The sequence below is a fragment of the Bradyrhizobium sp. genome (genome assembly GCF_027451485.1).
Taxonomy (GTDB): Bacteria; Pseudomonadota; Alphaproteobacteria; order Rhizobiales; family Xanthobacteraceae; genus Bradyrhizobium.
The window spans coordinates 1-57,671 of the sequence record NZ_DAIDJE010000043.1 but is presented as its reverse complement, the minus strand read 5'-3'; the positions used below and the strand labels follow the sequence as shown (position 1 = coordinate 57,671).

Genomic DNA, 57,671 nt, shown 5'->3' with positions numbered 1-57,671 from the left:
CGCTTCTGCTCGGCTACTCCGGCACGCTTGCGATCGCGCCCTCGCTCTATCGCAATGCCGGTTACGATCCGCGCAAGGACTTTGCACCGATCGGCATGATCGGCAGCGCGCCGTCTTCGCTGGTGGTGCATCCCTCGTTTCCGGCGAAAACCGTCGCCGGTCTGATTGCCTACGCCAAGGCCAATCCAGGCAAGGTCAACTTTGGCTCTGCCGGGATCGGCACCGTCGGCCACATCACCGGCGAATATTTTGCCCGCGCGACCGGCATTCAGATCGTTCATATTCCCTACAAGGGAACGGGTCCGGCGGTCAGCGACCTTCTGGGTGGACATATTCCGATGTCGTTTTCGCCGATCGCCGCGACCGCCGGCAACGTCAAGGGCGGCCTGTTGCGGGCGCTCGCCGTTACTTCCGCCCACCGCAACAAATTATTGCCCGACGTGCCCACCATGATCGAAGCCGGCGTTTCCGGTTTCGATGCGGTACTGGCCTACGGGCTTGTCGCCCCGGCAGGTACGCCGCCGGCCGCGATCGATCGGCTCAACAAGGCTTTGCGGGATGCGCTTGCCTCGGATGAGGTGAAAAGGCAGCTCGGAGTGGACGGCACCGAGATAACCCCGAGTTCGCCGCAACAATATGCCGACTTCATCGACAAGGATGAAAGGAAGTGGTCGGAACTCGTCAAGGCGAGCGGCGTCGAGCCGGAGTAATGCGGCGTTTCCGGCAAAAGCCGTTCCCTCCTGGCCTCCTGATGTTCTAAAATTACATTATGCTCCTTCACATGATTCGTTCCGGCGGCCGATGTTTCGCGCTTGCGCTATTCCTGGGCGGGCTGCCGGTTGACGCTGCGGATAACGCCTCGCCGCCTGCGGATGCCATGGCGCAGGCGGCTTCGCCCTATGCGATCGCGGAGTATCGCAGGCAGCTCGCCGAATACCAGCAGGCCCGTAGCGCGTTCGAGGCGGAGGCAGGCGCCTACTGGAGTGCGATCGTCGAGAAGCGGCGGGGCCGCAATGCCAAGCGGCGCGAGCATCTCGCCATCACGCTCGACGATTACGTCCTGACTCAACCGCCGGTTTATACCGGGCCGAGGAGGCCGGTGAATCCCGAACCGGAGCCGCCGGAGGTGCGGCCGCCGCGCCAGCACAAGGTGATCCCGACGGTTGGCGATCTCCTGCAGGCAGCGAGCGCACAGTTTCAGTGGACGCCGCAAAGACCCTCGAGCGAGATCGAGTTCAAGCGCGCCTATGCGCGGGTGGCGCTCGCCGCCGGACTGACGCGAGAGCAGGCGGTGCGGGTCTATTCGTTCGAGACCGGCGGCACCGGAAATTACGATGTGCAGGCGGGGATAGAGCACGGCGGCAGGCGCGCGATCTCGACCGCGATCGGCTACAACCAGCTGCTCACCACCAACAGCGTCGAACTGCTCGCCGAGCAGGGACCTGAATTCGTGCGTGCACTGATGCAAAGGGCGGCCAGCTTGTCAGGACAGCCCCGTCAAATCATGGACCGCAAGATCGCGGTGCTGAAGAAGATGGTGGCCTTTGCCCGCTCGGTGCCGGACGACTGGTCGGCGCACGAGAGGCTTGCCGACACGCCGCAAGGCTGGGCGCTGCACGCGATGGTGCTCGACATCGACATCGGTCCGCTTCTGCAAACGCACAAGCTCCTGACCTCGGTGATCTTCGCGCGCGCCAAAGGGTTCAACCGCCCGCTGACCGCCGCTGAACTCGAAATGATGAATCTCACCGGCGACGGCACAGGCCTCGACATGGTGATGATGCCGCAGGCGATGCGCGAACTGGTGCCGACCTCGAATTTCTTCCAGCGCGGCGGCTATGAGCGCAACCCGGTGGCAATCCGTCACAACACCGTCGCCAAGTTGCTCGCGATTACCGACAGCCGGATGAACGCGAACAGCAGCCAGCCCGGCGCGCGGGAGCTTGCGGCGGCGCTGTATCAGGCTGCGCCGATGTCAGCCGAGGCGACCTCGGCGAGATAATTATTCCGATCCGAACATGAAGCTGCCGTCATCGTTGAGATAGGGGCCCTTCCGCATGTAGAGCTGCCCGTTCTGTCCGATGAAGAACAGCGTTCCCTTCGGCACCTTCCTGGCGCCCTTGAGCAACTGGCCGGCGTTGTTGGTTCCCATTTTGTAGGCCAGCGTCTTGCCGTCCTTGCCGTAGGCGTAGCCCGTGTCCGGCTTCAACTCCCACGGGGTCGCCGCTTGCGCAAAGGCTGGCGCCGTGAGCGTGGTGAGCGCCGCTGCCGCGAGCAGCTGCGTGATCGAAAAACGCCTCATGTCGTTACCATCCTCCCGATCGCTGCCGCCTGCGCGTGCAGCTATCGTCTTGAACAAATCACGAACGGCGTCGGGCCGTCAACATGGCGTGGCAGGCATCATGGCTGCGAATGACTTTGTCATTGCGAGCCGTCGCGACTATCTTGCCGCCGATAGCGGGTGAGTCAGCGGGTACGTGACAGGGATGCCCGGTACCGCCGATCTGAACTCCTTCTACCACGGGCGGCGAATTCGATCAGGGACTTCAGCTCGATAAAGCGGTGATGGTATTAATAAGATTGCTGGTGCCCATGACTTTCCGAAGTTCGAAGGTGGGCGCTGCGATGGAGCATCGAACTTCGGAAAGTGGGCACAGGATGAATCGAATTGTGAAGCTCGGGTTTGTTGTCGCGATGTTGCTGCCGCTCGCAGATGTCGCCACCGCCGACGAGTTCAAGCTCAGCAACAACCAGCGTATCGCTTGCAGCCGGGGCCTGGCGCCCGGCAAACTCAACACCGCAACCTGCAAGTCCTACACCTATGTTTTCAACACCAAGACCTCGGAATACTATCGCTGCCAGGTTTCCCTGGCGCTGACGCGCGACAACAAGGAAGTGATCAACGTGCAGGCCGACGGCGGCTGCACCAGGAAGCAGCGGATTTTCGACACCGATTCCGACTACTCCTTCGATGCCACCGAAACCGAGCCGCCGAACACCAACTCGTTCTTCGGGCCCGGCGGCTATTCGATGTGGGTCAGCGACAACACCAAGCAGCGGGTGCGCGGCTGCATCACCATCTCTTCGGGCCTCGGCTCGGACATTTCGAAATGCATTGACATGACCTTCGAGTAAACGAGACCTGAGAGCCGATGCGCTGCGTGCGGCCTGCGCGATTTTGTCGCTCCTGGCTCTTCCTCGAAGGTGCCAATGAAGCGGCGCTGTCTGGTGCGCCGGAGAGTGGCGCGGATGTCCTGATCCAGGAACTGGAGGATTTCACCCCGCCCGAGCTGCGCGCCAAGGCGCGGGCGCTCGCGGCCGATCTTTATCCCGCTTGGCGCGCGGCAGGTCGCGTGGTGGCCGTGCGCGTCAATCCGCTCGATCAGGACGGGATGGATGATCTGGCGGCCGTGATGCGCGGGGCGCCCGACATCGTGGCGCTTCCGAAGGTTGCCGAGCCGCACCATGTCACGCGCCTCGACGAGGCGGTGACGCGCTTGGAACGGGCATATCGCATCCCGGAAGGCTCGACTGCGCTGTTGCCGAACATCGAATTTGCCCGCGGCCTGGTGCAGACGGCGGCGATCGCCAGCGCGAGCCGACGCACGGTCGCGTGCCTGATGGCGTCGGAAGACATGGCCGCCGATCTCGGCGCCGAGCGCGGGCACGACGGCATCGAAATCGCTTATTGCCGCCAGCGCTTTCTGGTCGAATGCGTCGCCGCCGGCATTGTCGCAGTCGATTGCCCCTATACCTTCAGCGACATCGATGGCCTTTCGCGCGACACGCGCTGGGCGCGGCGGCTCGGTTATGTCGCGAAAAGCCTTGTTGCCCCGGACCATGCGCGCATCGTCAACGGCATCCTCTCTCCCGACGAGAGCGAAGTTCGCCGCGCGCGCCGTCTTGTTGCAGCCTTCGAGATCGCACGGAGCGCAGGCCAGGGCCGCGTCGAACTCGAAGGCGCGCTGGTCGAACTGCCCGCCTACCACACCGCCAAACGCCTGCTCGCCCGTCACGAGGCGATGCAGGAATTTGAGCAGGAGGATTGAATTCGCCTGTCGAAGCCGCAGGTGTGCTCTCTCTCCCAATGGGAGAGGACTGGGGCGAGGGGCTAGGGCCTATCTGAAAGCTGCGCCCCTCAGCCGATATTTTTGCGACCTCTCACCAACGGGAGAGGTGAATCGAAGCCGCGGGCTCAATGCCCCATCCGCGCCGACGCCGGATGACCAGGCACCTTGAAGCGCTTGCCGGTGTCGGTGACCTTGGTGCCGTCGACCTTCAGGATCGAAAAATCCTGGTCCAGATAGTTGCCGGCGAGAAGATATTTGCCGTCCGGCGTGAACGCGACGGCTTCCGGCAACCCACCGACCTCGATATCCTGGGTCTTGGTCACCTTCTTGCCGTCGATCTTCAGGATCGAAAGGCTGCCGTTCTTCTGATGGAAGAATGCCTTCTTCATGTTCGATCCGCGCAGGATCGCGGCGACCGCAATGTCGCCTTTCGGCGACATAGCCAGCCCCTCCGGCCCGTCGCCGACCACGACGCGGTCGATGATCCGTGGCGGGTTCGCCTCGAGGTCGATCACGCTCGTGGTGTCGACGCTGCCGTCGGACGATCCTGCGCCGCCATTGTCGGAAGTCAGCGCGAGTTTGCTGTTGGGCGTGACCACGATGTTATAGGGCCACTGGCCGGTCGGCAGATCGATCTTGCTGTAGGTCACCTTGCCGGCGTTGACGTCGAGCACTGAAACCTTGTGCGCCGGGAATCGCACGGCCAGCGCGTGCTTGCCGTCGGGCGTGAACATCACGTGCGCGACGCTGTCGGGGAAGGTGATGGTGTCGGTGACCTTGACATCGGTGCCGTTGACCGACAGCACGCTGACCGAATTGTCGCCGCGGTTGGCGACCAGCGCCATCTTGCCATCCGGGCTGAAGTTAAGTCCCGATGGCTGCTTGCCGCCGGTCAGCGTCGCCGCCAGCTTCGGCGGGTTGGCCTTCATATCGATCACGAAGATCTTGTTGTCCGGCACCTGCTTGAGCGCATTGCCGTCTTTCACCACGTCGACGGAGTCCGCAACCAGAGCGATGGAGCCGGTCGGATCGATATCGACGTTGACCGGTGGTCCGACCACCGAATTTTCCAGCGGCAGCGACGTGACGATCTTGGGCGCTTCCGGGTTGGCGAGATCGAGGATCAAAACGGCGTCCTTGCCGGGAGGCGACAGGACGGTCTTGCCATCATCGTCCCAGGTGACCTTCTCGTCGAGGCCGACGATCATGAACGGCTTGGCACAGGCATAATTGAAGCCGGCGCCGCACAGCATCGACGTCGCCAGCGCAAATCCAAGCTTTCGAACAACAGGCATATTCGCGTTCTCCCAAAAAGACCGGCCTCTAGCGGGCGGTTAGCGGCCGGACATTACGCGGGCGGGCCTGTCCTTGCTAGTGGTTGCACTGCGACCTTGGTATGGCGAAGTCTCGGGCATCATGACGATGAACAGGGCAAGGCCGGCGCCCGCCACACCTGCGAGAAACAGGAACGCGGCGCTGTAGCCGGCCCGAACGACGATGAATCCGGCAACGCCGGTGCTTAGCGCCGCGCCGAGACCCGTGGCGGTAGCAATTGCGCCCTGGCTCACGTTGAAATGGCCGGTACCGTGGGTGAGATCGGCGACCACGAGAGGGAACAGTGCGCCAAAAATGCCGGCGCCGACGCCGTCGAGCAACTGCACCGATAGCAGCCAATATGGATTGTCGGAAAAAGGATAGAGCGCGCCGCGCACCGCCAGCACGGCGAGCGCCGTGGCGAAGATCGGCTTGCGTCCCCACGCGTCCGCCTTGCGGCCGACCAGCATGGCGACCGGCACCATGACGATCTGGGCGGCAATGATGCAGACCGACATCAGCGAGGTGCCGAGGTTGCGGTTGACCAGGGCGAGCTTCTGGCCGACCAGCGGCAGCATCGCCGCGTTGGCAAAATGAAACAGCACGGTTGCGCCCGCGAAGATCAACAGAGGCCGGCAGCTCAATAGCACGCGATAGCCGCTGGGCTGTTCGTGAACAGCGGGATCGTCCGCCGTGCCAGCGCCAAGTCCGCGGGCGACATCGTCGTCGATGGCCTCACGCGGAATCGAGACGGTCGCGGCCACGCTCGCCAGCGCCATCGCGGCGAGCAGCCAGAACACGATGACGGGTCCGACAAAATAGGCGCAGAGCCCGGCGATCGCCGCGGCTGTTGCGTTGCCGGCGTGGTTGAAGGCCTCGTTGCGGCCGATCCGTCGCGCAAAAGAACCCGGCCCGACGATGCCGAGCGACAGCGCGGCGACCCCTGGCGCGAAAATGCTGCCGGCGGCATGTGCGACCACCTGTGTTGCGGCCACAAATGGAAATGGATCGATGAAGGGTAGGACGAGGCAGGCGGCGGTGACGCCGACGGCGGCCGCAACCATCCAGCCGCGCTTGGCCGGGCTGCGGTCGATCAGTGCGCCGGCAGGGGTCTGCGCCAGGATGCCCGCCAATCCCGCCAGTGACATCAAGGCGCCGATGCTCGCTGCGTCCCACTTTCGTTCAGTGAGGAGATAAATGGCGAGATAAGGTCCGAGGCCGTCGCGGATATCGGCGAGAAAGAAATTCAGTGCATCCAGCTTGCGTTCGACGCTGTTTCCCGCCTGCCGCAAGCCGAACCCCGCCTCATTGGACGCTTTTCAACAGACGGGATCGGCCGTTGGTTCCCCTTGGGTCGGATTGAACCGTTGACCGCGGCCGTCAGTGCAGACAAAGCTGCACGAAACAGGAGAGGCTGCTTTGGGACGACTGGCAGGCAAGACAGCGATCGTGGTGGGCGCCGGCTCGATCGGGCCGGGCTGGGGCAACGGCAAGGCGACGGCGGTGACGTTTGCACGTCAGGGGGCGCAGGTGTTTTGCGTTGATCGTAACGGGGCGGCCGCCGAGGAGACCGTCGCGATCATCACCGGAGAGGGCGGTCAAGCGACCGCGTTCGCAGCCGACGCCTCGCGCGGCGACGACATCGAAGCCATGGTTGGAGCGTGCGTAAGGGTTTACGGCCGCATCGACGTGCTCGACAACAATGTCGGCATCGCCGAGACCGGCAGCGTGGTCGATGTGGCCGAGGCCGACTGGGATCGCGTGTTTGCCGTCAATCTCAAGAGCGCCTATCTCGCCATGAAGCACGTCATTCCCGTCATGGTGGCGCAGGGCGGCGGATCGATCATCAATATTTCCTCGATTGCCGCCGTCCGCCATCTCGGCATTTCCTACGTCACCTATGCGACCACCAAGGCGGCGATGAACCAGATGACGCGCACCACGGCTGTCGAGTTCGCCGCGCAACGAGTTCGCGTCAATGCAATCCTCCCCGGTTTGATGAAGACGCCGATGGTGGCGCATTCGGCGGGTCTCGCCGCGAGCTATGCCAAAGGCGATGTGGAGGCGATGTGGCGGGCCCGTGACGCACAGGTGCCGATGGGGCATATGGGCGATGCCTGGGACGTCGCCAACGCGGCGCTGTTTCTGGCTTCCGACGAATCGAAATACGTTACCGGCATCGAACTTGTGGTCGATGGCGGCATCACGCTGAAAGTAACGTGAAGCGCGCAATGCGATTCTCGCTTTCGATCGGAAGGTCGCTGGTCATGTGGCTGGCGCTTGCGCCGCATCTGGCTTCGACAGCGACAGTCGAGCCGACCAGCGAGCAGATCGATTCCGCGCCCTGCATGGCCGCGATCGCGGCCGCAAACGACGAGAAGATCATCGCGACCTGTGCGGGGTTGATCGACAACGACAAGGCGAAAAAGGCGGATCGGGTCAAGGCCGCTATTGCGCGCGCCTCGGCCTATGAACGCAAGGGAGAGATTGATCGCGCGATCGGCGATGACGACGTTGCGCTCAGGCTCGATCCGACGCTCGCCGACGTGTTCAACGCGCGGGGCGAGCTTTACCGCAAGAAGAGCGACCGGGTTCATGCGCTTTCCGACTTCGGCACCGCCGTCAGACTCAACCCCAACAATGCCGCCGCGAAAGCCAACTACAAATCACTGTCGCTGGAAATCGAGCGTATCGGCGCGATGATCGCGGTCAACAACAAGCCCAGCTTCAACTGCGCGACCGCGAGGCGTCCGGTTGAAAAGGCGATCTGCGCCAATCCAGAACTTGCCAATCTCGATCGCGAGATCAATGCGGTCAATACCAGGGTTGTGCGCGAGGCAAGCCGGGAAAGCGCGCGCGCCGGGCGCGCCAGGCAGCGCGAGCAGGACGAATTCCTCAGGCAGCGCGAAGGCGAATTCGGGCAGCCTGGCTTCGACCTGCAGAAGATGATGCGGCAACGGCTCGATCATCTGCTCGCGGTGGCGCGGCCCTGAGCCGTCCGGGGCGTGAACCTCGAGGACCGCTCTGGCGACAAATGGTGCGATTGACATCCGCCGAACGTTACGACAGCCAAGAGCCGGCCATGCGCCCCTTTGTCTTGCCCCTTGCCGCGATCGCCGTTTTTGTCGCCGCTCAAGCCGAATCGGCGGCTGAGCCGGCGGTCGTCTGCGCAGCGCATTCGGATGCGGCGCCGGCCAGGCTGATCGACAGCTGCGCTGCGCTGATCGACGATCCCGCAACGCCGGACGCCGATCGCTTCAAGGCCATGGTCGTGCAGGCATTAGCACGTCACGACAGCGGCGACAGCAACAAGGCGCTGGACGAGCTCGACCGCGTCATCGCCAAGGACCCCAATCCCGCGCGCGCTTACCGGGCCCGTGGTGAAATCCTGCGCCAACAGCGCAAGACCGTGGCAGCGTTCGAGGCGCTGAACCAGGCGATCCGGCTCGAACCCGACAATGCCGAAGGCTATGAAACCCGCGGCAACATCTTCAACAACGCCGGTCAATACGACCGCGCCATCGAGGATTACAACGAGGCCCTGCGGCTGAAGCCTGACTTTGCGCTGGCTTACGCGGATCGCGCCGCGGCCTGGTATTTCAAGGGCGACTATCGGAAGGCGATTACCGACGACGATCAGGCGATCAAGCTCGATCCAAACCGGGCGCAAACCTACACCAACCGCGGCGTAGCCTACCGCAAGCTCGGCGACATCCAGCACGCGCTCGACGACGAGACGGCGGCGATCCGGATCGATCCGTCGAAGCCCGAGTTCTTCGACAATCGGGGGCTCGATCTCTACGGCAACGGCGACTTCGCGAGCGCGATTGCCGATTTCGATCAGGCGATCAAGATCCGTCCCCAGGCGAACTTCCTCACCAACCGCGGGGACGCCTATCAGGCGATGCAGGACTACGATCGCGCGATCGTGGATTATGATGCCGCTGTGAGGCTCGATGCCGGATTTCAGCGCGCCTACAACAATCGAGGCGCGGCCTGGGAGCGCAAGGGCGATCGCGAGCACGCATCGCAGGATTATGCGCAAGCCGTTCGGATCGATCCCTCGGATGCCAAGGCCGCCGACAATTACAAGAAGGTCATGCTCGAAAGCGAGCGTTTGAGCGGACTGAAGGACGAGAGTGGACTGCCGAGCTTCAATTGCGCGGTGGCCAGGCGCCTGGTGGAGAAGGCGATTTGCGCCGATCCCGAGCTTGCGCGGTTTGACCGCAACATGAACGAGGCTTTCCTGAAGGCGATTGCGGCTGCCGGGAACGACAGCCATCGCGCCGCGCTGAAGCTGACGCGGCAGCAGCGCGAATTCATCGAGAAGCGCAACGCTTCCTATGGCCGGCCCGGCTATGATCTGCGCCAGGCGATGGCCCGGCGGGTCGAGCAGCTCAGCACGATCGCCAAATAGCGATTCCTAGCCAAAGGGCTGACCCGTTCCAGCTTGATCTGGCTCAACTTCGGATGACAATGACGGTTGAATAATCAACGGCCGTTCCGCATCGTCATGCCCGGCCTGGCGCCGGGCATCCGCGTCTTTAGGCCTGGAAGGGCGCGTAAGCCGTGGATGGCCGGGACATAGGCGATAGATGCGTGCCGCTTTGGGAGGACGCCATGAACATCCAGGAAAAAAGCCGTTATCATGAGGTCCATGCACGTTCGCTGCGCGATCCCGAAGGCTTTTGGGGCGAGGCCGCGCGCGAGATCGACTGGATCAAGCCGGCCGAGAAGGTGTTCGATGCGAACCAGGGCCTTTACGGCCGCTGGTTTGCCGGCGCCGTCGTCAACACCTGCTACAACGCGCTCGATCGCCACGTCGAGCGCGGGCGCGCCGACCAGCTGGCGCTGATCCACGATTCGCCGCTTACCGGCCGAGTCACCAGGTTCACCTATGCCGAACTGCTGAACGAGGTGAAGACGCTTGCCGCTGTCATGGTCGATTTCGGCATTGGCAAAGGCGATCGCGTCATCATTTACATGCCGATGGTCGCCGAAGCCGTGGTGGCCATGCTTGCCTGCGCGCGGATCGGCGCCGTGCATTCGGTGGTGTTCGGCGGTTTCGCCGCGAAGGAACTCGCGACCCGGATCGACGACGCCGCGCCGAAGCTGATCTTTTCCGCAAGCTGCGGCATCGAGCCTGGCCGCATCGTGGCCTACAAGCCGCTGCTCGATGAGGCCGTTCAATCAGCGCAGTGTAAGCCGCAAGCCTGCATCATCCTGCAACGGCCGCAGCAGACCTGCGAACTGATCGCGGGGCGGGATCACGACTGGGCGTCTTTACGCGAGGCCGCGATAGCAGCGAAAAAATCCGCCGATTGCGTGCCGGTCCTGGCGACCGATCCGCTCTACATCCTTTACACGTCGGGCACGACCGGGAAGCCGAAGGGCGTGGTGCGCGACAATGGCGGGCATCTCGTCGCGCTGAAATGGTCGATGTTCTACCTCTACGGCATCAAGCCGGGTGAGGTCTGGTGGTGCGCGTCCGACATCGGCTGGGTGGTCGGCCACAGCTACATCGTCTATGGCCCGCTCATCCATGGCGCGACCTCGATCATGTATGAGGGCAAGCCGGTCGGCACGCCCGATGCCGGCGCTTTCTGGCGCGTCATCTCGGAGCATGGCGCGGTTGCACTTTTCACCGCGCCGACCGCGTTCCGGGCCATCCGCAAGGAAGACCCTGAAGGCAAGTTCATCCGGCAATACGATCTTTCGAAATTCCGCACGCTGTTTCTGGCCGGCGAACGTGCCGACCCGCCTACGGTCGAATGGGCGGAAAAGCAATTGAAGGTACCGGTGATCGATCATTGGTGGCAGACCGAGACCGGCTGGTGCATCGCCGGCAATCCGGTGGGCTTGGGCCTCCTGCCGGTCAAGCACGGCTCGCCGACCGTGCCGATGCCGGGCTATCGGCTCGCGGTGGTGGATGAGGCCTCGAAGCCGGTACCGGCGGGCGCCATGGGCTCGATCGTGATCAAGCTGCCGATGCCGCCGGGCTGCCTGCCGACGCTCTGGCAGCAGGATCAGCGCTGCAAGGAGGCCTACTTCAGCGAGTTTCCCGGCTATTACAAGACCTCCGACGCCGGCTACATGGATGAAGACGGCTATGTCTTCGTGATGGGCCGCACCGACGACATCATCAATGTCGCCGGCCATCGTCTTTCCACCGGCGGCATGGAAGAGATCCTGGCCTCGCATCCGGATGTCGCCGAATGCGCCGTGCTCGGCATCAAGGATGCGATCAAGGGCGAGGTGCCCTGCGGCTTCATGGTGCTGAAAGCCGGCGTCACCCGCAAGCCGATCGAGATCGAAAAGGAGATCGTGGCGCTGGTGCGCGAGAAGCTCGGTCCGGTGGCAGCGTTCAAGCTGGCGATCACGGTCGGTCGCCTGCCGAAAACCCGGTCGGGGAAAATCCTTCGCGGCACCATCAAGAAGATCGCCGACGGCGAGGAATGGTCCATGCCTGCCACCATCGAGGACCCCAAGGTGCTGGACGAAATCACGGAGGCCCTGAAGGGAAGGGCGTAGGAGGCGAGAAAATTTGTGATGCCTGGGCTTGACCCGGGCATTCATCCGAACGAAATGCCTTGTTTTTGATGGATTGCCGGGTCATCTGGCGAAGGTGCGTTGCGCGCCGTTGCCCGGCAATGAAACAAATCAGGGTATCCAATGGGCCGTCGATCCGTACCATTCGTCGTTGTATTGACGGCGCTTGCGCTCGCCTCCTGCGCGCGGCGCGGCGAACTGCCGGCCAGCGCCAACTCGAGCCTGGCGGAAAACGATGACACCTTCTGCCGTGCCGGAGGCACGGTGGCACCCGGCTCATCGCAATATGTCGCCTGCATCAGGGACCGCGATAGCCAGCGCGCCAACGCCATCGACCGCGCCGACAAGAAGCAGCGCGAACTCGGCGAATACATGCTCAACAATCCGGTTCGGCCTTGATGCGAATGGACGTCGACACCGGCGCGCCAAAGCGCGATGAGATTGGATCGTCATCGCGCCTCAGGTGTTTGATCGCGCAAGATCTCCGCGCAAACCCGTTCCGCTGATGCGCGACGGAAAACCGCTACACAGTTTTCCGGATCATGCTTCAGGCCGCGCCGGGCCAACCCATGCGCGCGCCATCTCTCTTGCCAGCGTTTGACCTAATCCTGGTCCGGGTCCGGCTTCTTGCCGCCGATGGTCTTCAGCTTGGCGAACACCGCATCGACGTTGAGGTCGTCGTGCTCCCTTTCAGTCGACTCCAGCTCGGCTTCCTTGCGGGTCGTTTCGGAAGCCGGCAGCAGCGTCGGGCCGCCATGGCTAACGTCGGTCGGCTTTTCCTTGGCTGCGCGCTGCACCTCGAAATCGAGTTCGATCTGCGAGCACAGGCCAAGCGTCACCGGGTCCATCGGCGTCAGGGTCGAGGCATTCCAGTGGGTGCGGTCGCGGACGCTGGCGATGGTTGTCTTGGTCGTGCCGACCAGGCGCATGATCTGCGCGTCCTTCAATTCAGGATGGTTGCGCACGAGCCACAGGATCGCGCTCGGCCGTTCGTGACGGCGCGAAACCGGGGTATAACGCGGCCCCTTCTTCTTGGCCTGGGGCGGCAGCGTCACCTTGCTCTCGGCGATCTTCAGCCGGTAATTCGGGTCCTTTTCGCCCTTTTCGATCTCGTCCCTGGTCAACTGGCCGGTCGAAATCGGGTCCATACCCTTGATGCCCTGGGCCGCATCGCCGTCGGCGATGGCGCGGACCTCGAGCGGGTGCATTTTAGTGAAATCCGCCACCTGATCGAAGGTCAGGGCGGTATTATCGACCAGCCACACGGCAGTTGCCTTCGGCATCAGCGGTGCATTGCTCATGGCAAATCTCCTTTGCGCTTCGCCCACCTCCGGAAGGCGAAGCCATGGTCATCAACGATGACGGGAATTACGCTCCTTATATGCTTTCTCTGGTCGCCAGCGCAATGGGTTGCCCTTGACAGCGCGGCCAAGCCGTCCCAAGTCCTTGTTCGGATTAATCCCCTAGAATCGACCGTTCCACGACCCTTTTGGCCATGGTTAAGGCTCGGGTCGCCGGCCCGGTCCGAGGCCGTTTTATGCCAGCCAAACCCCCCCTGAAAATCGTACTTTGTTCGCCGCGTGGCTTCTGTGCCGGCGTGGTCCGGGCGATCGATACCGTCGAGCGCGCGCTCGCGATCTATGGCGCTCCGGTCTATGTACGCCACGAGATCGTGCATAACCGCTATGTCGTGGACAGCCTCAAGACCAAGGGGGCGATTTTCGTCGAGGAACTGTCCGAAATCCCCGACAATACCAATGCGCCCGTGGTATTCTCGGCCCACGGGGTTCCCAAATCGGTGCCGGCCGAGGCCCAGACCCGCAATTTCTTCTCGCTCGATGCCACTTGTCCCCTGGTCACCAAGGTGCACCGGGAAGCAGCGATCCATTTCAAGCGCGGCCGCGAAATTCTCCTGATCGGTCATTCACATCACCCGGAAGTGGTCGGCACGCTCGGGCAGTTGCCGCCTGGCGCGGTGACGCTGATCGAGACGGCAGAGGACGCGGCGACCTTCATGCCGAAGGATCCCAACAATCTCGCTTTCGTGACCCAGACCACGTTGTCGATCGACGACACCGCGGAAATCGTCGCGATGCTGAAGGGCCGCTTTCCGAACATCTCCGGCCCGCACAAGGAGGACATCTGCTACGCCACGACCAACCGCCAGCTTGCGGTGAAGAAAGTCGCTCCGGTGGTCGATGCCCTGATCGTCGTCGGCGCTCCGAACTCATCGAACTCGCAGCGTCTGCGTGAAGTTGCCGAGCGTGAAGGCTGCAAAATCGCGATTTTGGCGCAGCGTGCCGGCGACCTCGACTGGTCGCGCTTCGACGGCATCAAGAGCCTCGGCATTACTGCAGGCGCTTCGGCGCCCGAAGTGATCGTGGAAGAGATCATGGGCGCCTTCGCGGAGCGCTATCAATTGCATGTGGAGACGGTATCGGCAGCGGAAGAAAACGAGTTCTTCCCGCTGCCGCGTTCGCTGCGGCCTGACGCTGCGGAATAATCCAACATCGGGTCTTACATGGCGGTTTACACCGACGTTGCCGCCGACGAGCTTGCGGACTTCCTGACGAACTACGAGATCGGCGAACTGTTGTCCTACAAGGGCATCGCCGAGGGCGTCGAGAATTCCAATTTCCTGCTGCATACGACTTCCGGCTCGTTCATCCTGACGCTGTACGAAAAGCGCGTCGCCAAGAGCGACCTGCCGTTTTTCCTCGGCCTGATGACGCATCTGGCTTCGCGCGGGCTCAATTGCCCGCAGCCGGTAAAGGACAAAAGCGGCGAGGCGCTGCGCACCCTGGTCGGCCGGCCGGCGGCGATCATCACCTTTCTCGAAGGCATCTGGCCGCGCAAGCCCAACGCCGCCCATTGCGCCGGCGTCGGCAAAGTCTTGGCGCAAATGCATCTGGCGGGCACAGATTTTGCGATGTCGCGCGAGAACGCGCTGTCGGTTGCGGGATGGCGGCCGCTGTTCGAGCAGGCGGCTGCGCGCGCCGACGATGTGCAGCCGGGCTTGCGCGACTGGCTCGCGGCGGAGCTCGATTATCTCGAAAGCGGCGTCTGGCCGAAGAACCTGCCGGCCGGGGTCATCCACGCCGATCTGTTTCCGGACAATGTGTTCTTCCTCGATGACCGGGTCTCCGGCATCATCGATTTCACTTTCGCCTGCACCGACATGCTTGCCTATGACGTCGCGATCTGCCTCAACGCCTGGTGCTTCGAGAGCGACTGCTCCTTCAATGTCACCAAGGCGCGGGCGTTGCTCTCGGCCTACGGCCGCGAGCGGCAGCTGTCAAAGGCGGAAGAAGACGCGCTGCCGCTGCTCGCGCGCGGCTCGGCGCTGCGCTTCCTGCTGACGCGCCTGGTCGATTTTCTCAACGTGCCGAAGGGTGCTCTGGTGCGCCCGAAGGACCCGCTGGAATATGTCCGCAAGCTGCGCTTTCACCAAAGCGTATCCTCGATCCGCGATTACGGCGTTCTCGTGTGAAAGGACGCAACGTGAGCGCGCTTCCGCAAGTCATCATTCACACCGACGGCGCCTGTTCGGGCAATCCCGGTCCGGGCGGCTGGGGTGCGATCCTGCGCTTCGGCGAGGTCGAGAAAGAGCTGAAGGGATTCGAGGCCCACACCACAAACAACCGCATGGAATTGATGGCGGCGATCTCGGCGCTGGAAGCGTTGAAAAAGCCCTGCGTGGTCGATCTCTATACCGACAGCCAGTATGTGCGGCAGGGCATCACGGGCTGGATTTTCGGCTGGAAGAAAAACGGCTGGCGGACCGCCGACAAGAAGCCGGTGAAGAACGCGGAGCTGTGGCAGCGTCTCGATGAGGCGCTCAAGCCGCACCAGGTGAGCTGGCACTGGGTCAAGGGCCACGCCGGTCACGACGAGAACGAGCGCGCCGATCAGCTGGCACGTGACGGCGTCGCGATGGCCAGGCTGAAGGGGTAGCCACCCGTCACGGTCGGGCTTGCCCCAGCCATCCACGTCTTGCTTTCGTGGCAGCCAAAAACGTGGATGCCCGGGACAAGCCCGGGCATGACGCCGCTTGGATGCTGTTCGTACGACTTCAAAGCTGCCCGAGCAACGTGTCGCCGCCGGAGACCTCGACCTTGCCAGGCGCGGCTTCGAGGTTGAGCTTTTTCACGACACCGTTGTCAACCAGCATCGAATAGCGCTTGGAGCGGATGCCGAGTCCGTTGCCGGAAGCGTCCAGATCCATGCCGATCGCCTTGGTGAACTCGGCGTTGCCGTCGGCGAGGAAAGTGGCTTCATCGCGCTGATCGGTGTCGCGCTTCCAGGCATTCATCACGAAGGCGTCGTTGACGGAAACGATCGCGATCGTGTTCACGCCCTTGTCCTTGATGGCATAGGCGTTCAGGAAGATGCTCGGCAGATGCATCTTGTGGCATGTGCCGGTGTAGGCGCCAGGCACGGCGAACAGCGCGACCTTCTTGCCCTTGAAGATATCGTCGGTGGTTTTGACCTGGACCCCGTCCGCGGTCATCACGCGAAATTGGGCCTCGGGCAGCTTGTCGCCAACTTTGATCGTCATCGTGTTCTCCTTGGATGGTCCCGATCGTTCTAGACCGGCACGGGGCGCCTCACAATATTTCCGGTTGCGGCGAGACGGCAATAAGCCATGCCGTTCACCGTTCCGTCATCACCGCGTTCGGGGCTTGCAATTTTAGGCCGCCGCCGCCTTCTCGTCGCGCAACTCGCGGCGCAGGATCTTGCCGACGTTGGTTTTCGGCAGGCTGGTCCTGAACTCGATCTGCTTCGGCACCTTGTATGCGGTGAGCTGCGTGGCGCAAAACTTGATGACATCCTCGGCGGAAAGGTTTTGATCCTTCCTGACGATAAAGGCCTTTACGGCCTCGCCGGACTTGGCGTCGGCAACCCCGATCACCGCGCATTCGAGCACGCCGGGATGGCTCGCGATCACTTCCTCGATCTCGTTCGGATAGACGTTGAAGCCGGAGACCAGGATCATGTCCTTCTTGCGATCGACGATCTTGGTGTAGCCGTCGGCGCTCATCACGCCGATGTCGCCGGTGCGGAAATAGCCGTCCGCGGTCATCACCTCGGCGGTCTCCTCCGGCCTGTTCCAGTAGCCGGCCATTACCTGCGGACCCTTGGCGCAGATTTCGCCGGGCTGACCCAGCGGCACTTCGTTGCCGTCGTCGTCGCGGATCGACAGCCAGGTCGAAGGGACGGGAATCCCGATCGAGCCGGTAAAGCGGTCGGTGTCGGCGGGATTGCAGGTCAGCGTCGGCGAGGTCTCCGACAGGCCGTAGCCTTCCGAAAGCGGGCAGCCGGTCACGGCCAGCCATTTTTCCGCAACGGGCTTTTGCGTCGCCATGCCGCCGCCGTTGGAAACCTTCAGCTTCGAGAAGTCGATCTTGTCGAAGCCCGCCGTGTGCAGCAGCCCGTTATAGAGCGTGTTAACCCCCGGAAAGAAATTGACCTGGTATTTCGACAGCTCCTTGACGAAGCCCGGCAGATCGCGCGGATTGGGGATCAGCAGGTTGACCCCGCCGGCGCGCACTGCCAGCAGATAACAGGCGGTCAGCGCGAAGATGTGATAGAGCGGCAGCGCGCAGACGATCAGGAGCTGCTCGACATGCGGTGGCTTCTTCAGCGCCGGCTGCAACCAGGCATCGTTTTGCAGCACATTGGCGAGGATGTTGCGGTGGAGCAGCGTCGCGCCCTTGGAAACGCCGGTGGTGCCGCCGGTATATTGCAGGAAGGCAACATCGTCGGGCACCAGGCGGGGCTTCTGGAAAGTCATGGTCCGCCCCGCCGCAATCGCGTCGTTGAACGAGATGGCGCGGGGGATCGAATACGGCGGCACCATCTTCTTCACCCGCCGCACCACGAGATTGACGATGACCCCCTTAAGGCCGAGCAGGTCGCCCATGCTGCCGATAATGACGTGCTTGACCGAGGTCTTGCCCATCACCTGCTGCACGGTCGTCGCAAAATTCTCCAAGACGATGATGGCTTCAGCACCGGAATCCTTGAGCTGATGTTCGAGCTCGCGCGGGGTGTAGAGCGGATTGACGTTGACGACCGCATAACCGGCGCGGAGCACCGCGGCTGTCGCGATCGGATATTGCAGAATGTTTGGCATCATCAGCGCGACGCGCGCACCCTTTTCAAGGCCCTTGCTCTGGAGATAGGCGGCGAGCGCGAGCGACATCTCGTCGAGGTCGCGGTAGGTGATGGACCTGTCCATGCAGATGAAGGCTTTGCGATCCCTGAACTTTGCAAAGCTTTCTTCGAACAGTTCGACCAGGGATGAATACTGGGTCACATCGATATCGGCGGGGACGCCTGCCGGATATTGCTTGAGCCAGATGCGCTCCATATCACTTCCCCTCTGGGCCTATTCCTGGATGTTGTCCGTTTCGGCGGGCCGGAACTTTTTTATTATTTGGCGATATTGAGCATTGCCGCCGCCAATGGCAAGCGGCGGCCGGGCAGCGGCGCGGCCCCGGCAGTCCCGGAAGGTTAACGAGGGTGGATTTCGATCCGCTCGGGCGGGATCAGCCGTTGCTGTTCTTGACGTCGGATTTCGAGGAATCGGATTTGGGCGCAGGCTTGGCTCGTTTCGCCGCCGCTTTTGGCTTGGCTGGTTTGTCCGAAGCTGCCGGCTTGTCGGCAGTCTTTGCCGGCGCGTCCGGCTTGGCGTTGACGTGCTTGACCGGCTTCGGCTTGGCGGCATTGCCGGCCTCGTCGGGACCTGCCTCGGGCGGCTTTTTCGCCGCGTGGTGCGCCTTCTTGCCATGCCGCGCCGCAGCCGTCTGCTCGTTGGAATCGGCTGCCACCGCGGCGATCAGCGCGGCGCCGGTGCGGGTTGGCCCGGTATAGACCGGGATCGGTTCGGACGGGGCGGGCGCGGCTGCAAGGATTTCCGACGGCTTTAACGCCGGCGTCTGGCCCGTCGAGAAAAAGGCGAGCGCCTGGCTCGAGCCGTCGGTGCCGTTGCTGGCGGAAAGGTCGTCGTCGTCGCTGGCCGGCTTGTGATGCTTGCCGCTGCACATTTCGTCGTGCAGGTCGGGCGGCGACGCATTGACCGGTACCAGATTGTCCACTGTGCCAAGAGAGGGTTTCAGCCATGACAGCGAGTCGTTGGCAAAGCCGCGGTCGAGCAACTGGATCGCCTTCACCGCACGAGCCTGGCCGGAGGATGCGCCAAGCACGACGGCGATCAGCCGCTTGCCGTTGCGCGTCGCCGACGCGACAAGGTTATAACCGGACGCGCAGATGAAGCCGGTCTTGAAGCCGTCCGCGCCGGGATAGCGCCCGATCAGCTTGTTGAAGTTCTGCGTGATCCTGTGGCCGTAACGAATCGACGGAATGTGGACGAAATATTCGTATTCGGGCAGATCGTGAATGATCGCGCGGGCCAGGATCGCCTGATCGCGCGCCGAGGTGATATGACCATCGGCCGGCAGCCCGTTCGGGTTGACATAGTGCGTCTGCGTCATGCCGAGCCGATTGGCATTTTCGTTCATCAGCGCCGCGAATCCGTCGATCGAGCCGCCGACGCCTTCGGCCAGCACCACGGCCATGTCGTTGGCCGACTTCACCAGCATCATCTTCAGTGCGTTGTCGACGGTGACCCGTGTGCCGGGCCGGAAACCCATTTTGGAAGGAGATTGCGAAGCGGCGGTCGGCGAAACCGTGAACAACGTGTCGAGCGTGATGCGCCCTTCCTTGACTGCCCTCAGCGTCACATAGGCCGTCATCATCTTGGTGAGCGAGGCCGGATACCACGGGTAGGTTGCGTTCTCGGCTTGCAGAACCTTGCCGCTATCGGCTTCCACCAAGAGCAGTGCCTCGGCATTCGCGGCGTGCGCGGCCAGCGTCATGGCCGCGAGAAGGACGATCGAACGCAAGGACGATCTGAAAGGCGAGGCGCGATGAAAATGCACTGTCCGGTTCCGGTCCTATGAGACCCGCCCCTGCACCAAGGCGGTCTTCGCGGTTTGACATTCGAATGTTGAGCGTGCCCGGCGGTGGAAGGCAACCTATACCGGGTTGCCGCTTGGGAACAGAGGCAAAGTGGAGTCGGTTTGATACCCGCTTCCTAAACGAAATGGGCCGAATTTCGACGGTGCGCCGGTTCTGACAATGACGTGAGGTGCTCTAAGAGGCCGTCAGGCTCGCGCGCGCGCCTTCCTGCACCATGAACTGGGCCTTCGCCAGTTCCGAGAATCGCCCGCCTTTCGCGACAAGTTCATCGAAAGTTCCGCTTTCGATCACGCGTCCGTTGTCGAACACCAGGATCTGCGTGGCGTTGCGGATGGTCGACAGGCGGTGGGCGATGACGAAGGTCGTACGTCCCTTCATCACTTCATCGAGGGCGGCGTTGACCTTGGCTTCCGTGACCGCATCGAGCGCGCTGGTCGCCTCGTCGAGAATGAGGATCGGCGGATCCTTGAGTAAGGCGCGCGCGATCGACAGACGCTGACGCTCGCCGCCGGACAACAAGCGGCCGCGCTCTCCGGCATTGGTGTCGAAGCCGCGCTCGCTGCGCTCGATGAATTCCAGCGCCTGCGCCCGGCTGGCGGCAATCCGCAGTTCCTCGTCGGTCGCGTCCGGCTTGCCAACCCGCAAGTTGTCTGCAAGCGTCCGGTTGAACAGCAGCGCTTCCTGGAACACCACGCCGATGTTTCGCCTGAGCGCGTTGAGCTTCAAGCCGCGCACATCCATCCCGTCGATCTTGATGAAGCCCGATTGCGGGTCGAAGGCGCGGTGCAACAGGGCAATCGCGGTGGATTTTCCGGCGCCGGTCGGGCCGACCAGCGCGATGGTCTGGCCGGGCAGCGCCGTGAAGGTGAGATCTTCGACCGCCGGCCGCTTGCCGTCATAGGAGAACGAAACGTCATTGAACTCGACAAGGCCCGAGAGACGTCCGGTATCGATCGCGTCCGGCCGGTCACGTACCGTCGGCACCGCATCGAGCACGTTGAAGAATTCGGTAAGCCGCGGCGCCTCCATGAAGACATTGTTGATGAAGCTCACCACCTGCTCGAGCTTCTGGATCAGAAGCGTGGCGAACGCGACGAAGGTCACGATCTCGCCGACCGAGGTGAGGCCCTGTTCGTTGAGGAAGATGCCGACGGCGAAGATCGCCAGAATCGTGATCGTGGTGGAAGCCTTCGTGATCACGGTGACCATCGCCCACCATGACAGCACCGGCATCTGCGCCGCCAGCAATTTGTCGGCGACGAAGCGCACGCCCTGCACCTCGGCGTCGATACGGACGAAGCTTTGCACCAGCGCAACATTGCCGAGCGCGTCGGACGCGCGCGCCGACAGATCGCTGTAGTAAGCCTCGACATCGCTCTGCATGCCGTAGGTCTTGCGCACCACCAGCGTCGTCAGGACGGTGAAGATCACGCAGAGCAGGAACAGAAGGATCGCCAGCCGCCAGTTGATATAGAGCGCGAGTGGCAGCAGCACCACCAGCGACAGGATAGCAGCGAAATGTTCGCGGAAAAAACCGAGCCACAGCCGCCACAGCGCGTCGGTGCCGTTGAGCATCACTTTCATCAGCCGCCCGGAATGGGTACCGGTATGAAAGGTGAGCGGCAGTTGCAGGATGTGCTCGAAATAGCCGGTCAGCACGGCCTGACGCTGGCGGTGCGCCAGGCGGTCGGCATGCAGCGCCACCCATGCGCCGCACAGGATCGTGAACAGGCCGAAAGCGGCCCAGGCGAGAAGCATCGGCCAGGCCGATGTCGATCCAAGGCGACCGGCGGCGGCCTTGCCGGACATCGTGTCGACGATCTTGCCGAACAGCACCGGTTCGGCGAATTGCGCGGCGGCGAGCAGGAGGTTGGCGCCGGCGAGAATCCACCCCAGCCGCGTTTCCTTGCCAAGCAGCCCAAGCACGCGTGCATATAGGCGAAGCAAAGACATGCGGTCCCAAAATATCAGGTCGCGATAACGTTCAGCCGGTCGAATACATCTTAATCTGGGATCGTGGCGGAGAGCCAGCGTACCGTTATGGCGTCGACGGTGGATCGCGAAGTCCGAACGCTCGTCGACGGGGCAAGCGCGCGGTTGTGGTATGCCGTTTGGCGAGAGGAGGTCGTCTTCGAGCGAAGTGAAAAACCGCTTGGCGTGAGGAAAACGCCTCAAACAGCAATCTGCAGAGAACGTTATTTCTTCGAATGCGGCCTTGATCTGACGTTCGCTAACCGTTCGCGGATACTCCATGCGAATGTCAAAATCGACCGCACTAGTCGTGGATCCTGTCGACGATCTCGACCCAGTTCGGCTGCTGACCCATCGGATATTGCCTCACGCTTTTCAGTTCGCCAGTGTTCTGATCGATTGCATGGACAGTCAGGCTTGCTGAATCCAGACCCACCGCCAGCAAGAACCTGCCGCGCGGATCAATGTTGAAGCCGCGCGGGGTCTTCTCGGTCGGCCACTTGCCGATTTTGGTCAGCGTGCCCTTCCCCTGGTCGATCTTGTAACCATGCAGCATGCTGGTTGTGCGCACGGCTCCGTAAAGGAACTTGCCGTTTGGCGTCACGTGGATGTCGGATGCAAAAGCCGAATCCTTTTGGTTGTAATCGCCGGTGTCGACATATGCGACCTCGCTAAGTGTTCCCTTGTCCCTATCGATGGAATAGGTGCCAATGGTCGCAGTCGTCTCCGTGATGAGATAAGCCCAATTGCCGTTCGGGTGGATGGTGAAATGGCGCGGCCCCGCACCGGCCTTGGTGGCGACGGTCGGCGGATCGTTGGGCGTCAGCATGCCGGTGCCGGCATCGAGCTTGAACTGCATGACGAGATCAGCCCCGAGCACAGGCACGTAAACATGCCTGTTGCTGGCGTCGATGAAGACGCAATGCGCCTTCGGCTTGGTGTCGATGACTTGGCTCGCCGTGCCTTCGACGGCATGGCGCGCGTCGATCGGGTAGACGGCCACCTTGGCGCCGGTATAGGAGGCGCCGAGCAGGTGTTTTCCGGTCTTGTCAACATTGATGTAGGCCATCTGGTCGACCAGTGGCGCCGCACCGAGATGGACCAGCCTTCCGTTGCTGTGGTCGATGGAGAACGTCGATACAGGATACGGCTCGCTGCGCAGTTGGGCATAGATGAAGCGCTTGTTTGGAGCCGTCGCCATCGGCAGGCTGACCAGCGATGTCTTCTCCGAGCCGGGTACTGGCGCCTTCTCGATCATCGTGAGTTCACCGGTTTCCCGGTTCATGCCGAGGACATAGATGTCCTTGGTGCCAGCGTTCGAAACGTAGACGAACGTTTCGTGGCCATCAGCAGCCACTGCTCTCTTCGCTCCGATTCGCGAAAGGGCGCCGAGTGCAGTGATCCCGCCGATCCCGAGATGCAATACGTGGCGTCGTCTCATGATGAACTACCCTCCTGCCCTTTCAATTCATGCTCGGTCCGACCCGCAGCGTCCACGGTGTTGCGAGACACACCTCACCAATTTTGGAGCTGCCCGTTAGTCCTCAGCGCCGTCTGGCGGTTACGGACGACTAATTCTGTCGTTATCCACGAGGTGCCGTTACTTGAGCTTAGCTTCGCCATCCAGCGGGCGCGAGCACATTCTGCTGCTCAAGGAGCGGTGCAGCCCTGCATCAGGGCACCCCGGACATTCGGCGCTGTCTCAGTTGATCAGACGGTCGGCGCGGGGCGGCAGGAAGCCGTCGTCGAAAATGTCGGCCGCGTGGGGACGCTTGGCGAATTTGAAGCCTTCGCCGACCTGATCGATCGAGCGTTCGAGACGGGCCGGATCGATCCCGCCGAGGCCGTTGCGATTGACTTCATCCGTCATGATGTTGTCGCGGACGACGGCGTGCAGCCGCTCCAGCTCCAGCTCGCGCGAGCCTTGCTCCATTTGGGTAAGCACCTGATCGACCGCGTGACCCTCGTCGCGGAGGGTCAGGCCGATCCCGGCAATCAGGGCCCGCACGAAGCCCTTCACGGCATCCGGCTGCTTGGCGGCGAATGCGGGATTGACGATCACGGCAAAGCCATAGGCGTCGCAGCCGTAGTCGGCAAAGCGAAGCACAGCGAGGTCGTCGGCGGGAACGCCGCGATCCCGCAGGTTCACGGCCGAAAGATAGGAAAAGCCCGTGACGGCGTCGACCTGACCGGCCGACAGCATCGGCTCACGCACCGCCGCGCTGATGGCGCTTTGCTTGACCTGGTCGAGACGGATCTCGTTCTGGTGGGCGAGGGCCGGCCACAGGCCGGCCGAAAGGTCGCTGGCGGCTATTCCCAATGTCTTGCCCTCGATGTCGGACAACACGTGGATGCCCCGGCTCTTGCGGGCGACGATGGCGTAGGGTGCCTTGTTGAACAGCACGAACACGGCCTTTACCGGCGCCGAGCCTTGGCTGCGGAATCGGATCAGCTCGTTGAGATCGACAAGGGCAAATTCGCTGGCACCGGAGGCGACGCTGGCGATCGCTTCGGGCGATCCGGCGACGATGTTGGGGGTGACGTTGAGCCTCTCGCCGGAGAACAGGCCGTCGGTCATGGCAACGATCAGGGGAGCTGCACCGGCGTCGATCGGGCGATCGAAGGAAAGTCCGACCGCCAGGGGGTGACCGGTCTCCGTGGCGCGGCCCATCTGTGAGCCCAGGCAAACCCAGGCGGCGAGACAACAGGCGATGAGTGACTGAACTGCGCGCATCGGCATCGCACCGAACTATGGAAAGTCTATTGCCGCTTCGGATGTGTCGGTTTCATGACGCCGGCATTGGCATTCTGCCAACGGCAATCTGAACCGCAGGTGAGCAAGCATGGTTTCTGGCTGGTGTGCACGAGCGGCGACGTTCACAACTAAGCGATTGCGCACCGGCTCCGTAGTGCTACGGCGGTGACGTGGCCGGCTGTCATGGCTACTGAGCCGGGCCGGTCACCGCTTCGGCGCCTTCAAATCGCGCGGCCGGATTAAGTCGCTGCTCACCGTGGCCGGTGGTTTTGCGGCGTTTGCGACGTTATTAACACGCTGGCGAGGCGTTTGGATTATCTTAAAGACATGAGTGATTCGCTCGAACGGCTCTATCAGGCAGTCATGGCGGCCAAGGATCTCGATCCTTCGGTTTCGCGAACGGCCCGGCTGTTTCAGCGCGGTCCCGACAAGATGGCAAAGAAGCTCGCCGAAGAGGCGATCGAAGTCGTCATCGATGCCGTCAACGGCAAGACTGACGCCGTTGTCCGCGAAAGCGCCGACCTGCTCTATAACCTCACCGTTTTGTGGGCATCCGCCGGTGTGCGCCCCGAAGACGTCTGGCGCGAGATGGAGCGGCGCGAGAACCTGCTCGGGATCGCCGAGAAGATGCCGAAGTCGCCGGTGAAGGTCCCGCCGCCCCGCCTGTCGCGGCGACCAATTGTCGCGCTTGAAGGGCGCGCTTTGCGCAAGCGCCACTGATTTCCTGCCGTTCCGGCATGGACAAATCTGCGCTGTGATGCTTCATCGCGGCATGCTCAGACGCATCTACGATTGGTGTATCGACGCCGCCGACAAGCCTTACGCGTTGTGGATCCTCGGGGCAGTCGCCTTTGCGGAAAGTTCCTTCTTTCCGGTTCCTCCCGACATCATGCTGCTGCCGATGTCGCTGGCGCGGCCGGCGCGCGCCTGGCTGTTTGCGACTCTTTGTACGATTGCCTCGGTGGCCGGCGGCGTGCTCGGTTATGCGATCGGAGCGCTTCTCTATGACTCGGTCGGGCAGTGGCTGATCAATCTCTATCACCTCGGCGACAAGGTCGAAGCCTTTCGCGCGTCCTATGCCCAATGGGGCAGCCTGATCATCCTGCTGAAGGGGCTCACGCCAATCCCCTACAAGCTCGTGACGATCACATCGGGCTTTGCAGGCTACAATATCTGGCTGTTCATCCTATGCTCGATCATCGCCCGGGGCGGCCGCTTCTTCATCGTGGCGATCGTGCTCAACCGCTACGGGGATTTCATCCGCGCCGAAATCGAGAGGCGTCTCGGCATCTGGGTGACGGCGTTCCTGGTTCTGCTCGCCGCCGGCTTCGTCATCGCGATCAAGCTGGTTTGAGGTCGGCGGCCCTTATCGCCCTCGTTTGGGTTTTGGCGGCCGGCACCGCTTGGCCGCAAACGGCGGTACCCCTGCAGCAGGCGCCGGCGCAACTCGCACCCTCGCCGGGGAACGGGCAAGTCCCCGGACCGCAGTCGGATGCACCTCAGCCAGCAGCCCCGGAGAATCCGGGCTTGTTCAACGAAATGGGCAAGATGCTGGAAAAGTCCCTGTCGATCCTGCCGTCCCTGAAGAGCCCGGGCGAAACGCTCGACGAGCTCCACGCAAAGACCAAGGACGTCGTCAAGGATGCCGGGGAAAGCCTGTCGCGACTGGCGACGCCGTCATCCATGGCGACAGGCCGTATTCCCTGTCCTGCGGCCGCCAATGGCGCCGCCGACTGCAAGATGGCCGCTGACAGGCTATGCCAGTCCAAGGGCTTCAAGGAAGGCAAGAGTCTGTCGACAGATTCGGTCGAAGCTTGTTCGGCGAAAGTTCTGATCCCGGGCCGGACACGCAAGCCGGGCGATTGCCGCACCGACAATTTCGTCACGCGCGCTTTGTGCCAGTAGGCCGCGGCAAGACTGTCATTCCCCACGAGAGCGGCGAATCCGGAATTCCAGAGCAGCTGAGATGATCGGGCGTCACCGCGTACCGGGTCGCCCGGTCAAGCCGGACGATGACCGAGAATCACCGCGATTGCCTTTTTGATATGATGTCTGGCATCCTTTGGCGCCCGGGCAAAAATTTTCCGTAGCCCGGAAAGTTGAGGATTCTTGCTGATGTCGATGCCTGCGCTGTTCAAGGGCCGCCTGTCGCTTCCAGTGATCGGGGCGCCGCTGTTCATCATCTCGGTGCCCGATCTCGTGATCGCCCAATGCAAGGCCGGCATCGTCGGCGCGTTTCCGGCGCTGAACGCCCGTCCGCCCGAATTGCTCGACGCCTGGCTGACGCGGATCAAGCAGGAGCTCGCCGAGTACGATGCGGCCCATCCGGAGCGGCCGTCGGCGCCGTTTGCGGTCAACCAGATCGTGCATCGTTCAAACAACCGCCTCGAACACGATCTGACGCTGTGCGAGAAGCACAAGGTGCCGATCATCATCACCTCGCTCGGCGCGCGCGAGGAAGTCAATGAGGCTGCGCATCGCTGGGGCGGTATCGTCTTCCACGACGTGATCAACCAGAAGTTCGCCCACAAGGCGGTCGAAAAGGGCGCCGACGGCCTGATCCTGGTTGCCGCAGGTGCTGGCGGCCACGCCGGCGTGATCTCGCCCTTCGCCTTTGTGGCGGAGACGCGGAAATGGTTCGATGGGCCGATTGCCTTGTCGGGCGCGATCGCCAATGGCCGCGCCATCCGTGCCGCGCGCCTGTTGGGCGCGGACTTCGCCTATATCGGTTCGGCCTTCATCGCCACCAAGGAGGCCAATGCGGTCGACCGCTACAAGGAGATGATCACGAGCTCGAGCGCGGAAGATATCGTCTATTCCAACCTCTTCACAGGCGTGCATGGCAATTACCTGAGGCCGTCGATCGTGGCGGCGGGGATGGATCCGGATAATCTCCCCACGTCGGATGCCTCGAAGATGAGTTTCGGCACCGATGCGTCCGGCGAGCGCGCCAAGGCCAAGGCCTGGAAGGACATCTGGGGGTCGGGCCAGGGCGTCGGCAGCGTCAGCCAGGTCGTGCCGGCGGCCGAACTGATCGCGCGCTTCAAGAGGGAATATGACGCGGCGGTGGATCTTCCGCTGTAACGCCCGCGCATACCGTCATTTAACCCGCAATTAACCACGTCCGCCCAAGACTTGGCTCCAGCGCCGGCCGCACCATCGCGCGGTCTGCGGGAACCGGGTTTCGAGGGTGTGACATGGATTTCGAGACGCTTTTTGCCAAGACGCCGGCAACCCTGGATGAAATCAGGCGCCGTGTCGCTTATGCGCTCGATCGCCATCCGCTTTGCCGCGATGCGCAATTCGACGTCGTCCGCCTGCCTTTCACCGCAAAGGGCGGCCGCAACTGGACCATCAGCTGGCAGACGGTCGCGCCGGATGCGCTGTGGGAGGCTTCCGACATCGTTGCCGACATTCAGGACGCCTACGAACTTGTCGCCGCCTGATCGCTTGCAACCGGTTCCCGGGGCGGGGACCGGAGGTGTCCGATCGTCATCTTGGCGGCACCGTTAGGCCTTATTTCTCGCCGCTATTGTGGGGAAGGTACTGCGGTGGGCAGGCCGGTCAAGCGCAGATCCCGTGAAATGGAGAGTTACCTGTCAAAAGCCGTCACCATTATCGCTCTGACCTGCTTCCTGGTCGTAGGTTCGGCGGTCGCCGCCATTCTGGGGCAGGACAGCGTGCCGGCCGCGAGCATCACCTCCATGGCGACACCGTCAATCCCGGCGCAGGCTGTCGTATCGAACCAGGAAGGCAAGGCGGACAGGCTGAGGGTTGCCGCGCTCGCACCCGATCCGGTTCCGCCTGAGCCTACCGGTGCGATTTCCCCCGAGCCGCTGCGGCAGGCCTTTGCGCCGGCCGCTTCTCCCGAGGCGGAGGCCGCCAAGGAGATTTACAAGGAAATCTCGAAGGAAGTCTCCAGGCCAGCGGATGAGGCGCCGACGTCGTCAAAGCCGCATGCCTCTGCGAAGCCGCCCGTGCAAAAGTCATACACGCTGTTGAGCGATGCGCAGATCGCCGGCATCAAGCAGCGGCTGCAACTGTCGGCATCGCAGGAATATTATTGGCCGGCGGTGGAGACGGCGCTCCGTGCGGTGGCCCGCAGGCTGCACGCCACGCGGCAGGCCGATCCCAATGCGCCGGTGCATATCGATCCGGACTCTGCGGAAGTCCAGCAGTTGAAGTCGGCGGCGATGCCGCTCCTGTTTCAGCTGCGCGAAGATCAGAAGCGCGAAGTGCGCCAGCTCGCCCGCCTGATCGGTCTGGAAAAAGTGGCGTCCATGATCTGAATGGCCGGGGCGGCGCCATCGCTTTGAAAACCAAGCTCTAAGCCGCGATCTCTTCTTCGGTCTCCCTGACCGTCCGGTTGCGTCCCTTGCGCTTGGCCTGATAGAGCGCCTTGTCGCAGCGCGCGATCAGGCCATCGGCGGTTTCGCCCATGCGGAATTGCGCCACGCCCATCGAAACCGTCACGCTCGAAATTTCCTCGCCGGTCGTGCGCCGCGTCAGCCGGGCGTCGGCGATACGGCGGCGAACGCGCTCGGCCACCTCGATGCCGGCATCGATCGCCGCTCCCGGCAGGATCGCCATCAGCTCCTCACCGCCAAAACGCGCGGCGAGGTCGCAGTCGCGGACGTTTTCCTGGAGCACCTTGGCGACCAGCCGCAGCACCTGGTCGCCGACCTGATGTCCATAGCCGTCGTTGAACTGCTTGAAATGGTCGACGTCGAGCATCAGGATGCTGAGCGGCGTTCCCGCTTCCATGGCCGTGATCTGCGCCGCGCGCAGGAATGCTTCGAGCGCGCGGCGGTTGGCAAGCCCGGTGAGAGCGTCGGTGTTGGAATGCTGCTCCGCCTCCTTCAGCGAGTCCTTGATTTGGTCGAGGTCTTTCGTGGTCTGAAGGAAGTTCGCTTCAAGCGCCGAGGAGCGGCTCGTCGCATGCGACAGCTCCTCTACCAGCCGTTCGATGATCGGCCGCGGATCGACCGCGCCCAGGCATTCCGATTTGACCTCGCCGAGATTTTGCATCTGCGTGCGATTGTCGATGATCGCGGTCGTAAGATATTCCTGCGCGCTCGCGATGACGCTGCGCAACTGCTCGGGAAAATCTCCGCTCGTGCTCGCATGCGGGTTGACGTAGGTGACGTAGAGTTCGCGGTTGACGGCGGAGTCGAACTTGCGCTTGTTGGCGATCAGGATGTCGATGGTCTTCTTCAGCGTGAGTGATCCGCCCATCGCGTAGTAGAACCAGACGGAGAAATTATCGGGCGTCGGCGGTACGCCGTGCTGCGCCATCATACGGTTGGCCCGATCCGCGATCGACGTCGCGAAATCGAAGTCAATCTCGTTGCCGGAGCCGCTGATTCCTTGAGCCATCCCACCCAGGAGTTTTGTTCAAGTTCTTGGAAAGTCGGTCGGTTAACCGAAAAATGGTCTCGGATCCCCGGCAAAAGGCGGGAAATCGTACCGTTGACGATAGGTCTCACATCTAAAGGATGGCTTAAACATTGCGGAGAGCCGTCCGCTTGCTGGCATCCAAAATCCGGAAAAAGGTAAATGCCTGCGAGAAAAACGGCCACGATCAGCGCGTTCAATTGCGGCCCATAAGACGCCGCAATGTGAAGCTTTCGCGCCTGCACAAGTTGAATCAAAAGCTTGGAAATCCGGTTCGATCCTGTATTGATCGCTCCCCCGCGACAACGCAGGAGACCTCTCCATGAGCATGCGACGCGAGCACGATCTATTGGGCGACCGCGACGTTCCGGGGCAGGCCTATTACGGAGTCCACACGCTCCGGGCCGTCGAAAATTTCCCGATCACCGGCACCCCGATCTCAATCTATCCCGATTTGATCAAGGCGCTGGCGTCGATCAAGATGGCGGCGGCGCGAAGCAACCGTGACCTCGGGCTGCTCGATGCCGCGAAAGCTGACGCTATCGTCGCTGCCGCCGAAGAGATCAGGGGTGGAAAGTTCCACGAGCAGTTCGTCGTCGACGTCATCCAGGGCGGCGCCGGTACCTCGAGCAACATGAACGCCAACGAGGTGATCGCGAATCGTGCGCTGGAACTGCTCGGCCGCTCGAAGGGTGACTACACGTTCCTGCACCCCAATGAAGACGTCAACATGAGCCAGAGCACCAATGACGTCTATCCCACGGCGCTGAAGCTCGCGGCCTATTCCGGCATCATGCGCCTCGTCGATGCCATGGCGATGCTGCGCGGCACCTTCGAGGCGAAGTCGGAGGAATTCAAGGACATTATCAAGATGGGGCGCACCCAGTTGCAGGACGCCGTTCCGATGACCCTGGGGCAGGAATTTTCGACTTACGCGGTGATGCTCGGCGAAGACGAACTGCGCCTCAAGGAAGCGGTGCTTCTGATCTGCGAGATCAACATGGGCGCGACCGCGATCGGCACCGGGATCAACGCCCATCCGGATTATGCGCGGCTGGTCTGTCAGCACCTGCGCGACGTCACCGGCATCCCGGTCGTCACCGCGTCGAACCTGATCGAGGCCACCCAGGATTGCGGCGCCTTCGTACAGCTCTCGGGCGTGCTCAAACGCGTCGCCGTGAAACTGTCCAAGACATGCAACGACCTGCGGCTGCTGTCGTCGGGGCCGCGGGTCGGCCTCAACGAGATCAACCTGCCGCCGATGCAGGCGGGCTCCAGCATCATGCCGGGCAAGGTCAATCCTGTCATCCCCGAGGTCGTCAACCAGATCGCCTTTGAAGTGATCGGGAACGACGTGACGGTGAGCTTTGCGGCCGAGGCCGGCCAGTTACAGCTCAACGCCTTCGAACCGATCATCGCTCACAGCCTCTTCAAGAGCGTCAACCATCTGCGCGCCGGCTGCCTGACACTGGCCGAGCGGTGCATCAGGGGCATCACAGCCAACCGCGACGGTCTGCGCCGCGGCGTCGAGCGCTCGATCGGCATCGTCACCGCGCTCAATCCATATATCGGCTACGGCAATGCGACCGAGGTTGCGCAACAGGCGCTTCTGACCGGCCAGAGCGTCTATGATCTGGTGCTCGCCAGGAAGCTTCTGACCCGCGAGCAGCTCGACCAGATCCTTCAGCCGGAGGTACTCACCCAGCCGCGGATGTTCGGCACCCCCGCGACGGCCGCGCAGACCCATCCGCTCAGCGTCCGCCGCGACGAGACCGACTGAACATTTCTCATCTGGTGAAAATTCGGACGGGGAATCCGATTTCCCGGCCCGGCCACGGCGCGGGATTTGCGGTTGCGCCCGGAGAACGATAGGCTGCCGGCCAGCAAAAAAAGCCATGGCTGGCCAAGGTCATGGCCAAGCGGACCTTAGGAGGAGCGCATGCAGGAGTTGACGCCTGACAACATCACGCAGGCCGTGCTCGACCAGATGGCTACAACGACCAATCCGCGCCTGAAGGAAATCATGGCATCGGCGGTGAAACACCTGCATGCTTTCGCCAGGGACGTAAATCTCACGCCGGCGGAATGGCTCAAGGGCATCGCCTTCATGACGGCGGTCGGCAAGATATGCACGCCAGCGCGGCAGGAATTCATCCTGTTGTCGGATACGCTGGGTCTCTCGGCACTGGTCAACGGCCTGCACGATGAAACGGCCATGGAAGAGGGAACGCATACGAGCTTGCTCGGACCCTTCTACCGCGAAGCCACGCCGCATCTGGCCCCCGGCAGCCAGATCGCCAGGAACGCCCGGCCCGAGACTGAAATCGCCCTGTACGGTTATGTGACTGACGTGAACGGCAAGCCGCTCTCCGGGGCCACCGTGTCGCTCTGGCAGACCAGCGCCAGCGGCCTCTATGACATCCAGGAGAATCCGAATTCGGTCGACTACCGCGGCATCTTCACCACCGACGCCAGGGGCCTGTTCGTTCTGCGCACGGTGAAGCCGCTCGGCTATTCGATCCCGATGGACGGCCCGGTCGGCGAAATGGTTCGCGCCCAGAAGAGGCACGGCATGCGGCCGGCGCACATTCATTTCCTGGTCGGCGCGCCCGGCTATCGCGAACTGGTGACGGCGCTTTATTTGCGCGACGACCCGCATCTGGCCGACGACGTGGTGTTCGGCTCTTCCGGCGATCTCGCGGTCGATATCAACCCGAAGGACCCGGAGTGCCCGATTCCAGGGGTGCCGAGCATTCGCTTCGACATGCGCCTGTCACGCGAGACGGCGGCTGACCGGGCCAGCGGCCGGGTCGGCGCCGATCCGGCCGCGATCCTGAAACAGCCGGCTTGACCTGCAGGGTCATGCGACCAGAGTTTGGGTTGTGGTCGGGCATGGCCCGGCCGTAACCTTGAGTGACGTCTTTCATTACTGTCCGCAATACGGAACGAAAGAATCCGGCTCGGACGATGCATAAGGGAGGAATAATGAAACGCAGAACGTTTCTCGGCGCCGCCATCACCGGCATCGGCGTCTCGCTGATCGGAAAGGCTGGGGCCGATCAGCCGCCGATCAAGATCGGCATGTCAATGCCGCTGACCGGCGGACTCGCAGGCGGCGGCAAGCCCTCGCTGCTGGGCATCGAGATCTGGCGCGACGACATCAATGCCAAAGGCGGCATGCTCGGGCGCAAGGTCGAACTCGTCGTCTATGACGACAAATCAAGCGCATCGGAGACGCCGGCGCTCTATTCCAAGCTGCTCGACATCGACAAGGTCGACCTGCTCTTTGCGCCCTACGCGACCGTTCCGACCGCGCCGATCATGCCGCTCGTCAAGCAGCGCGGCATGGTGCTGATCGGCAACTTCTCGTTCCAGGTCAACAGCAAGATCCACCACGACATGTGGTTCAACAATGCGCCGTGGGGTCCGGCCGACGCCTGGGCATCGGCGTTTCTCGATATCGGCCAGAAGGCCGGCGGCAAGACCGTGGCGTTGCTCACCGCCGATCAGGAATTCGCACAGAATCTGGCCAAGACCGCGCGCGAAGTTGCCGGCAAGCGCAACCTGCCGATCGTGTTCGATCAGGCCTATCCGCCGAACACCGTGGAGTTCTCCAGCATCATCCGCGCCCTCAGTGCCGCCAAGCCCGACATCGTTTATGTCGCGTCCTATCCGCCGGATTCAGCCGGCATCCTGCGCGCCGTCAACGAGATCGGGGTAGGCGACAACGTCAAGCTGTTCGGCGGCGGCATGGTCGGCCTTCAGTTCGGTCCGGTGATGGCGAAAATGGGCTCGCTGCTCAACGGTGTCGTCAACTTCAACACCTGGCTGCCGGAGCCCGGCATGTACTACGACGGTACCAAGGCTTTCTTCGAGGAATATTCCAAGCGCGCCGTCGCGGCCAAGGTCGATCCGCTCGGCTTTTATCTGGCACCGTTCGGCTATGCGTCGGGCCAGCTCATCGCCGCCGCCGTCAAGGCGACCAACTCCCTCGACCAGAAGGCGATCGCGAAGTACCTGCATGAAAACGAGGTCAAGACCATTGTTGGTCCGATCGCGTTTTCGGCAGACGGTGAGCGCAAAGAGACTGCAACTCTGCAGGCGCAGTTCCAGGGCATTGTCGACAACAACATCGATCAGTTCAAAAAGCCCGGCAAGCAGGTCATCCTGTTTCCCGAGAAGCTGAAATCCGGCAATCTGATCACGCCCTTCGAAGCCGCGCGGAAGTAACGTCGCTAAGATATCCGCGAGATGAAGAGTTCGTTCTCCCCGCTTGCGGGGGAGGGCTGGGGAGCTTGGACGAATTTGCGTGTAAATTTCGAATATGGAGCAAGCCCCTCATCCGGAATCCAACATGCGTCCGGCTTCCGACCTCTTCCCGCGTCGGGGAGAGGTGCATGGGCGTGAAGACATGGCGCTCTAAAGCAGCGAACTTTTGAGTAGGCGGGGCGAGGGGAGCCTGACATTGTTTTCGATGGACCTGCTGCTCGAGGCGGTCGTGACTGGCGTGCTGCTCGGCTGCTTCTATGCGGCCGTCAGCATCGGGCTGTCGGTTTCCTTCGGGCTGCTTGACGTGCCGCAGGTGGCGCATCCCGCCTTTCTGGTGATGGCGTCGTACGCCGTGTTTTTTCTCAATGACGGCTACGATATCGATCCGCTGCTGGCGGGGGTTCTGATCACGCCGCTTCTGTTCGTGTTCGGGCTTCTCGCCTACCGGCTCTATTACGAGACATTCGAGCGGCGCGGCACCGATGCCGCCGTGCGTGGCATCGCCTTCTTCTTTGGCATTGCCTTCATCATCGAGGTGCTGCTGATTCTTTATTTCGGTGTCGACCAGCGTTCTGTAACGGCCTCCTATATCGGCAAGTCCTGGCGGATCGCCGGCATGCGGGTTCCGCTGCGCCTGATGGTGGCGTTTGCGGTTGCGGGCGGATTGACGCTGCTGCTGTCGGTCTACCTTTCGCGTACTTTCATGGGCCGCGCGATCCGCGCGGTGGCGCAGGACGAGGAAGCGGTGCGACTGATGGGCGCCAATCCGGTTCGTATCAAGCAATGGGCGTTCGGGATCGCGACGGCGGTGCTCGGCGTCGCCGGCGCGTTGCTCATCATCGTCTCGCCCGTCGATCCGACCCTCGACCGCGCCTATATCGGCCGGACCTTCTGCGTCGTGGTGATGGCCGGGCTCGGCAGCATGACCGGCACGCTCATAGCCGCGATCATTCTCGGCATCGCCGAGACGATCGTTCTGACGATGTTCGGCGCGTCATGGGCGCCGGCGATTTCCTTTGCCCTGCTGCTCGGCATTCTCGCCGTGCGCCCGCAGGGCCTGCTTGGCAGGCGATGACGATGAAACGCAATGCCATCGCGTTCTGGGGCTTTGCCCTGTTGTTTCTCGCCGCAATTCTGCTGTCGGCGCAGTTTGTCGCCAACGAATACTGGTTCTTTGCGGGCTACGTCATCCTGCAATTCATCGTGCTTTCGGTGGCCTGGAGCATTCTGGGCGGCTACGCCGGCTATGTGAATTTCGGTACCAGCGCGTTTTTCGGCGTCGGGGTCTACACGGCGGTGTTTCTGGTCAGCGCGATCGGAGCGCCGCTTGCACTGCAGATCGCGGTCGCCGCGATTGTCGGCGCGGTCATGGGCTTTGCAGTCGGCCTTTTGACGCTGCGCATGCAGGGCATCTTCTTTTCGATCGCGACGATCGCCGTGACCATCGTTGTGGAAACCACGGTGACCAACTGGCGCTCTCTCGGCGGCGCCGCCGGCATCCAGATCCAGCGGCCGCCGGTGACCGCGCCATTCCACAGCTATGTGCAGATGCTGGTCTTCGTCCAGGCGCTGCTCGTGGTGCTTTCGGTTGCGATCTCGCGCTACATCCAGAACTCCTGGATCGGCCGCGGCCTTCAGGCGCTGCGGGATGATGAACTGGCCGCGGAATGCACCGGCGTGCCCACGCTGCGGCTGAAGATGACGGCCTGCGTGATTTCCGGCGCATTGATGTGCGCGGCCGGGGCGCCGGGGGCGATGTATCTGCAATATGCCGATCCTGCCTCGGCCTTCAACCTGAACTACTCGGTATCGGTGCTCGCGATGGCCCTGATCGGCGGCACCGCGCATTGGATCGGGCCGGTGATCGGCGCCATCCTGCTCGGCGTGACCCAGCAGCTCCTGACCGTTACCATTTCCTCGGAAGTGAACGTATTGGTGCTCGGCGTCATGCTGGTGCTGTTCGTGGTCGGTGCGCCCGAAGGCATCATCGGTCTGTTCCGAAAAGGTCGGCGTTCGGAGGGCAAGGCATGACCGCCGGCGATACGACTTTGGCCCCTTTGCTGCGCATCGGTGCCTTGACCAAGCGCTTCGGCGGCTTCACCGCGCTCGACAACGTCAGCGTCGACATCAGACCCGGCGAGCGGTTCGGGCTGATCGGCCCCAACGGCTCCGGCAAGACCACGCTGATCAATTGCATCTCCGGCGCCTTCCGCACCGATCCCGCGACCGTCGTCTTCAACGGCGAGGATATCACCCGCCTGCCGCCGCATGTCCGCACCCGACGCGGGATCGCGCGCAGCTTCCAGATTCCGCGTCCTTTCCGCAGCATGACGGTGATCGAAAACCTGATGGTGGCAGCCGACTTCACCAGCGCCACGCATCTGCGGCTCACGGCCGAGGCCCATCGCGACCAGGCAATGGCGATCCTTCGCGAGATGGGACTGGCCGCCAAGGCGGAGGCGCGCGTCACCGGCTTGAGCCAGGTCGAGCTGCGCAAGATGGAGCTCGCGCGCGCGATGGCGACGCGGCCCAAACTGCTGATCTCCGACGAAGCAATGGCCGGGCTTTCCGGCTCGGAAGTCGACGAGGTGCTCGATCTGCTGCTGAAGCTCGCCGGCGAATCCATCACCATCATCATGATTGAACACATCATGCAGGCCGTGATGCGTTTCTCCGAGCGAATCATGTGTCTGGACGCCGGCAGGATCATCGCCATCGGACAGCCGTCCGAGGTCATGGCCAATGCGCGGGTGCAGGAGGCCTATCTTGGCACTTAGCCTCGCAATCCGCGATCTCGATGCCGGATACGGCGCGGTGAAGGCGCTACGCGGCGTCTCGCTCGACGTGGCGACCGGCGAAACGGTGGCGCTGCTCGGCACCAACGGGAACGGCAAGAGCACGCTGATGAAATGCATCATGGGCCTGGTGCGGCCGTGGCGCGGCAGCGTCTCTCTCACAATCGACGGCGCGACGCACGATCTCGCCAGGATGTCGCCGGAGGCGATCGTCGACCTCGGCGTGGCGCTGGTTCCGGAGGGGCGGCGGCTGTTCCCGCGGCTGACGGTGTCGGAAAATCTGATGCTGGGGGCCTTCCGCCGTGCCGCACGCCGCGACATCGCGCGCAACCTCGCGCTGGCCTTCGACGCCTTTCCGGTCCTGAAGGAGCGCGCCGGGCAGCTCGCCGGCACCATGTCGGGCGGGCAGCAGCAGATGCTGGCCATCGCGCGCGCCATGATGTCATCGCCGCGGCTGCTCCTGATCGACGAGCCTTCGGTGGGGCTGTCGCCGCTATTGGTCTCGCAGATGATTACCAAGATCGGCGAACTCGGCGAGCGCTTCGATCTCACCGTGCTGATGGCCGAGCAGAACTTCAATCAGGCAGTGCGCATTGCCGATCGCGGCTATATCATCGTCCACGGCGAGATCGTGGTCGCGGCCAATGTCGACGAATTGCACGGCAACGACATCGTCAAGCGGCTTTATCTCGGCGGCAGCGTGTGAGTTCGGAGTTGTAATGACCGCGAAACTATTGCCCACCACGGTCGTCGGCAGCTATCCACAGCCGGACTGGCTGGTCGACCGCCAGATGCTGTCGAAGGGCGTGGCGCGGGTGCGGCTCGATCTGTGGCGCGTGGCAGAACCGTTTCTCGAGCAGGCGCAGGAAGACGCCACTCTGCTGGCGATCCGCGACATGGAGCGCGCCGGCATCGACGTCATTACCGACGGGGAGGTACGGCGGGAAAGCTACTCCAACCGCTTTGCGACCGCGCTCGAAGGCATTTCCGCCGGCCAGCCGGGCGAAGTGATCTCCAAGGCCGGCCTGGCGACGGCCGTACCGCGCGTGGTCGGTCCGATCAGGCGGACCCATGCGGTCGAAGTGCGCGACATGGAATTTCTTCGTCGCAATACCGAGAGGCTCGCAAAAATCACGCTGCCGGGTCCGTTCACGATGAGCCGGCAGGCGGTCAACGAGTATTACAAAGACGACGACGAGATGGTGATGGATTTTGCCGCTGCCGTGAACGCCGAAGCGCGCGACCTCGAACAGGCCGGCGCCGACGTGATCCAGCTCGATGAGCCGTGGCTGCGCCAGGATCCGACTGCGGCCAAGCGCATCGCGGTGAAAGCGATCGACCGCGCCCTCGATGGCCTCAAGGCCACGACCGTCGTGCATCTCTGTTTCGGCTATGCGGCGATCGTCAAGGGCGAGAAGCCGGTCGGCTATTCCTTCTTGAGCGAACTCGGCGCCTGCTGCGCCGATCAGATTTCGATCGAGGCGGCGCAGCCGAAGCTCGACCTCGGCGTGCTCGCCGACCTTGCGCCGAAGAAGATCATGCTCGGCGTGATCGATCTTGCCGATCCGGACGCGGAGACGCCGGCGATCGTGGCGAACCGCATTCGTGCCGGGTTGGAATACCTTCCGCCAGAGCGGCTGGTGCCGGCCCCGGATTGCGGCATGAAGTATCTTTCGCGCGAGCTGGCCTTTGCAAAATTGAAGGCGCTCGCGGACGGCGCCGCCATCGTGCGAAGCGAGTTAGGGTAGGAATAAGCCTATTCGCCGGGGACGAGACCGCGCTGCCGCCTCCGTTGGCGCCAATGCCGCGCGCGATCGAGATAGAGATAGACGACCGGCGTCGTATAGAGCGTCAGGATCTGGCTCAGGATCAGCCCGCCAAAAATCGCGATCCCGAGCGGCTGGCGGAATTCGCTGCCCTCGCCGAGCCCGATCATCAGCGGCAACGCGCCGAACAGAGCGGCCATGGTCGTCATCATGATCGGGCGGAAGCGCATCACGCAGGCTTCGAAGATCGCGTCCTGCGACGACAGCCCGCGCAAGCGCTCGGCATCGAGCGCGAAATCGATCATCATGATCGCGTTCTTCTTCACGATGCCGATCAGGAGAATCACGCCGATCATCGCGATGATGTCGAATTCGGTGTGGGACAGCATCAAGGCTGCGACGGCGCCGACGCCCGCCGAAGGGAGCGTGGACAGGATCGTGAGCGGATGAATGTAGCTCTCGTAGAGCATGCCGAGCGAAATGTAGATCGTCGCGAGCGCGGCCAGGATCAGGAACGGCTCGTTCGCCAGCGACTGCTGAAAGATCTTCGCGGCGCCGGAAAACCCGCCGCGAATATCAGCCGGCATGCCGATCCTGGTCATCGTCGCTTCGATCGCGGCCGCGCCTGTGCTCAAAGCGACGCCCGGTGGCAGGTTGAAGGAGACGGTGTTCGATACCAGACCATCCTGATGGTTGACCGAGAGCGGGGTTTCGCCTTGCATGAAGCGGGCGACGCTTGCGAGCGGTATCATCGTCTCCACGCTGGTCGAAACCGCCGTTCCGGTGGACGACACCCCCTTGCCGGACGCGCCGATCGAGTTGGTCGCCTGGTTTCGTACGGCATTCGCGGCGATCGCGGTGATCGAGTTGGGCTGTGACGGCGAGGCAATCGTGCCGGCCACCGCGTTGGTCGTTTGCGAACCGGTAGCGGGGCCGCCGACGGTGCTGATCCAGACATCGCGTAACGTCTCCGGATTTTGCCAATAGGCCGGCGTCACCTCCATGACCACGTGATACTGGTTGCGCGCCACGTAAATCGTCGAGACCTGTCGCTGCCCGAAGGCATCATAGAGCGTGTTGTCGATTTGGCTGACCGTGATACCGAGCTGGGCGGCGGCGTCTCGATCGATGATGAGGTTGGATTGCAGCGCCTTGTTCTGCTGATCGCTGGAGACATCGACCAATTCGTGCACACCCTTGAGCGCCGCGACGAGCTTTGGCGTCCATTCATTCAGCTCGTCGGAGGTCGAGCCTTGCAGCGTGTATTGATAGGCGGCATTGCCGGAACGGCCACCCGCGCCGAGATCGCCGATCGATTGCAGGAACAGCGTGGCTCCGGCAACCGCCGAAAGCTCGCCGCGCAGCCGCTCGATCACGCGCTCCGCCGATATACCGCGTTCGCGGATGGGCTTTAGTGACGCGAACACCGTGCCGGTATTGACGGCGGCGCCGGGGCCCGGCCCGCTGCCGCCGGTAAACCCGACCGCGGTGTCGACCGCCGGATCCTTTTTGACGATATCGATGAACTGCATCAGCTTCTGTCTCATCAGCTGGAACGACGTGTGCTGGTCAGCCTGGATCGACCCGATCAGCAGCCCGGTATCCTGCTGCGGCACAAAGCCCTTCGGAACGACGCGGTAGAGGTGGAAGTTCAGGAAGAGGGTCGCGGCCAATGTCAGCATCACCAGAAGCGGGTGGCGCAAGGCTATCGAAAGCGTCCACCGATAGCCGTTCAGCATGGCCTCGAAGACATATTCGCTGATCCGGTAAATCCGGCCGTGCGGCGCCTCGCGGTCGCCGCGCAGCAGCACGGCGCACATCATCGGCGTTGTGGTCAGCGAAACCACGAGCGAGATCGCAATCGCGATCGTCACCGTCATGGCGAATTCGCGAAACAGCCGCCCGACCAGTCCGCCCATCAGCAGGATCGGGACAAACACCGCGACCAGCGATACGCTCATCGACAGAACCGTAAAGCCGACCTCGCGCGCGCCAAGCAGCGTGGCTTCCATTCGAGCCATTCCGGCATCCATGTGGCGGGCGATGTTTTCGAGCACGACGATAGCGTCGTCGACGACGAATCCGGTGGCGACCGTCAGCGCCATCAGCGAGAAGATATCGAGGCTGTAGCCCAGTACGTACATCACGGCGAGCGTCGCCACGAGCGACACCGTGACGGCGGCGACCGGGATGAGCGTCGCGCGCGCATTACGCAGGAATGCGAACACGACGAGAATCACCAGCGCCACGGCGATGAGCAGCGTGATTTCGACGTCCCTGAGCGAAGCGCGGATCGTCTTCGAACGGTCGACGGCAAGATTGATGTCGATCGCAGGCGAGACGGACGCCTTCAGTTGCGGCATCAGCGCCTTTACCCGGTCGACCATCTGGATGATGTTGGCCCCCGGCTGCCGGTACACGATCATCATCACCGCCGGCTTGCCGTTGGAGAGGCCGAGCGTGCGGACATTTTCGACCGAGTCGACGACCTCCCCGACGTCCGACAGGCGCACCGGCGCGCCCTTGCGGTATGCAACGATCAGCGACTTGTATTCATCGGCCTTGCTGGCCTGGTCGTTGGAATAGATCTGGTATCGGTGGCTGTCGACGTCGATGCCGCCCTTCGGGCTGTGCGCGTTTGTCGAGGCGAGCGCGGCCCGAACGTCTTCGAGGCCAATACCGTATTTGTAGAGAGCCGGCGGCAGCAACTCGACGCGCACGGCCGGCAGCGATCCGCCGCTGACGGCGACTTCGCCGACGCCCTCGATCTGCGACAGCTTCTGGGCAAGCACAGTCGAGGCGGCGTCGTAGAGATCGGCCGGCACCAGCGTGTCCGAGGTCAGGGTGTAGATCAGGATCGGCGCCGAAGCCGGGTTGAATTTGCGGTAGGTCGGATTGCTGCGCAGGCTGCTCGGCAGATCGGCACGCGCCGCGTTGATCGCCGCCTGTACGTCGCGCGCGGCACCATTGATGTCGCGGCCGATCTCGAATTGCAGGTTGACGCGCGCCGAGCCCAGCGTGCTGGTCGATGTCATCTCGGTGACATCGGCGATCTGGCCGAGGTGGCGCTCAAGCGGGCTTGCGACCGTGATGGCCACATCGGCCGGGCTGGCGCCCGGCAGCGTCGCCTGTACCGAAATCGTGGGAATGTCGACATCGGGCAGCGGCGAGACCGGCAGCTTGAAAAATGCGATCGCGCCGGCCACCACCAGTCCGAACGACAACAGCGTCGTCGCGACCGGCCGGCGGATAAACGGGGCAGAGAGGTTCATGAGATGCGCGATCGTCGTTGCCGGTCAGCTTCTATCTGGCAACGTCCCGATGCAAAAGCCCTCACAATGTCACACAAAATCGCCACATGGCTGCCTCAAAGGGAGGCCTCGACACGCCCGGGATTTCGCCTGCGGCACTCGTTGCGCCGAGCGACGGTATTGATAGGAAATTGCCGATGAGGCGAGGATGGCATCCATGAGATCCGGTCAACGTCGGTCGCCCGGCACAGGTAATTCAAGCGCCGCCTTCTGTATCGGTGCGGTCGTCAGCCTGCTGTTCGTCGTCCAGGCCGCCGCCGATGACGCGCCGGCCCGCAAGGCCGGCCTGTGGGAGATCAAAACCACGATCGGGGGCCACGCCGTCACCGTGAAGCAATGTATCGATGCGGCGACCGACCGGATGCTGCAATCGAGCACCGGTCCTCTCTCCGCGCAGGCCTGCCCGTCCCGTCAGGTCAGCAAATCCGACAGCGGGTTCACGATCGAGTCCCGATGCAGTTTCAACGGCAAGCCGGCCAGTGCACGCGCGGTTGTCACCGGCAGTTTCGACAGCGCCTACACCATGACAGTGACGGCGGAAGGCAAGGACCTGCCGGCGGCCAGGATGACGATGGAGGGCAAGTGGCTGGGGGCCTGTGCCGCGGATCAAAAGCCCGGCGACGTCATCATGTCGAACGGCGTCAAGGTCAATGTTCCGGATTTGCAGAAGCGCGCCCTCGCGCCGGATGCGGCTACGCAGTCCGACAAGTAGCCACGGTCACCGAAGCGAAGCGGCCCACGGCAGTCCGGCCGGGCCGCTTCCGAGACTTAGCCGGGAAGCATGCGCTGCATGACGCGATCGCGATAGACGAACAGGTGAGCGAGCGCAGCGAGAACGTGAAAACCGACGAAGACCAGCAGGGTCCATTCCGCCGCCTGATGCAGGCCGTCGATCGCCTTGCCGGCGGCCGCATTGTCGCCCGCGAGCATTGGGAGCGGAAACAGATAGAAGTAGGAAACGCTCCAGCCGCGAAATGACGCAAACAGCCAGCCCGACAGGGTGGTCGCGAGTACCAGGACGTAGAGCATCCAGTGCACGAGTTCGGAGCTCAGCCTCTGCCAGGGAGGCAGGGAGCTTTCGGGTGCCACCGGATGCGTCAGCCGCCAGACGAAGCGCAGCAGAATGACCAGAAGAATCGTGATGCCGAACGAAATGTGGAAGACCATCCCCTTGCCGGGCTGCTGGCCGCGGTGGAGGTCCGGCATCAGCCAGCCGATCAGATATTGCACGATCAGGAGCGCGACGATCAGCCAATGAAAGACCTTGGCCGTCGTCCCGTATTGCAGGCGAGGAAGCATGGGTGGGAGAGCCTTCTGCGATTGAACCATGGCGGGCTGACCGAAGGATATAGCGAGATGCTGCGCAGATGTTAAGCGGCTGGAGCCGGTTGATCCCGGCGATGGCTCTGGTGGAGTTGAATTGACATTCGCCACCCACCGCGCCGCCTCCGGGTGAAAAGCCTGCACTGATCGGAACTGGCAGCCTTGCCGGCTGTTTCCGTAGGCCTTGTTGCGAGTCCACGCCGGGAGCCGTTCGTGTTGAAGATCATTCGTCTGGTTGCCGATCAGCCTCTCAACGGGGTGCTTCAGGCGAAGAGGGTCCGTGGCATCGTTCCATGAGGCGCTGGTGGGCCATCGAGAATGACGGCTCCCCTCAACCGAACGTGTTGGGAAGCGGGAGTTTCCGGGTTCTCTCGCTTCAGTTCTGGGCGATGGCGATCGCCACAGGTGTCGGCGCCGGTCTAGGTGGAGGCCTGCTGATGCGCCTGCTGCGTGCCGTCCAGCACGCAGCCTGGCCTTATCGCGCCGGCGACAACTTTCTCGCCGCGGTCCAACACGCAAGCCCGACCCGGATATTGCTGGTCGTCACGGGTGCAGGATGTGTTGCGGGCATTTCGCGTTTCATTTTGCGTCAGGGCATTTTGCACCAGGGAAGCGGTCACGGCGGCGAACTCGCCCAGAAAATCTGGTTCAGCAACGGGCGGCTTTCGCCTTTCCCAACTGTCCTGCGCGCGGTGACCTCCATTGTCATCGTCGGTCTCGGCGCCTCGCTCGGTCGCGAAGCCGCGCCGAAACAAATCGGGGCGCTGGCGGCGAGCGTACTGGCGCAGTGGGCGTCTCTTCCGAACAGCCAGCGCCGCCTGTTGAGCGCTTGCGGCGCGGGTGCGGGCATTGCGGCCGTCTACAACGTGCCGTTCGGCGGAGCGATTTTCGCTCTCGAAGTATTGCTTGGCACGATCTCCCTCCCGCTCGTGCCTCCCGCTCTGGCAACCGCGGTGGTTGCCACCGCGGTCTCGTGGCTGCTCTTGCCCAACGAGCCGACCTATCAGATCCCATTTTATTCAGTCAGCTCCAGTCAAATGGTCTGGTCGGCGGTTGCGGGTCCGATCATCGGAATGGTTGCGGTCTTCTACGTTCGGCTGATCTCGATGGCCGATGTCATGAAATCCGGGCGGCTGTTTTCTCTCGTTGCCCCTCTCACCGTCTTTGCTGCGCTTGGTGCGACGGCCATCGCCTTTCCCCATCTCCTCGGCAACGGAAAGGATGTGGTTCAGATGATGTTTGCCGGGCAGCCTGGTCTTGCACTGGTATTGGCAATCCTGGTGCTCAAGCCGCTCGCGACGGCAGCGTGCCTCGCCAGCGGCGCTCCCGGCGGCTTGTTTACTCCGACGTTCACCCTGGGCGCTTTGCTGGGCGGCGCGTTGGGACAGATATGGCTCTTCGGATGGCCGGGCGCTCCGCCGGGAAGCTTTGCCATCATCGGAGCCTGCGCGCTTCTTGCGGCGGCAACGCAAGGTCCGGTGTCGGCCGTCGTCCTTACGCTCGAATTGACGCGGCGTCTCGACACGCTGATGGTGCCGGTGATCCTGGCCACGGCCGGTGCCGTCGGGGTAGCCCGGATGATCGAATCACGATCGCTGTATTCCGCGCGGATTCATCTTGGGCGGGCCGCCGTGGCGCGGTTGCCGGGCACGGTATCGACCGCGGCAAAGCTGAGCGAATTGCAGCGATCGCTGCTCGACACCGGGAGGCGGTCGGTCTCGGTTGTTGATGAAAGCGGAACGCCCGTCGGCGAGGTTACGCGGGACTGCGCAGTGCGCCCTTCGCCAAACGCCCTGCCGCTGGAAACTGCAACCGCGGCGGATTTCGTTACCGCGGGCGAGACGGGAACTATGCCGATCCCTCTGCCTGCGCGCTCACGGCGAACTGCGCCTCGGAAATCCCGGTAGTCCTGTCAGCGCATAGGCGCGTGGCGTGGGTTTGCTGCCATGACAGATGCTGTCTCGGCGTTGATTTCGCTTCACGCCCGGCGACTAAAGTCGCCAATTCCGGCAGTCTTCGCCTGTTTGCGAATTTGCTTGGCCGTCTTCATGCGGGTCAATTTCACGTTGCCGTCCGGGTTTCCGGCCGCGCCGGAAGCCCGCGTCATCGCTTTTGTTCCGGCTGCGGTTGAACCCATTGAACGAATAGAGGTTCCGGGCGTTGTGCAGGCAGGCTGCGGGCTTGCGTGACGTCGCGTTATGTTTTCGTGGGAAGAGATCAGTAGTTTTGGTTCGTTGCGCGAGCGGGATCGTTTCTTGACGTGGATGCGGGGCCAGATCGCAGGCGGTCTGGCGGAGGAGGTTGGAACGCCTCTCACTGGCCCGTTCGGCACGGGCGACAGATGGTTCCGACATGTACCAACGGGGACGCTTTGGCGTCTCGTGCCGGACGACAATCCTCACGGGCCGGGCTTCTGGTCAGTTCGCGAGCAGGCCGCGTAGCGAGAAGTCGCGCGCCTCGGTATGCGACGTTCTGCGACAACCCGTCAGTGTCCCGCCATGTGGCGGCCGACTTCCGTCAGGTCGGCTTCGCTGGCGCGCGCCTCGTAGACCAGCTGGCCATGAAACATCACCACGAGACGATCCGACAACTCCAGTAGTTCGTCGAGGTCCTCGCTGACCAGCAGCACGGCCGCGCCGCGGTTGCGCGCCGCCATGATCTCGGCACGGATCTGAGCGACGGCGGCGAAATCGAGCCCAAAGCACGGGTTGGCGGCAATCAGCACCGCGACGTCGCCTCCGAGTTCGCGCGCGAGCACTGCGCGCTGCACGTTGCCGCCCGAGAGCGCCGAGATCGGCATGTCGGGGCCGCGGGTCTTGATCTTGTAGCGGCTGATCTTCTTCTCGGCATCGCTGCGGAAGGCGCCGCGGTTGAGCCACCATCCGCCCAAGGCAAACGGCGCGCGGTCGAATTTGCGAAGGGCGATGTTGTCGGCAACACTCATGCCACCGACGCAGGCGTTTTTCAGCGGCTCTTCCGGCAACAGCGACATCCGGTGCCGGCGCATTTCCTCGCGGCTCGCATGATAGGCCTCGCCGGCGACGCGGATTTCGCCGCGCTCGGCTTCGCGCTGGCCGGCCAGCACTTCGACAAGCTGGCGCTGGCCGTTGCCGGAGACGCCGGCGATGCCGACGATTTCGCCGCCGCGTACCGCAAGAGAAACCTCGTTCACGGCAACCGCGCCGGCGTCGTCAAGCGCGCAGAGCTTGTCCAGCTCGAGCCGCACGCCTCCGGTCTCGCCTGAACGCGGCGGCTGGATGGTCAGTTCTTCGGCGCCGATCATGGCGCGCGCCATCGCATCCGGCGTCAGTTCCTTGACGAGGCCTTTGCCTGCAAGCTTGCCACGGCGCAGGATAGTCACCTCGTCGGCGAACGCCATCACCTCGCGGAACTTGTGCGTGATCATCAGGATGGTCAGTTCGCCGCCTTCGACCATCTTGCGCAGCAGGCCGAGCACCTCGTCGGCCTCGCCGGGCGTCAGCACCGAGGTCGGTTCGTCGAGGATCAAAAAGCGCCGCTTCAGATAAAGCTGCTTGAGGATCTCACACTTCTGCCGTTCGCCGGCGGAGATGTCGGAGACGCGGGCATTGAGCGGCACCCTGAACGGCATCCGCGCCAGGAACGCTTCCAGTTCCTTCCGTTCCTTCGGCCAGTCGACCACGCCCGGCACGTTGTCGCGCGCCAGCACCAGGTTTTCGGCGACCGTCATCGCCGGCACCAGCGTGAAATGCTGGTAGACCATGCCGAGACCCAGCGCATGCGCGTCCTTCGGGTTGGCGATCGCCTGCTCGCGATCGCCGACAATGATCTGTCCTTCGGTGGCGTGATAATAGCCCATGATGCATTTGACGAGCGTGCTCTTGCCCGCGCCGTTCTCGCCGAGCAGCGCATGCAGCGTTCCGGACCGGACCCTCAGTTCGACATCATCAAGCGCCAGGAAATCGCCGAAGCGCATGGTCATGGCGATGGCGTCGATGCCGAAGGCACCTCGCGGCGGTGGTATCTCGCCGACAAGCACTTAGATCGCTCCGATCAGGTCGGCGGATCTCGCCACCGCGCCGAACACGCCGCCCTGCATCTTGATCATCTTGAGGGCGTGGTCGTGATTGCCCTTGTCTGTGGCGCCGCAGCAGTCCTCGAGCAACACGCATTCGAAGCCGCGGTCGTTGGCCTCGCGCATGGTGGTGTGAACGCAGACGTCGGTGGTGATGCCGGTCAGAACGATGTTCTCGATGCCGCGCACGCGCAATATCAATTCAAGGTCGGTGGCGCAGAACGACCCCTTGCCGGGCTTGTCGATGATCGGCTCGCCCGCTTTTGGCGCCAGCTCCGGAATGATCTCCCAGCCGGGTTCGCCGCGCACGAGAATCCGTCCGCACGGTCCGGGATCGCCGATACCGGCGCCGATCTGCCGCGAGCGCCAGCGCTTGTTGGCAGGCAGGTCGGACAGATCGGGGCGATGTCCCTCGCGGGTGTGGATGATGTGGTAACCCTTCTGGCGCATCGCCTCGAGCACGCGCTTGATCGGCTCGATCGGCGCGCGGGTCAGCGACAGGTCGTAGCCCATCTTATCGACATATCCGCCGACGCCGCAGAAATCGGTCTGCATGTCGATGATGATCAGCGCCGTATTCTGCGGCCGAAGGTTGCCGTCATACGGCCAGGCATAAGGCTCGGACTTGATAAAGCGCTCGGGCATGAAGGCCTCGTTTACCTCGTGATCGAGAGTTCAGCGGGTGCGCCGGTCAGCATGCGCTTCGGCGAGCAGGTGATGATCATGATCGCCAGCGTCAGGAAATAAGGCGCGGCGTTGAACAGATGATAGCCGAAGGTGACGCCGACCGATTGCAGCGCCGGGCCAAGCGCCGCCGCTCCGCCAAAGGCGAGCGAGGCCCAAAGGCACAGCATCGGATCCCAGCGCGCGAAGATCACGAGCGCGACTGCGGTGATACCTTGTCCCGACGATAGACCTTCATTCCAGCTGCCGGGATAGAACAGCGACAGGAACGAGCCGCCGATGCCGGCGAGGAACCCGCCGACCATGGTGGCGCGCAGGCGGATCAGCAGCACCGAGTGGCCCATGGCGCGCGCGGCATCCGAGCTTTCGCCGGTCGTGCGGATCAAAAGACCCCAGCGCGTGGCGCGGAACGCCCAATACAGAACGGGTGCGAGCGCCACGCCGAACAGAAACAGCACGTTGACGCGCAGCGCCGCCTTGACCTGCGGAATATCGCTCCACCAGCCGAAATCGATCGCCGGCAATCTTGGAGCCGTCGGCTCGATCAGCGGCTTGCCGAGAAAGAAGGCGAGGCCGGTGCCGAACAGCATCAGGGCAATGCCGACCGCAACGTCATTGACGCGCGGCAGTGAGCAGATGCCGGCATGGAGCGCGCCGAGCAGCGCGCCGGTGATGCCGGCTGAGAGAACGCCGATCCACGGCGAGCCGCTGAAATAAGAGATGCCGTAGGCGCTCATCGCGCCCATGACCAGCGTGCCTTCAAGGCCGAGGTTGATGCGGCCGGAGCGCTCGGTGATGCATTCGCCCAGGCTGACGAACAGAAACGGCGTGGAGACGCGGATGGCGCCGCCGATCACGGCGAGCGGCACGGTCCAGAGTCCGATTCCTGCGTCAGCCATGCCGCCTGCCTCTCACGGTCAGTTGCGATGTCGCTTGCAACGCCACCTGCAACATCACCTGCCTTTCAAAAAGCCGATCCGGCCGTAGAGCGCGTCGCTCGCCAGCACGAACACGAAGATGATGCCTTGCAGCACCAGCACCGAGGCATCGGGCAGGCCGAGTCTGCGCTGCAACAGGCCTCCGCTCGCGCCGATGCCGCCAATCAGGACCGCGACCGGAATGACGGCGAGCGGATTTTGCCGCGCCAGAAACGCGACCAGGATTCCGGTAAAGCCATAGCCGGCGGCGAGGTTGGCATTGGTGCGGCCCTGCACGGCGGCGACCTCGACCATGCCGGAAAGCCCGGCGCAGGCACCGGCGAGAAAGCAGATGGTCAGGACCAATTTGCCCACCGAGAGGCCGACGATTTTCGCGGCGCGGATATTGCCGCCGGCGACGCGCACCGCAAAGCCGAAGGTGGTGTGATAGATCAGAATGTAGGAAACGGTCGCGGCGATCAGGCCGAACACCAGGCCCCAATGCACCTCGGTGCCGGGGATGGAGCCGATCATGTTGGCCGCGCCGATCTCGCGGGTCGACGGCTTGTTGAGGCTCGCGGGATCGCGCATCGGTCCTTCGACGAGGTGATTGAGAATGGCGAGCGCAATATAGACGAGCAGCAGGCTCGATATCGTCTCGTTGACGCCGCGATATTGCCGCAAGGCCCCCGTGAGCATGATCCACAGGCCGCCGCCGATCATGCCGGCTGCTGCCATTGCGAGCTGGACGGCGAGCGGCGGCGCCGAAGGCATCACGAGCGCGGCGGAAGTTGCCGACAATGCACCGATCAACAGCGCGCCTTCACCGCCGATGATGACCATGCCGAGCTGCGCGGGCAGCGCGGTGCAGAGCGCGGTGAGGATCAACGGCGCGGCGCGCGTCAAGGTGTTCTGCCAGGAGAACCAGGTGCCGAACGCGCCGCGATACATGTAGAAATAAAGGTCGAACGGGTTCTTGCCGAACAGCGCGACAAAGATGCCGAAGACCACAAGCGCGCCGGCCAGCGCCGCGCCCGGGATCAGGATGTATTCGATGGTTGCGCCGAAGCGCTGAAGGAATCCGGCGTCGGACGCCGGAGCGATGTGCCCGACGGCCTCCACCGGATCAACGGCTTCAGAGGTCACGCAGTCGCTCCGATCACGCCCTCGACCAGATAGTCCATCTTCTCGAGCTCGGGATCCTTCTGGCCGCGTTCGGTGCCGGCGGCGATGACGGTCTTGCCCTTGTTGTCGACCAGCGGGCCCTTGAAGATGGTCAGCCCCGTCGCCATGAACTTGGCCTTGACCTCGTCGGCGTGCTTGCGCGCCGTTTCCGAAACCGCCGGACCGTAAGGCGACACCTTGACGATCTCTTCCTTCAGACCACCTCGGTAGAAGTTCGGAATGCCTTCGCCGGAAGCCATCATCTTGACGAATTTCGGATAGAGCGCCTCCCAGTTCCACTCGGCGCCGGTAAGATAGGCCTTCGGCGCCAGCGGGGCCTGGTTGACGTGATAGCCGCAGACAAAGGCGCCGCGGCGGGCGGCGTTCTCCACCATGGTCTTCGGGCCGTCGACGTGACAGGTCAGAACGTCCACGCCCTGATCGATCAGGCTGTTGGTGGCCTCGGCTTCCTTCACCGGCATCGACCAGTCGCCGGTGAAGATCACCTGCGTGGTGGCTTTCGGGTTGGCGAGCCTGGCGCCGAGCGTGAACGCGTTGATGTTGCGCAGCACCTGCGGGATCGGCTTGGCCGCGACGAAGCCGAGCTTGCCGCTCTTCGAGGTATGGCCGGCGACGATGCCGGCGATATATTGCGCCTCGTCGATATAGCCGAAATAGCTGCCGGCATTTTTCGGGTCCTTGTCGGTCCACAGGCCCCCGCAGTGCTCGAAACGCACCTTCGGGTACTTGCTCGCGGTCTTCTTGACGTGCGGATTGTAGTAGCCGAACGAGGTCGGAAACAGCAGCGTCGCGCCGTCGAGATTGATCATCGACTCCATGGTCTTTTCGACCGCGTCGGTCTCCGGCACCTTCTCTTCTTCAATCACCTTGAGGCCTGGCATCTTCTTCAGCACGGCGGCGCCGGCCGCATGCGCCTGGTTGTAGCCGTAGTCGTCGCGCGAGCCGACATAGATGAAGCCGATCGTGGTGTCGGCAGCGGCGGCACTACGTGCGCCGAGCGCCGTGCCGAGTGTCAGCGCCGCGCTTCCCTGCAACAGGCGCCGTCGTGAAATGCTGCTGAAATCCATTTTGACTACTCCCCGTGCGGATCATTCCCGCTGCCATCTGTTGGCCTCGACCGGTCGGCAGGGCCCAGCAGAGCGTGTCGCAAGCTTCGTGCCAGAACGCAGTTTCGCGTATCTGTCTGGTTTGATTGGCAAAAGACTCGCGCAGGGCGACGGGGCGCATTTGCGCTGATTAAAAACACGGCAGATTCCTTGAATTGTATGCGAGAGACTTGAGCAATCGGGGAGTCGAGGCCGCGCCGCACGGTGCGGAGCCGGGACTCGACAGCCGGAACGCCCAAAAACCAGGCGGGCGGCCGAGAGCGGGTTGAGGGGGACCAGGCAAATCGGGATTCCAAAATCCTGCGGCCGCGATTCCGGCGCCCTTTAATTTAGAGCCGGCAGCGCCCTTGGCACGCCGCTTGCTGCTCCACGGGTATCGAGACGGGAGGGCAAGAGACGTCGTGAACAAACCCGGGAAAGGCGTTCTGAAGGCGGAGCCCGCGCCGATCGAACTCGACTTCGCGAAAACGGCGCTGGTCATCATCGACATGCAGCGGGATTTTCTGGAGCCCGGCGGCTTTGGCGAGACGCTGGGCAACGATGTCTCACAGCTGTCGCGTGCAGTGAAGCCGGTTGCGGCGGTGCTGACCGCTGCCCGCGAGGCGGGCCTGCTCGTCGTTCACACCCGCGAGGGGCACTTGCCTGACCTCTCCGACGCGCCTCCGGCCAAGGTAGAGCGCGGCGCACCTTCCTTGCGCATCGGCGATTCCGGCCCGATGGGACGGATCCTCATTCGCGGCGAGGCTGGGCATGACATCATTGCCGCGCTCTACCCGCGCGAGGGTGAGATCGTGATCGACAAGCCGGGGAAGGGCGCCTTCTACGCCACCGGGCTCGGCGATGAGCTGAAGCGGCACGGTATCGAGAACCTTCTGGTGTGCGGCGTGACGACCGAGGTCTGCGTTCACACCACCGTGCGCGAAGCCAACGACCGCGGCTATCGCTGCATCGTGCTCGGTGACGGCTGCGCGTCGTATTTTCCGGAATTCCACGAGACGGGGCTGAAGATGATCAAGGCCCAGGGCGGCATTTTCGGCTGGGTCAGCGACTCGGCTTCGCTGCTGGAGACGATGAGGGCAGCGCAGGAGTGAAAGTCGTTCGCGCCGCTCACTTCAATTTCTTTTGAATGAAACGTCTCATAGCAACGTTCGAAGCACGGCGCCGTTCCCTTCCCACAAATCCGAAAGATCGGGAGGTTCGCTCATGCTACGTTCGTTGCAGATGGCGCTGATGGCCAGCGCCGCCGTTGTCGCGTTCACTGGATCCGGTCTTGCCGCCTCGGACACATCGCAGCCGGAGTCCCGGCAGCCGCAGGCTTCGTCCGGGCAATCCGGCCCGTCCTCGCAAGCGCTGGTGGATGCCGCCAAGGATACCGCGAACTGGATTCTGCCCGCAGGCGATTACAGCGACAATCGCCAGCTCGCGGAAAACGAGATCAGCAAGGAAAACGTCGACCAGATGAAGGTGGCGTGGACCTTCAAGATTCCGGGCAACGGCCCGACCGAGACCTCGCCGATCGTCTGGGACGGCATGGTCTACATCACCTCGAACCGCGACGACATTTACGCGCTCGACGCCAAAACCGGCGAGCTGAAATGGAAATACAATCCGAAAGTCGAGCAGCTGACCGGATTTCCGCGCAATCGCGGCGTTGCCGTCTATGACGGCATGGTCTTCATCGGCATGCTTAACGGCCATCTCGCCGCGCTGGACGCCAAGACCGGAAAGGTCATCTGGGACAAGCAGACGGTCGAGGATATCAAGACCAGTTTCTATTCAATGCAGCCGGTTCCCTACAAGGGCAAGATCCTGATGGGCGTGTCGGACGGCGACTGGGGCGGCATCGGCAATATCGCCGCCTTCGATCCAAAAACCGGCAACCGGATATGGCAGTGGGATGCCGTGCCGAAGCCGGGCGAGCCCGGTCATGACAGCTGGAGCGGCGATTCCTGGAAACGCGGCGGCGGCGCGATCTGGAGCGGCGTCGCGATCGATCCCGGCACCGACACGCTCTATGTCAGCACCGGCAATCCGCAGCCCGACTTTCTCGGCGCCGTGCGTGAAGGCAAGAACCTCTACACCAACTCCATGGTCGCGCTCGATATCTCCACCGCACAGCCGAAGATGAAATGGTATCACCAGTTCATCGCCCACGACACGCACGACTGGGATCCGGCGATGCCGCCCGTTCTGTTCACGGGCACCGTCGACGGCAAGCAGATGAAACTTGCCGCAGCCGGAGACAAGGCCGGCAATTTCTGGATCCTCAACGCCGAGAACGGCGATCTCGTCAGCCAGACGCCGGTGAGCTATCAGTTCAACCAGGACACCCCGCCGAAAATCGGCGGCACCAATTATGCCTGTCCGAACACCAATGGCGGGGTCGAGTTCAACGGCGCCGCCTATGATCCGGCGACCAACGCCTTCTACGTGCCGAGCAGCAATCAGTGCGGCTCGTGGACTGCAAACAAGCAGGCCACCTTCGTGGCCGGCCAGTTCTATCTCGGCGGCGGATTTCCAAAGCTGGTGGGGCCGAACAGCGGCTGGTTCAGCGCCATCGACGTCGCGACCGGACTGTTCAACTGGCGCCATCATCTCGATCTGCCCGCCAACGGCGGGGCGCTGGTCATGAACTATCAATCCTCTCGCCGCCCGCAGGAAAAGGAATCGATCGTCTTCACCGGATTGCTGGACGGCCATTTCAATGCCTATGACGCGAACTCCGGCAAGCTGCTCTGGCAGCACGATACCGGGGCCAGCATCATCGCCGCGCCGGCGACCTTCGTCGAAGGCGGCAAGCGCTACGTGCTGGTCGCCTCCGGCGATCCCGGCTTTCTCAAGGTTCCGGAGCTGAAGGTGAGCGGCCCGTCCGTGCTGACCGCATTCGTCTCCGGTGGCCAGAAGCAGGCCGCGCAGTAACGGGGACGCGATGATGAGCTTTCCACGAGCGGCGCGGCGGCGGATCATCGCCGCCGCGCTGGCGATCCTTGCATGTTTTGCCCTTACCGCTCTCGCGCGAGCCGCGGAGCAAACGCGCAATCCGCATCAGGAGGCGATCAAGGCGCTCGCCGATATCGACGCTGCGATTGCGGCGCTGAGTTCGGCCTCCAGTGTGACCGCAACCAATGCCGAGCCCTACAAACAGCAGGCGCAGCGCGCGGCCGAGGCGCTGGCCGGGCCCGGCTCTCAGGCGACTGGCGGCGAGCCGGGCGATCGCGCGGGCGCCATCGCGCATCTTTCCTGGCTCTCTGCGCACGCCGGCGAAAGCGTGTGGGGACCGGCGGTGCAGGGCGCGCTGGTCAACCTGCAAGTGGCGCAAACGCATCTTTCCGATTCCGCAAAGGCCGACGCACTGGAGGAGTTCTGGTCGGCGACCTCGGACGCCTTGCAGTCGCTGCTGGTTGCGGCCGGGCGGTCGTCGGAGCCGGGTGTGCTCGGCGGCCTGCGCGGCGCGCTCTCCACCACCGATCTCGGCGTGCCGCCGGGAGCCAGGGTCATGTCCGGCTGCGCCGCGCCGGATCAGGTCCCGGCGCAATCTCAGCTCTATGGCGTCATCAAGGGCTATCTGACTTATGTGGCCGTTCCGCGCGAGGAGGGGACGACCCGTCTCCCCGAAGCCTTCGGTGTGCGCGATGTCGCGGTTCGCGGCAATGCCATCATCCTGCATAGCGCAGCGGTTGATCCCTCCGGCAAGCTTTGTGCGGATGCGCAGACCGCGGTGGCAACGCCTGCCCCGAAAGATCCTCCCAAATCCGCCGATGCCAATTCAGGTGATCCAAAGTCAGGTGATCCCAACTCGGGCAACGCCAACTCTGCCGACGCCAAATCTGCAGATGCCGCGTCGGCCGACGCCAACTCCGCCGATTTTAAATCCGGTAGCACGTCCGGCGATGTGCCGGCGCTCTACACCGAACAGCAGGCCGAACAGGGCAAGGCCGTGTTCGACAGCAACTGCTCGTCCTGTCACGGCAATCATCTGCAGGGCGGCGCCTCGGCACCGCCGATCGGCGGCGCGGCCTTCCTCAGGAAGGCGAAGATGCTGGAATGGAAAGTGGCGGACATGCGCAACATGGTCGTCAGCGCGATGCCGGCCAATAATCCCGGCTCGCTGTCGCCGGAGCAATATGCCGATGTCCTCGCTTACGTGCTGGCGGTGAACTGCTATCCGGCAGGCAGCAAGCCGTTCCCGACCAGCGATGCACCCGCGCTCGACCAGACGACCCTGCATCAGATCCAGGGCGCGAAAGGCGAGGACTCAACGAACCACACCTGCCCGGTGAAGGAGTGAGGTTGGGCAGAGATACGATGGACGCCTTGGCGCGGCAGGACGGGCGGCGCGAAGGCGATGGTGGCAAGAAAGCCCGATCACCAGAGAAAGCACGAAGCAGCCGTTAAAGCCAATCGCGCAGGGAAGGCCGCATCGCTCCGGCGTACCTGTGGTGACTAACTCGTGTCCTTTTTTCTTTGGACGCGAGGCTGCGGGTGCGCAAGGCATCCGGCTTTCCCTGCGCCCTCTTGCTTCCGAGGGACGATGTAGCGTCGCCCGGGCGACATCTCGCCGCGGGGATGCGGCGGTGTGGCTCGAACAATGGCCGTCATTCGGGGGCGTGCGGAGACGAACCCGGCGATCATTCGTCCGAATCTTCATGCGGCGCGATGGGGCTCGCGCCAAGCGGCGGGCCCTGGAACGACGAACCAGCTGATTTGACAATCCAAGCCAGACATCTCCGCCCGCGTCAGGAACCGGACTTATTGCCGCAAATGGCGGTCTGGCATCAGCTCTTTGCGGGCCGTAAAGTGGACCGCATGTTTCATCCTGCTCGCGTTGCTGATCTTATCCTGCCCATGGGTTCACTCCTGAGCTTACGCAAAATGCGCTTCCTCGCCTCCATCAGCGCGCGGAAGTCCCCCGGGCCCGGCCATGGGAAGGCCCGGCATCGGACCGGGCCGGCGCGCTTGTTCTGCCTCGCATTATTTTCGCTCCTGATGTCAGGGGCGCCGGCGCCCGCCGCCGATACGTTGCGGGTCGGCTTCCAGGCGACCGGCACTTTTGCCTGGGTGCTCGACGTTATCCGCCGCCACGGCCTCGCGGAGCGCGCCGGGCTGGAGCTTCGCGCCAGCGAGTTCGCTTCCCCCGATGCCGGCAAGCTGGCGATCAACAGTGGATCGGTGGATGTCGCGATCTCCGACTGGCTCTGGGTCGCAAGGGAACGGGCGCTCGGCAGCAAGCTCGTGTTCTATCCGTATTCCAGCGCGGTCGGCGCGGTGATGGTGAAGGCGGATTCGCCGATCAAGGATATTTCCGGTCTCAAGGGCCGCGTACTGGCGGTGGCCGGCGGCCCGCTCGACAAGAGCTGGCTTATCGTACGAGCCGCCGCGCTCAAGCGCGGGATCGACCTCAGGCGCGAGACGACGCTGCAATATGGCGCGCCGCCGCTGATGTTCCAGAAAATGCAGCAGGGCGAGGCCGACGCCAATCTCAACTTCTGGAATTTCTGCGCGCGGCTGGAGGCCTCGGGATTCCGCTCGCTGCTCGATGTGCACGACGCCGAGCGCGAACTCGGCGCCGCCGAGCCCATCGCCATGGTCGGCTATGTTTTTCCGGAGGCGTTCGCGAGCACCCACCGCGGCGCGGTCGATCGTTTCCTGGCGATGACCAAGGCCGCCAATGACATTCTGGCGAGTTCGGATGCCGAATGGGACGCGCTGCGTCGGCTGATGAAGGTCCAGGATGAGGCGACATTCCGCGCCTTGCGCGATCGCACACGCGCCGGTCTGCCGAAGCAGCCGCTGGATGCGGAGATTGCCGATGCGGGCAAACTGTTCAGGACGCTCGCAGACCTCGGCGGCCCCGAGCTCGTCGGCCCGGCCAAAGAGCTCGACGTCCATCTCTATTACCACCCTCCCGTCAGCGGAGACTAGTACGCCGATCTGAAGTCCCTGCACCACAAGCGGCGAATTCGATCAGGGACTTCAGGTCGATGAAGCGGTACAGGCATCAATAAGTTAGCTAGTGCCCATGACTTTCCGAGGCGCAACGCGAGCTTCGGAAAGGGGGCACTAGGCTGCCGCCAGGATGGGACTCGACGCATACGACTTCCGATGAAGTGCGGAGGCCGCGGTTCTGATGGATCATCGGCCAGGGACGAAGAGAATCGTCCTTTACTTGGGGAAACAGAGTTGGCGCGCCTCCTGTCGATCATCGCCCTCCTCGCCGTCTGGGCC

50 protein-coding genes (1 of these 50 running past the window's edge) are annotated in these 57,671 nt (G+C 63.1%); 32 read left to right on the top strand and 18 right to left on the bottom strand.

Features of this window, described 5'->3' with window-relative positions:
• Together NEZ08_RS06070 and NEZ08_RS06065 are read left to right on the top strand one after the other, a co-directional pair.
• On the top strand, positions 1–710 hold the 3' portion of the coding sequence (locus NEZ08_RS06070; protein WP_298105192.1) for a tripartite tricarboxylate transporter substrate binding protein. 277 nt of this gene lie to the left of the window's left edge; only the last 710 of its 987 coding nucleotides appear in the window; its start codon lies beyond the left edge, outside the window; the stop codon is at positions 708–710.
• 71 nt (positions 711–781) lie between these two features.
• Positions 782–2,002 (top strand): hypothetical protein, encoded by a 1,221-nt coding sequence (locus NEZ08_RS06065; RefSeq protein ID WP_298105189.1) that lies wholly within the window; start codon positions 782–784, stop codon positions 2,000–2,002.
• On the opposite strand, the gene NEZ08_RS06060 is transcribed toward NEZ08_RS06065, so the two are convergent.
• Entirely contained in the window at positions 2,003–2,302 is a 300-nt protein-coding gene (locus NEZ08_RS06060) for a hypothetical protein (RefSeq protein WP_298105186.1), read from the bottom strand.
• Positions 2,303–2,658: 356 nt separating this feature from the next.
• Here NEZ08_RS06060 and NEZ08_RS06055 point away from each other — a divergent pair, with 356 nt between their 5' ends.
• On the top strand, positions 2,659–3,135 hold the full coding sequence (locus NEZ08_RS06055) for a hypothetical protein (protein ID WP_298105183.1): 477 nt from the start codon (positions 2,659–2,661) through the stop codon (positions 3,133–3,135).
• A gap of 17 nt (positions 3,136–3,152) precedes the next feature.
• Entirely contained in the window at positions 3,153–4,049 is an 897-nt protein-coding gene (locus NEZ08_RS06050; RefSeq protein ID WP_298105180.1) for a CoA ester lyase, read from the top strand.
• A 146-nt stretch (positions 4,050–4,195) separates the two neighbouring features.
• Here the strand turns inward: NEZ08_RS06050 and NEZ08_RS06045 are convergent, their stop codons facing one another.
• Together NEZ08_RS06045 and NEZ08_RS06040 are read right to left on the bottom strand one after the other, a co-directional pair.
• On the bottom strand, positions 4,196–5,365 hold the full coding sequence (locus NEZ08_RS06045; protein ID WP_298105177.1) for a beta-propeller fold lactonase family protein: 1,170 nt from the start codon (positions 5,363–5,365) through the stop codon (positions 4,196–4,198).
• Between the two features lie 39 nt (positions 5,366–5,404).
• A complete protein-coding gene (locus NEZ08_RS06040; RefSeq protein WP_298105174.1) occupies positions 5,405–6,676 on the bottom strand; it encodes an MFS transporter in 1,272 nt (423 codons plus the stop codon).
• A gap of 127 nt (positions 6,677–6,803) precedes the next feature.
• Between NEZ08_RS06040 and NEZ08_RS06035 the strand changes: the two genes are divergently transcribed.
• The 5 genes from NEZ08_RS06035 (at position 6,804) to NEZ08_RS06015 (ending at position 12,332) form a co-directional block, all read left to right on the top strand.
• Complete coding sequence (locus NEZ08_RS06035; protein WP_298105171.1) at positions 6,804–7,607, top strand: SDR family NAD(P)-dependent oxidoreductase; 804 nt, start codon at positions 6,804–6,806, stop codon at positions 7,605–7,607.
• 8 nt (positions 7,608–7,615) lie between these two features.
• Positions 7,616–8,377, top strand: coding sequence for a hypothetical protein (locus tag NEZ08_RS06030; RefSeq protein ID WP_298105169.1), 762 nt, complete (start codon positions 7,616–7,618; stop codon positions 8,375–8,377).
• A gap of 89 nt (positions 8,378–8,466) precedes the next feature.
• Complete coding sequence (locus NEZ08_RS06025) at positions 8,467–9,801, top strand: tetratricopeptide repeat protein (protein WP_298105166.1); 1,335 nt, start codon at positions 8,467–8,469, stop codon at positions 9,799–9,801.
• Positions 9,802–10,004: 203 nt separating this feature from the next.
• Positions 10,005–11,915 (top strand): propionyl-CoA synthetase, encoded by a 1,911-nt coding sequence (locus tag NEZ08_RS06020; RefSeq protein ID WP_298105163.1) that lies wholly within the window; start codon positions 10,005–10,007, stop codon positions 11,913–11,915.
• 141 nt (positions 11,916–12,056) lie between these two features.
• Positions 12,057–12,332 (top strand): hypothetical protein, encoded by a 276-nt coding sequence (locus NEZ08_RS06015; RefSeq protein WP_298105160.1) that lies wholly within the window; start codon positions 12,057–12,059, stop codon positions 12,330–12,332.
• Positions 12,333–12,535: 203 nt separating this feature from the next.
• On the opposite strand, the gene NEZ08_RS06010 is transcribed toward NEZ08_RS06015, so the two are convergent.
• Positions 12,536–13,234, bottom strand: coding sequence for a DUF1013 domain-containing protein (locus NEZ08_RS06010; protein ID WP_298105157.1), 699 nt, complete (start codon positions 13,232–13,234; stop codon positions 12,536–12,538).
• Between the two features lie 236 nt (positions 13,235–13,470).
• Between NEZ08_RS06010 and ispH the strand changes: the two genes are divergently transcribed.
• From ispH to rnhA, 3 genes are read left to right on the top strand one after another with little or no spacing between them, the layout of a single operon-like run.
• Entirely contained in the window at positions 13,471–14,436 is a 966-nt protein-coding gene (gene ispH, locus NEZ08_RS06005; RefSeq protein ID WP_298105155.1) for a 4-hydroxy-3-methylbut-2-enyl diphosphate reductase, read from the top strand.
• A gap of 18 nt (positions 14,437–14,454) precedes the next feature.
• Complete coding sequence (locus tag NEZ08_RS06000) at positions 14,455–15,423, top strand: homoserine kinase (protein ID WP_298105153.1); 969 nt, start codon at positions 14,455–14,457, stop codon at positions 15,421–15,423.
• Positions 15,424–15,434: 11 nt separating this feature from the next.
• Positions 15,435–15,887, top strand: coding sequence for a ribonuclease HI (gene rnhA, locus NEZ08_RS05995; RefSeq protein ID WP_298105150.1), 453 nt, complete (start codon positions 15,435–15,437; stop codon positions 15,885–15,887).
• A gap of 118 nt (positions 15,888–16,005) precedes the next feature.
• On the opposite strand, the gene NEZ08_RS05990 is transcribed toward rnhA, so the two are convergent.
• The 6 genes from NEZ08_RS05990 to NEZ08_RS05965 form a co-directional block, all read right to left on the bottom strand.
• Positions 16,006–16,491: a peroxiredoxin gene (locus tag NEZ08_RS05990; protein WP_298105147.1), complete on the bottom strand. Its 486-nt coding sequence runs from the start codon at positions 16,489–16,491 to the stop codon at positions 16,006–16,008.
• Positions 16,492–16,623: 132 nt separating this feature from the next.
• On the bottom strand, positions 16,624–18,306 hold the full coding sequence (locus tag NEZ08_RS05985) for a long-chain fatty acid--CoA ligase (protein ID WP_298105145.1): 1,683 nt from the start codon (positions 18,304–18,306) through the stop codon (positions 16,624–16,626).
• 178 nt (positions 18,307–18,484) lie between these two features.
• A complete protein-coding gene (locus NEZ08_RS05980) occupies positions 18,485–19,813 on the bottom strand; it encodes a D-alanyl-D-alanine carboxypeptidase family protein (RefSeq protein ID WP_298105227.1) in 1,329 nt (442 codons plus the stop codon).
• A gap of 277 nt (positions 19,814–20,090) precedes the next feature.
• Positions 20,091–21,869, bottom strand: a complete 1,779-nt coding sequence (locus NEZ08_RS05975) for a glucan ABC transporter ATP-binding protein/ permease (protein ID WP_298105142.1) — start codon at positions 21,867–21,869, stop codon at positions 20,091–20,093.
• A 322-nt stretch (positions 21,870–22,191) separates the two neighbouring features.
• Positions 22,192–23,328, bottom strand: a complete 1,137-nt coding sequence (locus tag NEZ08_RS05970; protein ID WP_298105139.1) for a lactonase family protein — start codon at positions 23,326–23,328, stop codon at positions 22,192–22,194.
• Positions 23,329–23,589: 261 nt separating this feature from the next.
• Entirely contained in the window at positions 23,590–24,627 is a 1,038-nt protein-coding gene (locus NEZ08_RS05965) for an ABC transporter substrate-binding protein (protein ID WP_298105135.1), read from the bottom strand.
• 342 nt (positions 24,628–24,969) lie between these two features.
• Between NEZ08_RS05965 and hisE the strand changes: the two genes are divergently transcribed.
• The 6 genes from hisE to NEZ08_RS05935 all read left to right on the top strand — a co-directional run bounded on the left by hisE (position 24,970) and on the right by NEZ08_RS05935 (position 28,931).
• Positions 24,970–25,362, top strand: a complete 393-nt coding sequence (gene hisE / locus NEZ08_RS05960; RefSeq protein WP_298105130.1) for a phosphoribosyl-ATP diphosphatase — start codon at positions 24,970–24,972, stop codon at positions 25,360–25,362.
• Between the two features lie 52 nt (positions 25,363–25,414).
• Entirely contained in the window at positions 25,415–25,996 is a 582-nt protein-coding gene (locus tag NEZ08_RS05955; protein WP_298105127.1) for a YqaA family protein, read from the top strand.
• A complete protein-coding gene (locus NEZ08_RS05950) occupies positions 25,993–26,547 on the top strand; it encodes a hypothetical protein (protein ID WP_298105124.1) in 555 nt (184 codons plus the stop codon). Before NEZ08_RS05955 ends, NEZ08_RS05950 begins: the two co-directional genes overlap by 4 nt.
• Positions 26,548–26,757: 210 nt before the next feature.
• Positions 26,758–27,726, top strand: coding sequence for a nitronate monooxygenase family protein (locus NEZ08_RS05945; RefSeq protein ID WP_298105121.1), 969 nt, complete (start codon positions 26,758–26,760; stop codon positions 27,724–27,726).
• A gap of 113 nt (positions 27,727–27,839) precedes the next feature.
• Positions 27,840–28,088, top strand: coding sequence for a hypothetical protein (locus tag NEZ08_RS05940; protein WP_298105118.1), 249 nt, complete (start codon positions 27,840–27,842; stop codon positions 28,086–28,088).
• A gap of 150 nt (positions 28,089–28,238) precedes the next feature.
• Positions 28,239–28,931, top strand: coding sequence for a hypothetical protein (locus tag NEZ08_RS05935; RefSeq protein WP_298105225.1), 693 nt, complete (start codon positions 28,239–28,241; stop codon positions 28,929–28,931).
• A 37-nt stretch (positions 28,932–28,968) separates the two neighbouring features.
• Here the strand turns inward: NEZ08_RS05935 and NEZ08_RS05930 are convergent, their stop codons facing one another.
• Entirely contained in the window at positions 28,969–29,937 is a 969-nt protein-coding gene (locus NEZ08_RS05930) for a GGDEF domain-containing protein (RefSeq protein WP_298105222.1), read from the bottom strand.
• A gap of 421 nt (positions 29,938–30,358) precedes the next feature.
• On the opposite strand from NEZ08_RS05930, the gene aspA reads away from it, so the two are divergent.
• From aspA to NEZ08_RS05890, 8 genes are all read left to right on the top strand, one after another.
• Entirely contained in the window at positions 30,359–31,816 is a 1,458-nt protein-coding gene (aspA, locus tag NEZ08_RS05925; RefSeq protein WP_298105115.1) for an aspartate ammonia-lyase, read from the top strand.
• Positions 31,817–31,975: 159 nt separating this feature from the next.
• Complete coding sequence (locus tag NEZ08_RS05920; protein ID WP_298105112.1) at positions 31,976–32,887, top strand: dioxygenase; 912 nt, start codon at positions 31,976–31,978, stop codon at positions 32,885–32,887.
• A 134-nt stretch (positions 32,888–33,021) separates the two neighbouring features.
• Positions 33,022–34,266 (top strand): amino acid ABC transporter substrate-binding protein, encoded by a 1,245-nt coding sequence (locus NEZ08_RS05915; RefSeq protein WP_298105107.1) that lies wholly within the window; start codon positions 33,022–33,024, stop codon positions 34,264–34,266.
• 244 nt (positions 34,267–34,510) lie between these two features.
• The gene (locus tag NEZ08_RS05910; RefSeq protein ID WP_298105219.1) at positions 34,511–35,380 is read left to right on the top strand and encodes a branched-chain amino acid ABC transporter permease; all 870 of its coding nucleotides are present in this window, start codon (positions 34,511–34,513) and stop codon (positions 35,378–35,380) included.
• A gap of 2 nt (positions 35,381–35,382) precedes the next feature.
• Positions 35,383–36,336 (top strand): branched-chain amino acid ABC transporter permease, encoded by a 954-nt coding sequence (locus NEZ08_RS05905; RefSeq protein ID WP_298105105.1) that lies wholly within the window; start codon positions 35,383–35,385, stop codon positions 36,334–36,336.
• Positions 36,333–37,082, top strand: coding sequence for an ABC transporter ATP-binding protein (locus NEZ08_RS05900; protein WP_298105102.1), 750 nt, complete (start codon positions 36,333–36,335; stop codon positions 37,080–37,082). The genes NEZ08_RS05905 and NEZ08_RS05900 overlap by 4 nt, the downstream gene beginning before the upstream one ends.
• Positions 37,072–37,806 (top strand): ABC transporter ATP-binding protein, encoded by a 735-nt coding sequence (locus tag NEZ08_RS05895; protein WP_298105099.1) that lies wholly within the window; start codon positions 37,072–37,074, stop codon positions 37,804–37,806. The genes NEZ08_RS05900 and NEZ08_RS05895 overlap by 11 nt, the downstream gene beginning before the upstream one ends.
• Before the next feature lie 13 nt (positions 37,807–37,819).
• Positions 37,820–38,848, top strand: a complete 1,029-nt coding sequence (locus tag NEZ08_RS05890; protein WP_298105096.1) for a cobalamin-independent methionine synthase II family protein — start codon at positions 37,820–37,822, stop codon at positions 38,846–38,848.
• Positions 38,849–38,856: 8 nt separating this feature from the next.
• Here the strand turns inward: NEZ08_RS05890 and NEZ08_RS05885 are convergent, their stop codons facing one another.
• The gene (locus tag NEZ08_RS05885; protein ID WP_298105093.1) at positions 38,857–42,138 is read right to left on the bottom strand and encodes an efflux RND transporter permease subunit; all 3,282 of its coding nucleotides are present in this window, start codon (positions 42,136–42,138) and stop codon (positions 38,857–38,859) included.
• Between the two features lie 196 nt (positions 42,139–42,334).
• Here NEZ08_RS05885 and NEZ08_RS05880 point away from each other — a divergent pair, with 196 nt between their 5' ends.
• Positions 42,335–42,889 (top strand): DUF3617 family protein, encoded by a 555-nt coding sequence (locus NEZ08_RS05880; protein ID WP_298105090.1) that lies wholly within the window; start codon positions 42,335–42,337, stop codon positions 42,887–42,889.
• 56 nt (positions 42,890–42,945) lie between these two features.
• Here the strand turns inward: NEZ08_RS05880 and NEZ08_RS05875 are convergent, their stop codons facing one another.
• Positions 42,946–43,476, bottom strand: coding sequence for a cytochrome b (locus NEZ08_RS05875; protein ID WP_298105087.1), 531 nt, complete (start codon positions 43,474–43,476; stop codon positions 42,946–42,948).
• 317 nt (positions 43,477–43,793) lie between these two features.
• Here NEZ08_RS05875 and NEZ08_RS05870 point away from each other — a divergent pair, with 317 nt between their 5' ends.
• Positions 43,794–45,407 (top strand): chloride channel protein, encoded by a 1,614-nt coding sequence (locus NEZ08_RS05870; RefSeq protein ID WP_298105080.1) that lies wholly within the window; start codon positions 43,794–43,796, stop codon positions 45,405–45,407.
• 578 nt (positions 45,408–45,985) lie between these two features.
• Here NEZ08_RS05870 and NEZ08_RS05865 read toward each other — a convergent pair.
• Genes NEZ08_RS05865 through NEZ08_RS05845 form a run of 5 tightly spaced genes read right to left on the bottom strand, consistent with a single transcriptional unit; the run spans position 45,986 to position 51,407 of the window.
• Positions 45,986–47,518 (bottom strand): ABC transporter ATP-binding protein, encoded by a 1,533-nt coding sequence (locus tag NEZ08_RS05865; protein ID WP_298105078.1) that lies wholly within the window; start codon positions 47,516–47,518, stop codon positions 45,986–45,988.
• Complete coding sequence (locus tag NEZ08_RS05860) at positions 47,519–48,199, bottom strand: cysteine hydrolase family protein (protein ID WP_298105075.1); 681 nt, start codon at positions 48,197–48,199, stop codon at positions 47,519–47,521.
• An 11-nt stretch (positions 48,200–48,210) separates the two neighbouring features.
• Positions 48,211–49,137, bottom strand: a complete 927-nt coding sequence (locus NEZ08_RS05855; protein WP_298105073.1) for an ABC transporter permease — start codon at positions 49,135–49,137, stop codon at positions 48,211–48,213.
• 54 nt (positions 49,138–49,191) lie between these two features.
• Complete coding sequence (locus NEZ08_RS05850; RefSeq protein ID WP_298105070.1) at positions 49,192–50,301, bottom strand: ABC transporter permease; 1,110 nt, start codon at positions 50,299–50,301, stop codon at positions 49,192–49,194.
• Positions 50,298–51,407 carry a BMP family ABC transporter substrate-binding protein gene (locus NEZ08_RS05845; protein WP_298105068.1) on the bottom strand — a complete coding sequence of 370 codons (1,110 nt, stop codon included), beginning with the start codon at positions 51,405–51,407 and terminating at the stop codon, positions 50,298–50,300. The genes NEZ08_RS05850 and NEZ08_RS05845 overlap by 4 nt, the downstream gene beginning before the upstream one ends.
• A 440-nt stretch (positions 51,408–51,847) precedes the next feature.
• On the opposite strand from NEZ08_RS05845, the gene NEZ08_RS05840 reads away from it, so the two are divergent.
• From NEZ08_RS05840 to NEZ08_RS05825, 4 genes are all read left to right on the top strand, one after another.
• Positions 51,848–52,537, top strand: a complete 690-nt coding sequence (locus NEZ08_RS05840; RefSeq protein ID WP_298105065.1) for a cysteine hydrolase family protein — start codon at positions 51,848–51,850, stop codon at positions 52,535–52,537.
• Positions 52,538–52,649: 112 nt separating this feature from the next.
• The gene (locus NEZ08_RS05835) at positions 52,650–54,365 is read left to right on the top strand and encodes a PQQ-binding-like beta-propeller repeat protein (RefSeq protein WP_298105063.1); all 1,716 of its coding nucleotides are present in this window, start codon (positions 52,650–52,652) and stop codon (positions 54,363–54,365) included.
• A 13-nt stretch (positions 54,366–54,378) separates the two neighbouring features.
• Positions 54,379–55,734 carry a cytochrome c gene (locus NEZ08_RS05830; RefSeq protein WP_298105061.1) on the top strand — a complete coding sequence of 452 codons (1,356 nt, stop codon included), beginning with the start codon at positions 54,379–54,381 and terminating at the stop codon, positions 55,732–55,734.
• 698 nt (positions 55,735–56,432) lie between these two features.
• Positions 56,433–57,368, top strand: coding sequence for an ABC transporter substrate-binding protein (locus NEZ08_RS05825; RefSeq protein WP_298105059.1), 936 nt, complete (start codon positions 56,433–56,435; stop codon positions 57,366–57,368).
• Positions 57,369–57,671 lie beyond the last annotated feature (303 nt).

Coding starts and splice junctions, on each gene's coding strand:
- NEZ08_RS05920 (WP_298105112.1), top strand. CDS start 31,976: ATGCAGGAGTTGACGCCTGACAACATCACGCAGGCCGTGCTCGACCAG.
- NEZ08_RS06060 (WP_298105186.1), bottom strand. CDS start 2,302: ATGAGGCGTTTTTCGATCACGCAGCTGCTCGCGGCAGCGGCGCTCACC.
- NEZ08_RS05905 (WP_298105105.1), top strand. CDS start 35,383: ATGAAACGCAATGCCATCGCGTTCTGGGGCTTTGCCCTGTTGTTTCTC.
- NEZ08_RS05965 (WP_298105135.1), bottom strand. CDS start 24,627: ATGCCGATGCGCGCAGTTCAGTCACTCATCGCCTGTTGTCTCGCCGCC.
- NEZ08_RS05945 (WP_298105121.1), top strand. CDS start 26,758: ATGTCGATGCCTGCGCTGTTCAAGGGCCGCCTGTCGCTTCCAGTGATC.
- NEZ08_RS06065 (WP_298105189.1), top strand. CDS start 782: ATGATTCGTTCCGGCGGCCGATGTTTCGCGCTTGCGCTATTCCTGGGC.
- NEZ08_RS05835 (WP_298105063.1), top strand. CDS start 52,650: ATGCTACGTTCGTTGCAGATGGCGCTGATGGCCAGCGCCGCCGTTGTC.
- NEZ08_RS06025 (WP_298105166.1), top strand. CDS start 8,467: ATGCGCCCCTTTGTCTTGCCCCTTGCCGCGATCGCCGTTTTTGTCGCC.
- NEZ08_RS05890 (WP_298105096.1), top strand. CDS start 37,820: ATGACCGCGAAACTATTGCCCACCACGGTCGTCGGCAGCTATCCACAG.
- ispH (WP_298105155.1), top strand. CDS start 13,471: ATGCCAGCCAAACCCCCCCTGAAAATCGTACTTTGTTCGCCGCGTGGC.
- NEZ08_RS05990 (WP_298105147.1), bottom strand. CDS start 16,491: ATGACGATCAAAGTTGGCGACAAGCTGCCCGAGGCCCAATTTCGCGTG.
- NEZ08_RS05875 (WP_298105087.1), bottom strand. CDS start 43,476: ATGCTTCCTCGCCTGCAATACGGGACGACGGCCAAGGTCTTTCATTGG.
- NEZ08_RS05930 (WP_298105222.1), bottom strand. CDS start 29,937: ATGGCGCAGCACGGCGTACCGCCGACGCCCGATAATTTCTCCGTCTGG.
- NEZ08_RS05830 (WP_298105061.1), top strand. CDS start 54,379: ATGAGCTTTCCACGAGCGGCGCGGCGGCGGATCATCGCCGCCGCGCTG.
- NEZ08_RS05900 (WP_298105102.1), top strand. CDS start 36,333: ATGACCGCCGGCGATACGACTTTGGCCCCTTTGCTGCGCATCGGTGCC.
- NEZ08_RS06015 (WP_298105160.1), top strand. CDS start 12,057: ATGGGCCGTCGATCCGTACCATTCGTCGTTGTATTGACGGCGCTTGCG.
- NEZ08_RS05855 (WP_298105073.1), bottom strand. CDS start 49,137: ATGGCTGACGCAGGAATCGGACTCTGGACCGTGCCGCTCGCCGTGATC.
- NEZ08_RS06030 (WP_298105169.1), top strand. CDS start 7,616: ATGCGATTCTCGCTTTCGATCGGAAGGTCGCTGGTCATGTGGCTGGCG.
- hisE (WP_298105130.1), top strand. CDS start 24,970: ATGAGTGATTCGCTCGAACGGCTCTATCAGGCAGTCATGGCGGCCAAG.
- NEZ08_RS06000 (WP_298105153.1), top strand. CDS start 14,455: ATGGCGGTTTACACCGACGTTGCCGCCGACGAGCTTGCGGACTTCCTG.
- NEZ08_RS05915 (WP_298105107.1), top strand. CDS start 33,022: ATGAAACGCAGAACGTTTCTCGGCGCCGCCATCACCGGCATCGGCGTC.
- NEZ08_RS05870 (WP_298105080.1), top strand. CDS start 43,794: ATGAGGCGCTGGTGGGCCATCGAGAATGACGGCTCCCCTCAACCGAAC.
- NEZ08_RS05845 (WP_298105068.1), bottom strand. CDS start 51,407: ATGGATTTCAGCAGCATTTCACGACGGCGCCTGTTGCAGGGAAGCGCG.
- NEZ08_RS05885 (WP_298105093.1), bottom strand. CDS start 42,138: ATGAACCTCTCTGCCCCGTTTATCCGCCGGCCGGTCGCGACGACGCTG.
- NEZ08_RS06045 (WP_298105177.1), bottom strand. CDS start 5,365: ATGCCTGTTGTTCGAAAGCTTGGATTTGCGCTGGCGACGTCGATGCTG.
- NEZ08_RS06020 (WP_298105163.1), top strand. CDS start 10,005: ATGAACATCCAGGAAAAAAGCCGTTATCATGAGGTCCATGCACGTTCG.
- NEZ08_RS05910 (WP_298105219.1), top strand. CDS start 34,511: ATGGACCTGCTGCTCGAGGCGGTCGTGACTGGCGTGCTGCTCGGCTGC.
- NEZ08_RS05975 (WP_298105142.1), bottom strand. CDS start 21,869: ATGTCTTTGCTTCGCCTATATGCACGCGTGCTTGGGCTGCTTGGCAAG.
- aspA (WP_298105115.1), top strand. CDS start 30,359: ATGAGCATGCGACGCGAGCACGATCTATTGGGCGACCGCGACGTTCCG.
- NEZ08_RS05955 (WP_298105127.1), top strand. CDS start 25,415: ATGCTCAGACGCATCTACGATTGGTGTATCGACGCCGCCGACAAGCCT.
- NEZ08_RS05985 (WP_298105145.1), bottom strand. CDS start 18,306: ATGGAGCGCATCTGGCTCAAGCAATATCCGGCAGGCGTCCCCGCCGAT.
- NEZ08_RS06055 (WP_298105183.1), top strand. CDS start 2,659: ATGAATCGAATTGTGAAGCTCGGGTTTGTTGTCGCGATGTTGCTGCCG.
- NEZ08_RS05860 (WP_298105075.1), bottom strand. CDS start 48,199: ATGCCCGAGCGCTTTATCAAGTCCGAGCCTTATGCCTGGCCGTATGAC.
- NEZ08_RS05940 (WP_298105118.1), top strand. CDS start 27,840: ATGGATTTCGAGACGCTTTTTGCCAAGACGCCGGCAACCCTGGATGAA.
- NEZ08_RS05880 (WP_298105090.1), top strand. CDS start 42,335: ATGAGATCCGGTCAACGTCGGTCGCCCGGCACAGGTAATTCAAGCGCC.
- NEZ08_RS05980 (WP_298105227.1), bottom strand. CDS start 19,813: ATGACGCTGGCCGCGCACGCCGCGAATGCCGAGGCACTGCTCTTGGTG.
- NEZ08_RS06010 (WP_298105157.1), bottom strand. CDS start 13,234: ATGAGCAATGCACCGCTGATGCCGAAGGCAACTGCCGTGTGGCTGGTC.
- NEZ08_RS05970 (WP_298105139.1), bottom strand. CDS start 23,328: ATGAGACGACGCCACGTATTGCATCTCGGGATCGGCGGGATCACTGCA.
- NEZ08_RS05825 (WP_298105059.1), top strand. CDS start 56,433: ATGTCAGGGGCGCCGGCGCCCGCCGCCGATACGTTGCGGGTCGGCTTC.
- NEZ08_RS06050 (WP_298105180.1), top strand. CDS start 3,153: ATGCGCTGCGTGCGGCCTGCGCGATTTTGTCGCTCCTGGCTCTTCCTC.